This is a genomic window from Paenibacillus campinasensis (genome assembly GCF_002272015.1).
Taxonomy (GTDB): Bacteria; Bacillota; Bacilli; order Paenibacillales; family Paenibacillaceae; genus Paenibacillus_AQ; species Paenibacillus_AQ campinasensis.
The window spans coordinates 1-57671 of record NZ_NPBY01000031.1 but is presented as its reverse complement, the minus strand read 5'-3'; the positions used below and the strand labels follow the sequence as shown (position 1 = coordinate 57671).

Annotated in this window: 55 protein-coding genes (1 of these 55 running past the window's edge); 27 read left to right on the top strand and 28 right to left on the bottom strand. The window is 53.5% G+C overall.

What is annotated here, in order from left to right:
• The 3 genes in view from CHH67_RS10720 to CHH67_RS10710 are tightly spaced (at most 53 nt apart) and all read left to right on the top strand, a layout consistent with a single transcriptional unit that may run on beyond the window.
• On the top strand, nt 1–205 hold the 3' portion of the coding sequence (locus CHH67_RS10720) for a glycosyl hydrolase family 8 (protein ID WP_095265170.1). It extends 899 nt beyond the left edge of the window; 205 of the gene's 1104 nt are visible here — the last part of the coding sequence; its start codon lies beyond the left edge, outside the window; the stop codon is at nt 203–205.
• Nucleotides 206–258: 53 nt separating this feature from the next.
• A complete protein-coding gene (locus tag CHH67_RS10715; protein ID WP_244908148.1) occupies nt 259–1011 on the top strand; it encodes a GGDEF domain-containing protein in 753 nt (250 codons plus the stop codon).
• Between the two features lie 45 nt (nt 1012–1056).
• On the top strand, nt 1057–2358 hold the full coding sequence (locus tag CHH67_RS10710) for a glycosyltransferase family 2 protein (RefSeq protein ID WP_095265169.1): 1302 nt from the start codon (nt 1057–1059) through the stop codon (nt 2356–2358).
• 20 nt (nt 2359–2378) lie between these two features.
• Here the strand turns inward: CHH67_RS10710 and CHH67_RS10705 are convergent, their stop codons facing one another.
• The 3 genes from CHH67_RS10705 to CHH67_RS10695 form a co-directional block, all read right to left on the bottom strand.
• Nucleotides 2379–3341 carry a D-alanyl-D-alanine carboxypeptidase family protein gene (locus CHH67_RS10705; RefSeq protein WP_095265168.1) on the bottom strand — a complete coding sequence of 321 codons (963 nt, stop codon included), beginning with the start codon at nt 3339–3341 and terminating at the stop codon, nt 2379–2381.
• A 92-nt stretch (nt 3342–3433) separates the two neighbouring features.
• Nucleotides 3434–4594 carry a sensor histidine kinase gene (locus CHH67_RS10700; RefSeq protein ID WP_095265167.1) on the bottom strand — a complete coding sequence of 387 codons (1161 nt, stop codon included), beginning with the start codon at nt 4592–4594 and terminating at the stop codon, nt 3434–3436.
• Entirely contained in the window at nt 4587–5267 is a 681-nt protein-coding gene (locus CHH67_RS10695; protein ID WP_095265166.1) for a response regulator transcription factor, read from the bottom strand. Before CHH67_RS10695 ends, CHH67_RS10700 begins: the two co-directional genes overlap by 8 nt.
• Before the next feature lie 287 nt (nt 5268–5554).
• Here CHH67_RS10695 and CHH67_RS10690 point away from each other — a divergent pair, with 287 nt between their 5' ends.
• On the top strand, nt 5555–6562 hold the full coding sequence (locus CHH67_RS10690; RefSeq protein WP_095265165.1) for a Gfo/Idh/MocA family protein: 1008 nt from the start codon (nt 5555–5557) through the stop codon (nt 6560–6562).
• A 344-nt stretch (nt 6563–6906) separates the two neighbouring features.
• Nucleotides 6907–9882, top strand: coding sequence for an S-layer homology domain-containing protein (locus CHH67_RS10685; RefSeq protein WP_095265164.1), 2976 nt, complete (start codon nt 6907–6909; stop codon nt 9880–9882).
• A 232-nt stretch (nt 9883–10114) separates the two neighbouring features.
• Here CHH67_RS10685 and CHH67_RS10680 read toward each other — a convergent pair whose 3' ends face one another.
• From CHH67_RS10680 to CHH67_RS10670, 3 genes are all read right to left on the bottom strand, one after another.
• Complete coding sequence (locus tag CHH67_RS10680) at nt 10115–10936, bottom strand: hypothetical protein (protein WP_095265178.1); 822 nt, start codon at nt 10934–10936, stop codon at nt 10115–10117.
• A 171-nt stretch (nt 10937–11107) separates the two neighbouring features.
• Nucleotides 11108–12571: a hypothetical protein gene (locus tag CHH67_RS10675; RefSeq protein WP_095265163.1), complete on the bottom strand. Its 1464-nt coding sequence runs from the start codon at nt 12569–12571 to the stop codon at nt 11108–11110.
• 196 nt (nt 12572–12767) lie between these two features.
• A complete protein-coding gene (locus CHH67_RS10670; RefSeq protein ID WP_095265177.1) occupies nt 12768–13667 on the bottom strand; it encodes an AraC family transcriptional regulator in 900 nt (299 codons plus the stop codon).
• 155 nt (nt 13668–13822) lie between these two features.
• Here CHH67_RS10670 and CHH67_RS10665 point away from each other — a divergent pair, with 155 nt between their 5' ends.
• The gene (locus CHH67_RS10665) at nt 13823–14104 is read left to right on the top strand and encodes an Atu4866 domain-containing protein (RefSeq protein WP_095265162.1); all 282 of its coding nucleotides are present in this window, start codon (nt 13823–13825) and stop codon (nt 14102–14104) included.
• Between the two features lie 4 nt (nt 14105–14108).
• A complete protein-coding gene (locus CHH67_RS10660) occupies nt 14109–14846 on the top strand; it encodes an SDR family oxidoreductase (protein ID WP_095265161.1) in 738 nt (245 codons plus the stop codon).
• Nucleotides 14847–14992: 146 nt separating this feature from the next.
• Here the strand turns inward: CHH67_RS10660 and CHH67_RS10655 are convergent, their stop codons facing one another.
• Nucleotides 14993–15556, bottom strand: coding sequence for a TetR/AcrR family transcriptional regulator (locus CHH67_RS10655; RefSeq protein WP_230875791.1), 564 nt, complete (start codon nt 15554–15556; stop codon nt 14993–14995).
• A 155-nt stretch (nt 15557–15711) separates the two neighbouring features.
• Between CHH67_RS10655 and CHH67_RS10650 the strand changes: the two genes are divergently transcribed.
• The 3 genes from CHH67_RS10650 to CHH67_RS10640 all read left to right on the top strand — a co-directional run bounded on the left by CHH67_RS10650 (nt 15712) and on the right by CHH67_RS10640 (nt 21574).
• A complete protein-coding gene (locus tag CHH67_RS10650; RefSeq protein WP_095265160.1) occupies nt 15712–17763 on the top strand; it encodes an efflux RND transporter permease subunit in 2052 nt (683 codons plus the stop codon).
• The gene (locus tag CHH67_RS10645; protein ID WP_179292095.1) at nt 17760–19604 is read left to right on the top strand and encodes a YhgE/Pip domain-containing protein; all 1845 of its coding nucleotides are present in this window, start codon (nt 17760–17762) and stop codon (nt 19602–19604) included. Before CHH67_RS10650 ends, CHH67_RS10645 begins: the two co-directional genes overlap by 4 nt.
• A 128-nt stretch (nt 19605–19732) precedes the next feature.
• Nucleotides 19733–21574 carry an SLC13 family permease gene (locus tag CHH67_RS10640; protein WP_095265158.1) on the top strand — a complete coding sequence of 614 codons (1842 nt, stop codon included), beginning with the start codon at nt 19733–19735 and terminating at the stop codon, nt 21572–21574.
• Between the two features lie 292 nt (nt 21575–21866).
• On the opposite strand, the gene CHH67_RS10635 is transcribed toward CHH67_RS10640, so the two are convergent.
• Entirely contained in the window at nt 21867–22349 is a 483-nt protein-coding gene (locus CHH67_RS10635) for a DUF4188 domain-containing protein (protein ID WP_095265157.1), read from the bottom strand.
• Nucleotides 22350–22522: 173 nt separating this feature from the next.
• Here CHH67_RS10635 and CHH67_RS10630 point away from each other — a divergent pair, with 173 nt between their 5' ends.
• From CHH67_RS10630 to thiO, 7 genes are all read left to right on the top strand, one after another.
• Nucleotides 22523–23128: a TetR/AcrR family transcriptional regulator gene (locus CHH67_RS10630; protein WP_095265156.1), complete on the top strand. Its 606-nt coding sequence runs from the start codon at nt 22523–22525 to the stop codon at nt 23126–23128.
• A gap of 16 nt (nt 23129–23144) precedes the next feature.
• A complete protein-coding gene (locus CHH67_RS10625) occupies nt 23145–23606 on the top strand; it encodes a DUF2269 family protein (RefSeq protein WP_095265155.1) in 462 nt (153 codons plus the stop codon).
• 369 nt (nt 23607–23975) lie between these two features.
• Nucleotides 23976–25004 (top strand): ThiF family adenylyltransferase, encoded by a 1029-nt coding sequence (locus tag CHH67_RS10620; protein ID WP_095265154.1) that lies wholly within the window; start codon nt 23976–23978, stop codon nt 25002–25004.
• A 28-nt stretch (nt 25005–25032) separates the two neighbouring features.
• Nucleotides 25033–25671, top strand: coding sequence for a thiamine phosphate synthase (gene thiE, locus CHH67_RS10615; RefSeq protein WP_095265153.1), 639 nt, complete (start codon nt 25033–25035; stop codon nt 25669–25671).
• A complete protein-coding gene (thiS, locus tag CHH67_RS10610) occupies nt 25662–25865 on the top strand; it encodes a sulfur carrier protein ThiS (RefSeq protein ID WP_095265152.1) in 204 nt (67 codons plus the stop codon). Before thiE ends, thiS begins: the two co-directional genes overlap by 10 nt.
• Nucleotides 25866–25869: 4 nt before the next feature.
• Nucleotides 25870–26649, top strand: a complete 780-nt coding sequence (locus CHH67_RS10605; RefSeq protein WP_095265151.1) for a thiazole synthase — start codon at nt 25870–25872, stop codon at nt 26647–26649.
• A 189-nt stretch (nt 26650–26838) separates the two neighbouring features.
• Entirely contained in the window at nt 26839–28014 is a 1176-nt protein-coding gene (thiO, locus tag CHH67_RS10600) for a glycine oxidase ThiO (protein WP_095265150.1), read from the top strand.
• Between the two features lie 239 nt (nt 28015–28253).
• On the opposite strand, the gene CHH67_RS10595 is transcribed toward thiO, so the two are convergent.
• The gene (locus CHH67_RS10595; RefSeq protein ID WP_179292094.1) at nt 28254–29027 is read right to left on the bottom strand and encodes an arginase family protein; all 774 of its coding nucleotides are present in this window, start codon (nt 29025–29027) and stop codon (nt 28254–28256) included.
• 121 nt (nt 29028–29148) lie between these two features.
• Between CHH67_RS10595 and CHH67_RS10590 the strand changes: the two genes are divergently transcribed.
• A complete protein-coding gene (locus CHH67_RS10590) occupies nt 29149–29409 on the top strand; it encodes a hypothetical protein (RefSeq protein WP_144029255.1) in 261 nt (86 codons plus the stop codon).
• A 201-nt stretch (nt 29410–29610) separates the two neighbouring features.
• Complete coding sequence (locus CHH67_RS10585) at nt 29611–31137, top strand: malate:quinone oxidoreductase (protein WP_095265147.1); 1527 nt, start codon at nt 29611–29613, stop codon at nt 31135–31137.
• 123 nt (nt 31138–31260) lie between these two features.
• Here the strand turns inward: CHH67_RS10585 and CHH67_RS10580 are convergent, their stop codons facing one another.
• The 6 genes from CHH67_RS10580 to CHH67_RS10555 form a co-directional block, all read right to left on the bottom strand.
• Complete coding sequence (locus CHH67_RS10580) at nt 31261–31983, bottom strand: amino acid ABC transporter ATP-binding protein (RefSeq protein WP_095265175.1); 723 nt, start codon at nt 31981–31983, stop codon at nt 31261–31263.
• 10 nt (nt 31984–31993) lie between these two features.
• Complete coding sequence (locus CHH67_RS10575; protein ID WP_095265146.1) at nt 31994–32641, bottom strand: amino acid ABC transporter permease; 648 nt, start codon at nt 32639–32641, stop codon at nt 31994–31996.
• 94 nt (nt 32642–32735) lie between these two features.
• Entirely contained in the window at nt 32736–33563 is an 828-nt protein-coding gene (locus tag CHH67_RS10570) for a basic amino acid ABC transporter substrate-binding protein (RefSeq protein ID WP_095265174.1), read from the bottom strand.
• Nucleotides 33564–33790: 227 nt separating this feature from the next.
• Nucleotides 33791–34666: an N-carbamoylputrescine amidase gene (gene aguB / locus CHH67_RS10565; RefSeq protein ID WP_095265145.1), complete on the bottom strand. Its 876-nt coding sequence runs from the start codon at nt 34664–34666 to the stop codon at nt 33791–33793.
• Between the two features lie 51 nt (nt 34667–34717).
• The gene (locus tag CHH67_RS10560) at nt 34718–35746 is read right to left on the bottom strand and encodes an agmatine deiminase family protein (RefSeq protein ID WP_095265144.1); all 1029 of its coding nucleotides are present in this window, start codon (nt 35744–35746) and stop codon (nt 34718–34720) included.
• Between the two features lie 355 nt (nt 35747–36101).
• Nucleotides 36102–36956: a manganese catalase family protein gene (locus CHH67_RS10555; protein WP_095265143.1), complete on the bottom strand. Its 855-nt coding sequence runs from the start codon at nt 36954–36956 to the stop codon at nt 36102–36104.
• Between the two features lie 217 nt (nt 36957–37173).
• On the opposite strand from CHH67_RS10555, the gene CHH67_RS10550 reads away from it, so the two are divergent.
• Nucleotides 37174–37680: a DUF3231 family protein gene (locus tag CHH67_RS10550; protein ID WP_095265142.1), complete on the top strand. Its 507-nt coding sequence runs from the start codon at nt 37174–37176 to the stop codon at nt 37678–37680.
• A 67-nt stretch (nt 37681–37747) separates the two neighbouring features.
• Here the strand turns inward: CHH67_RS10550 and CHH67_RS10545 are convergent, their stop codons facing one another.
• The 10 genes from CHH67_RS10545 to infC form a co-directional block, all read right to left on the bottom strand.
• Nucleotides 37748–38044, bottom strand: a complete 297-nt coding sequence (locus CHH67_RS10545) for a spore coat protein (protein ID WP_095265141.1) — start codon at nt 38042–38044, stop codon at nt 37748–37750.
• On the bottom strand, nt 38041–38259 hold the full coding sequence (locus CHH67_RS10540) for a hypothetical protein (protein WP_095265140.1): 219 nt from the start codon (nt 38257–38259) through the stop codon (nt 38041–38043). The genes CHH67_RS10545 and CHH67_RS10540 overlap by 4 nt, the downstream gene beginning before the upstream one ends.
• Nucleotides 38260–38289: 30 nt before the next feature.
• Complete coding sequence (locus CHH67_RS10535) at nt 38290–39426, bottom strand: zinc-dependent alcohol dehydrogenase (protein ID WP_095265139.1); 1137 nt, start codon at nt 39424–39426, stop codon at nt 38290–38292.
• Nucleotides 39423–39809 (bottom strand): spore coat protein, encoded by a 387-nt coding sequence (locus tag CHH67_RS10530; protein WP_095265138.1) that lies wholly within the window; start codon nt 39807–39809, stop codon nt 39423–39425. Before CHH67_RS10530 ends, CHH67_RS10535 begins: the two co-directional genes overlap by 4 nt.
• The gene (locus tag CHH67_RS10525; protein WP_095265137.1) at nt 39806–40069 is read right to left on the bottom strand and encodes a spore gernimation protein GerQ; all 264 of its coding nucleotides are present in this window, start codon (nt 40067–40069) and stop codon (nt 39806–39808) included. The genes CHH67_RS10530 and CHH67_RS10525 overlap by 4 nt, the downstream gene beginning before the upstream one ends.
• A gap of 286 nt (nt 40070–40355) precedes the next feature.
• Entirely contained in the window at nt 40356–41342 is a 987-nt protein-coding gene (locus tag CHH67_RS10520; RefSeq protein ID WP_095265136.1) for a DMT family transporter, read from the bottom strand.
• Nucleotides 41343–41349: 7 nt separating this feature from the next.
• On the bottom strand, nt 41350–42015 hold the full coding sequence (locus CHH67_RS10515) for a GntR family transcriptional regulator (RefSeq protein WP_095265135.1): 666 nt from the start codon (nt 42013–42015) through the stop codon (nt 41350–41352).
• A 203-nt stretch (nt 42016–42218) separates the two neighbouring features.
• Nucleotides 42219–43712: an S-layer homology domain-containing protein gene (locus tag CHH67_RS10510; protein WP_095265134.1), complete on the bottom strand. Its 1494-nt coding sequence runs from the start codon at nt 43710–43712 to the stop codon at nt 42219–42221.
• Entirely contained in the window at nt 43678–45231 is a 1554-nt protein-coding gene (locus tag CHH67_RS10505; RefSeq protein ID WP_095265133.1) for an FIVAR domain-containing protein, read from the bottom strand. The genes CHH67_RS10510 and CHH67_RS10505 overlap by 35 nt, the downstream gene beginning before the upstream one ends.
• 350 nt (nt 45232–45581) lie before the next feature.
• Complete coding sequence (infC, locus tag CHH67_RS10500) at nt 45582–46103, bottom strand: translation initiation factor IF-3 (protein ID WP_095265132.1); 522 nt, start codon at nt 46101–46103, stop codon at nt 45582–45584.
• Between the two features lie 296 nt (nt 46104–46399).
• Here infC and CHH67_RS10495 point away from each other — a divergent pair, with 296 nt between their 5' ends.
• The 3 genes from CHH67_RS10495 to CHH67_RS10485 all read left to right on the top strand — a co-directional run bounded on the left by CHH67_RS10495 (nt 46400) and on the right by CHH67_RS10485 (nt 48921).
• Nucleotides 46400–47206, top strand: a complete 807-nt coding sequence (locus tag CHH67_RS10495) for a sugar phosphate isomerase/epimerase family protein (protein ID WP_244908147.1) — start codon at nt 46400–46402, stop codon at nt 47204–47206.
• 176 nt (nt 47207–47382) lie between these two features.
• Complete coding sequence (locus tag CHH67_RS10490) at nt 47383–48279, top strand: SMI1/KNR4 family protein (RefSeq protein WP_095265130.1); 897 nt, start codon at nt 47383–47385, stop codon at nt 48277–48279.
• Nucleotides 48280–48429: 150 nt separating this feature from the next.
• A complete protein-coding gene (locus CHH67_RS10485; RefSeq protein ID WP_095265129.1) occupies nt 48430–48921 on the top strand; it encodes a pyridoxamine 5'-phosphate oxidase family protein in 492 nt (163 codons plus the stop codon).
• A gap of 115 nt (nt 48922–49036) precedes the next feature.
• On the opposite strand, the gene CHH67_RS10480 is transcribed toward CHH67_RS10485, so the two are convergent.
• Genes CHH67_RS10480 through CHH67_RS10470 form a run of 3 tightly spaced genes read right to left on the bottom strand, consistent with a single transcriptional unit; the run spans nt 49037 to nt 51923 of the window.
• On the bottom strand, nt 49037–49642 hold the full coding sequence (locus CHH67_RS10480) for a response regulator transcription factor (protein WP_095265128.1): 606 nt from the start codon (nt 49640–49642) through the stop codon (nt 49037–49039).
• A complete protein-coding gene (locus tag CHH67_RS10475; RefSeq protein ID WP_095265127.1) occupies nt 49639–50760 on the bottom strand; it encodes a sensor histidine kinase in 1122 nt (373 codons plus the stop codon). Before CHH67_RS10475 ends, CHH67_RS10480 begins: the two co-directional genes overlap by 4 nt.
• A gap of 26 nt (nt 50761–50786) precedes the next feature.
• Nucleotides 50787–51923 carry a DUF418 domain-containing protein gene (locus CHH67_RS10470; protein ID WP_095265173.1) on the bottom strand — a complete coding sequence of 379 codons (1137 nt, stop codon included), beginning with the start codon at nt 51921–51923 and terminating at the stop codon, nt 50787–50789.
• Nucleotides 51924–52109: 186 nt separating this feature from the next.
• Here CHH67_RS10470 and CHH67_RS10465 point away from each other — a divergent pair, with 186 nt between their 5' ends.
• The 4 genes from CHH67_RS10465 (at nt 52110) to CHH67_RS10450 (ending at nt 57663) form a co-directional block, all read left to right on the top strand.
• On the top strand, nt 52110–53234 hold the full coding sequence (locus tag CHH67_RS10465) for a CdaR family transcriptional regulator (RefSeq protein ID WP_095265126.1): 1125 nt from the start codon (nt 52110–52112) through the stop codon (nt 53232–53234).
• Nucleotides 53235–53368: 134 nt separating this feature from the next.
• The gene (locus CHH67_RS10460) at nt 53369–54637 is read left to right on the top strand and encodes a GntP family permease (RefSeq protein WP_095265125.1); all 1269 of its coding nucleotides are present in this window, start codon (nt 53369–53371) and stop codon (nt 54635–54637) included.
• A gap of 57 nt (nt 54638–54694) precedes the next feature.
• Complete coding sequence (locus CHH67_RS10455) at nt 54695–55849, top strand: glycerate kinase (protein ID WP_095265124.1); 1155 nt, start codon at nt 54695–54697, stop codon at nt 55847–55849.
• Nucleotides 55850–56178: 329 nt separating this feature from the next.
• Complete coding sequence (locus CHH67_RS10450; protein ID WP_095265123.1) at nt 56179–57663, top strand: protein adenylyltransferase SelO; 1485 nt, start codon at nt 56179–56181, stop codon at nt 57661–57663.
• Nucleotides 57664–57671 lie beyond the last annotated feature (8 nt).

The following is a 57671-nucleotide window of genomic DNA, read 5'->3' as shown; positions in this document are numbered from 1 at the left end:
GGTGTATGGCCTGGCGATCGTATACTCGCTTCAGCAGGGAGACCCGGTGTTCGCTAACAAGCTGTATGAACAGATGCAGAGACTCAGGGGGCAGGATGAACGTTATCCCGGAGGGTATGTGTTTGAGGGAAATACGCATATTTTTGATAACTTGCTTCCTTTATTAGGGGAGTATGCAATTCGTAGGGGTGGACATGGAAAATAAAAAACTGATTCAGCGGATGGTGTGGGGCTACGTTCTGCTGCTTGCTTTGGCCATTGCAGGAAACGCTGGTTTATATCCATGTATTCATAAACCAGTCTTTCACCTGGATGGAGCTCGTGTTCGCCATAGGCTGCCTGGCTGCTCTGCTGCTCGGATTTCTGGCTCCTGCCGGCTTCTCGGCTGTGGTTACGTTCATATATATTGTTGCTTATTTTGTATGGCTGGCCACCTATGCCGAGGTGAACGTGTTATCCTTCTCCTTGCTGTGGCAGATCCCGGCCAATGTGGCTGCAGCGGCATTCATCAAGGCGGGGCTCGTTCGCAATAAACGGATGATGGAGAGGCTGGAGGAGCTTCAGCACAAACACCCGGAAGTTGACCTGGCGACGTTGCTGGGCAACAAGGAAGCTTTTAAAGAAACGCTGGTCAAGCAGTCGAATCTGGCCCATCGTTATTCGGAGACGTATAACTTTTGCCTGGCCATGTTCAAAATCGAATTTCTCCCGATGGTGCAAGAAGCGCTCGGCTCCCAAGGGTATGCCCGGCTGCTCGCGTCCTTGTCGGAAGCGATCCGGAAGCAAATTCGGTATGAAGATTACAAATTTGCCCTGGACGAGGGCAGGTTCATTGTGCTGCTGCCGATGACCAACCAGGCCTACCTAAAGGCGCTGACAGACCGGATCAAAAATGCCTTGATGGATATTCCGTTTCAGGACCGGAATGGCCGGGAGCTGAAGCTGGTGATCCGCGCCGGGGCGCTTGTGTTTGCCATTGTGCGGCGCTGGCGCTGCTCATCGCTACACTGACCTTCCGGGTTCGTGTCCATCGTAGATATGACCGGAGGAAGAACAGTGGCTGATCTCTTATTGGTTTTTTGCATACTGAGTATCTGGGCGGCGGTATTTCAGTCCATCGTCATTATGGGAGGGGCGGTCCGGTTCATTTTCAGACAGAGCCGCAAGGAGTGGGATATTCCGTCTCAGGACGAAATGGAGCATTTCCCCAAGGTGACCGTCCTCGTCCCTGCACATAATGAGGAGCTGGTGATCGCGGCTACGGCAGAGCATATTCTGCGGCTGAATTATCCGAAGGATAAAGTGCAGCTGATTGTCATTGCCGACAATTGCAGTGACCGCACGGCAGCGAAGCTCAAGGAGCTGAAGCAGAGGGAAGCCTACCGCGACCGGGACTTCATGATATTCGAACGCACGGGAACCGGCGGCAAGTCGGGAGCGCTGAACGATGCGCTCTTGCATGCCAAGCATGAGTGGGTATGCGTGTTTGATGCGGATGCGGCGCCGGAGCGGAACGCGCTGTATTTTTTGATTGAAAAAGCGCTGGAGGACCCGGACAGATACGGGGCGGTTTTTGGAAGGAACAAGGCGAGGAACCGCGGGCAAAATTTTCTCTCCAAATGCATCAATCTGGAACTCGTTACCGCACAGCGTATTTACCATACCGGGCTATGGGAGCTGTTCAAGCTGGGGACGATCCCCGGCACGAACTTTATTGTGAAGACGGAGCTGATCCGTGAAATCGGCGGCTGGGACACGGAGGCGATCACCGAGGATACGGCGATTTCCTTCGAGATTATGACGAGAGGTCAGCTGATCGCGCTGGCGCCTCAGGCGGAAGCCTATCAGCAGGAGCCGGAGCAGCTCAGCGTGTACCTGAAGCAGCGGGAGCGCTGGGCGAAAGGGAACTTTGCGGTTGTGATGGAGAATATCCACCATCTGTTTGGACGCTCAAGCTGGCGCATTAAGCTGCAGGTGCTGTATTATGCGGCGAGCTACTTCTGGTATCTGCTGTCCATTATCATCTCGGATATCATTATTGTCGTCAATCTCGTATACTGGGGGATCTCGCTGTTTCATCCAGAAGTGGTATCCCCGTTCCAGTTCGCCGACGATCTGTATATTTACCTGATGATCGCCTGGGGGTTGATGTACTACCTCTTCGTATTACAGATCAATCTCGCGCTGGCGACGGATATCGGACAAAGCACGACGCAAAACTTTATTCTCTCCTGCTTGTCCTATTTCACATATGCCCAGCTGTTTGTGCTGGTGTCCATACGCGCGTTCTGTTCCCTGTTGATTGATAAGGTGACAGGGCGAAAAGTGAAATGGTACAAAACGCAGCGCTTCGGCTAATAGTAGAGCTCATACGAGGCTCATGAGAGCCGCCCGATTTGCATCCACGTCGACTGCGCGCGCGAGAACAGCCTGTGAATATAATAGCTCAGGCTTGGCGAATCATGATAACCGTAGGACATCAGCGCCTTGGTATCCATGAAGCGCGCCTCGGTTGTAGGACTGCCCATGACAACGGAAATAAGCCGCTTCCCGTCTCTGGCCGCCGTTCCGGTAAAGCAATATCCGGCTGCGGCGGTATAACCGGTTTTCAGCCCGTCCAGTCCTTGGACGTGGTAGGACGGGTTCGTTGAATGCAGCATGTCGTTGGTGCTGAATACCGAAAGATCCCTGAACTCCAGCTCATACGCCTGGACCGCGCTGTAGTCGAGAATTTCCGGGAAATCGTTCACTAGATGGAAGGCAAGCGCCGCGACATCGGCGGCTGTCATCATCGTATTGCGCCCGGTTGCTTCCTCCGTGAGCCCGGTGGCATTCACAAATTGGGTGTAGCTGGACAGACCCAGCTCCCGGGCTTTGTTGTTCATCATGCGCACGAACTCAGTCTCGCTGCCGGCAATATGCTCGGCCAAGGCGACGGCGGCATTGTTGGCGGAGGGCAGGGCCATCCCGATGAACAGATCACGCACACGGAGCTGGTCCCCTTCCTGAATGGCGATGGAGGCACCGGTCGTGTGGGCTGCCTTACGGCTGACAGTCACATGCTCCTCCCACGTCAGGGCTCCGTTTCGGATATGCTCCAGGACGAGATATTCCGTCATCATCTTGGACATGCTCGCCACAGGATATGGCGTGTCTGTATCCTTGGCGTAGATCACTTCACCTGAGCGGGCATCGATCAGAATCGCAGCTCTTGCCGATACTTCAGGTCTCTTGCCGTATGTATGCCAGATAAGCAGGAACAGGGCAATGGCCAGGCAGACAAACAGCAGAAACAGCTGCCCCTCTCTGATTTTTCTCGTGCGTCGGGTCCTTTTCTTCATCGATCTTTGCTCCTATCCATACATGATTAAGGTCATTGTAATGGAGCGGATTAAAGAATCCGGAAGAAAATTCTAAAGAAATATAAAGATTGTTACGACTGCTTGTTCAGAAGCTGCAACTGGACGGTGAAGCAGGTCTTTTCACTGCTGCTGGACACGTCAATGGTGCCTTGATGCAGCTCGATAATATCTTTGGCAATGGCCAGTCCGAGCCCCGAACCGCCGGTTTCGGCCGATCTGGACTTCTCCACCCGGTAGAAGCGGTCAAAAATATGAGGCAAGTCGATCGCAGGAATCGGATCGCCGTAGTTCACAATGTCGATGATCAAGGTATCATCCTCATCCTTCAGAAAAATATCCAGGTATTTACCGTCTTTGCCGTAATGAATCGCATTGGAGAACAGATTCTCGAATACGCGCGCCAGTTTGTTGCTGTCACCGAGTACATATTTCTCCTCCGTCGAGTAAAATTGTCGGCATTCCACCCCGCTGCGCTCCAGCTCCAGGCGAAACTGCTGCTCCATCTGGCTGAGCATCTCCACCATATTGATCGGAATTTTCTCGAGGGATACGGTATTGTTCCTCAATTTTGTGTATTCGAACAGATCATGAATCAGGTTGTTAAGCGCAGAAGCCCTGGCATATACAATTTGGGTATAGTAGCGGAGCTCGACCTCGTCCTTGTACTTGTCATTTTCAATCAGCGACAGGTAGCCCAGAATGGACGTCATCGGCGTTCGCAGGTCATGGGAGACGTTGGTGATCAGCTCGTTCTTGGTCATCTCCGCCTGCAGCTCCTCCTTCATCGATTGCTTCAGGCGATCGACAACGATCATGATATGGTCGGATAACAGGGCCAGGTCCTGGAAGGGCATCTCTTTCAGCCTGTCGTTAAAATTCCCCTCGGCAATAAACGCCACATCCTGGATCAACCGTGAGACACAGCGATCGTAGTAGGCTCTTCTTTCCCTGCGGTAGAACAGGTACAGGTACAAGAGCGTAAGCATCATCCATAGCACGAGATAGACCACGGGCTCTACCACCTGCAGCAATCGGTCCCACTTGCGGGGGCCAACGATATCTATAAAAGCATTTCTCGTATTGGTGAATACGAGGGAGTTGTATAAGATACTGGTGATGATATTCTCCAATAAGAGAAATGTCAGCATAGCCAGCCCTCCGGCCAGCACGATCAGGAATATTATTCTCCATCTCGGAAGGTCGCGCAGCAACCCCAGCAGTTGTTTATTCAATTTTATATCCCACTCCCCACACAGTATGAATGATCGACAAGCCGTTCATGGCAGACTCCAGCTTCTCCCTCAGGTTGCTTATGTGCACCATGACGGTCTTGGTGGACGCTGGTCCAGGCTCTTTCCATACCAATTCAAAGATCTCCTCCGAGCTGAACACCCGGCCGGGATGTGATGCCAGTAAATGCAAAATGCCAAACTCCAGCGAGGTCAGCTTGATCGTCTGCCCATCGACCTTGACGGTATGGGTCTTCTTGTTGATGGCCACATTGTGAACGACAATTTCGTCCTCTGAGCTGCTCATCGGCTTCGGATAGGCCCGCCGCAACAAAGCCTTCACCCGGACCACCAGCTCGAGCGGGTTGAACGGTTTGACCATGTAGTCATCGGCCCCGGTCATAAGGCCGTGGATCTTGTCCATATCCTCGGCTTTGGCGCTCAGCATTAGGATGGGGACGTTGCTCGTTTTGCGAATATGCTTGCAGACTTCAATCCCATCCACGTTCGGCATCATGACATCCAGCACGATCAGATCAATAGGGTGCCGGGCAAATTGGGACAAGGCATGCTCGCCGTCCTTGGCTGTATGAAGAGTATAGCCTTCGTTGGCCAGGTATAATTCGATCAGCTCCAGAATTTTATCATCATCGTCTACGATTAGAATATCGGTCATGACTCATTCAATCCTCCACTTGTTATGCCGCAAAGGCGGATATCCCCGCGCTTGCCTGTCATCACATCAGTATGCACGGGAATTTATTTTATCTTAACACGGATTGTAAAGAAGAGAGATTCGAGGGTTCAAGGGAGGCGGCCTTCGGAGAAAAGAAGATAGGCTGTAGTCCGCGGAGTGGATGTTGTGATAAGCTCTCCTTATACGCGATGAGAGAACGGCGTGCTCGGTTTCACGGATGCCAGGCATCCTGCACAAATGACCACAGACGGGAGTAGAAGAACACGATGAGCAAATGGAAATTGGCTGTTATTGGCCTTGGGCATATGGGCAAGCATATGATTCATCGCTTGCTGCCACAGTTTACGGACAAGATCGAACTGGTGGCGTTATGCGACAATGACGAAGCAAGTTTGCGGCGCGAAGCAGAAGCGGCTGGAGGGAACGCCCCTGCGCTATACACAGACTATCGGCTGCTGCTGGAAGAGATTCCGCTCGATCTGGTCTATATCGCGGTTCCGCCATCCCTGCACTACGATGTGGCGCGGATCGCTTTTGAGAAGGGGATTCACGTCTTCTGCGAGAAGCCGCTGGCCAACAGCCTAGCGGAGGCGAAGCGACTGCTGGAGCTGGCTGAGCAGGCACGGGTGAATCATGTGATTCACTTCTCGCTTCCGCTCGATCCGGCTGTACAGAAGCTGCAATCGCTCGTTCAGGAACGGGCCATCGGGAGCATTCAGCGTATGGAGCTCTACCTGGAGTTTCCGCAGTGGCCAAGAGCCTGGCAGCAGAATGCCTGGATTACGTCCCGGCATGAGGGCGGGTATTTGCTGGAAGTGGGCATCCACTGGATCAATATGATTCAGCAGGTGTTCGGCCCAATAACCCATGTTCAGAGCGAGGTCGAGTTTCCGGCGGATTCGAAACAATGCGAGAGCACCGTCAAGGCAACGATGCGACTGCATCATGGCGTGGATATCCAGGTGTCGGGTACGGATCATCGTGAAGGGGAAGAGCGTGTCTCCCTGGTCGTTCACGGGGACGAGGGGACAATAGCGCTGGAGAACTGGCGCCATCTGTTCAAGGGCGGTAAGGGAGAAGAATTACAGCCTGTACCGGCCGAGGCGGAGGAGAGCAAGCTGCCCATCTTGAAGCAGATTCTTCGGATATTGGACGGGGAGCCGGGCCAGGTCTATGATTTCTATGATGGATATAACGCCCAGGTGGTGCTGGAAGCATTGCGCAAACCGGGGGAAGGCTTCACGGACTTGAGACCGCTGCTGCAGTCCAAGTGACGGATTTGACGATCTCGGGTCCGGATGGAAATTGTCCTCCGACTCAAGGTTATCGGGATGACATCGGGTGATTTGTATGCATGGTCGTACAAATCACCTTTTATTCGTTGAACTGGGCCGTCTTGTACAACAAATCGTATAAGTCATCAGAGGCGAAGCATGCCGCGATCCTTTCTGTCTGAGCTGTAATCCGTGCGACCTCATGGCTTATAAAGAGGATGCAGATGCTCCCAGCAGGCTCTTCCTCTTGATCCCCTTTACGAGGGATTAATTTCCTTATAGATATCGTTTATAATGTAGGAGATTGTGGAAGAGAGCTTAGGCTAGCAAAATAATAGGGGTGAATGCGTTTGAAAAACAACAGTTCAAAAAGAATGGCGAGTTTTCTGATCTTATTTCTTGTATGTCATATTGCACTATTTCAACCAGTAGGTATGTCGGCTGCAGGGTCAGAATTCACGCAGTCCAGCACTCCAATAAGCTTAAGCTCCAGTACTGAACGGACCGTGGACTACATTCATAATCAGGATGGGTTTAGTTATAGCGGACTTATTCCGGCTCAACCGCTAGGCACAGAGATTGAGATGACGGGCTATCAGGATTGGCCGAGCGGTTTTACCAAAGATGGTTATGCCTTTGCTGGCGGGGTCTTTGACGGTCAGAGCATTTGGATGCTTCCTTTCAATGTCGATCAGGTTGTGAAAGTGGATAGCGTGACCGGCCAGATGACGGGGTACAACGACTGGCCTGCGAATCTTGATCTAGGGGGGAGCTACGGGGGCTTCTTCGTCGGGTCATTCAAGGGCGGGGCGTTTGACGGTGAGAACATCTGGATGGTCCCTTATAATGCCAGTCAGGTTGTTAAGGTGAACAAAGCAACGGGTGAGATGAGCGGCTATGAGAACTGGCCCGTGGGATTTACTAAAGGAGAAAATGCATTTTCAGGCGGGATCTATGCTGGATCAAGTCTGTGGCTTATTCCTGCGTCAGCTGATCGCGTTATCGAACTGAATACGGAAACGGGTGAGATGACCGGTTATGACGCTTGGCCCGCCGGATTTATGAAAAATCAGTATTCCTTTACGGGCGGTGTATATGACGGTCGAAATATTTGGCTGATTCCATACAATGCAGACCGGATTGTGAAGCTGGACACGGAAACAGGCGAGATGACAGACTATGACGCTTGGCCGGCCGGATTTACGAAGAATCCGTATGCCTTTGCGGGTGGTGTGTATGACGGTCAGAACGTTTGGCTGGTTCCTCTTAACGCTTTGCAGGTGTTGAAAGTCAATACGCTGACAGGGGAGATGACTAGCTACGACTTGCCTAGGGATGCTTGGCAAGGAGCCGGTGGGAGCATCTTTCAAGGTGGCGTGTATGATGGTCAAAGCATCTGGCTCCTTCCCTATTCGGATGGGATTGGGGTCGTGCGAATTGATAAAACGACAGGCGAAATGGCAACCTACAAGAATTGGCCAAGCGGCTTCTCAAAGGGGTTAGCTGCTTTTAATAGTGGTGTATTTGACGGCCAGAATATCTGGATGATCCCTTATAGTGCTGACCGTATCATCAAACTATTTTCGCTGACGTATACCATAGAGGAGATCCAGGACCAGCAAATGACTCCGCTAACGGTAGGGTATGAGCCGGGGACACCGGAAATCAAGACCATGACGATCACAAGGAATGGAACAGGGGAGTTAACAAGCCTTGCGGTGGCCTTAAGTGGAGCGGATGCTGATGCGTTTGAGATTAGCCAGCCCGCAGCTACAGCATTGAATCATGCAGCAGCGTCAACGACCTTTACCATTCAGGCGAAGGATGGACTCGCGCCAGGTACATACACAGGCTTAGTGACAGTCTCGGCCGACCATATGGAGGACGTTACCTTTACCATAACGCAAGTGGTTGCCGGAGTGTACGATAGTGTGATAAGTCCCGTAATGGCGAGTTTTGACAAAAATGTGACCTCTGCAACGTATGCCGATATAACAACAGAAGTAACATGGAAGGGAAATACGTTACTTGCGATAGAAAATGAGGGAGTGGCGCTGGTTCCTGATATAGATTATACGCTGGCAGATAACCTCGTAACGATCAAAAAGGAATACTTAGCCGGTCTGCCTCTAGGCGCCACGAGTCTGACGTTTACCTTTAGTGCAGGGGAGCCGCAGACACTGGTTATCACGGTCAGTGACTCGACACCCGTTATTGACGATGTCCCTGACAATGACGGTCCAAACGACGGTTCAAACGGTGGTCCAAGCGGCGGTTCAAATGGGGGCGCAACTGGCGGTACAAATGACGGCAGGGGGAGTAGCATGCCTCCAAATACCCACCTGATTTCGAAGGCTGGGGCAACCATTTCTTTTCAGGGGGGCCAGATTGTAATTCCTGAGGGAGCTTGGAACACATCCTTTTACCTTACGATTAACCGGCTGCGCAGCACAGAGGTTCTGGCTCTGGCCGATACACTCTCTTTAACAGGGAAAGAGCGGTTTGTTAGTGAAGTCATCGAGCTTAAAAAAGATCAAGCAGGGAAGTTTCATAAGGAAGTTACCCTACATTTGGAGTTAACAGAGGATGAGGATTTTGTTAATAGGGAAGGCATGAACGTGTCCCTTTACGGGTTGGACGAAGCAAATCAGGAATGGGTCGAGCTCAATAACGTTAAAGTGGACGAGGAGAAGCATAGCATCAGCGGAACGGTCGACCATTTTACTAAATTTGCGGCGATCGCCTCACAAGAGGAAGAGAAAGAAGCACCCGTACCTGTACCTGCTGTTCATTTATCCGATATTAGCGGACACTGGGCCGAGGAGAGCATCCATCGTCTGGTAGCTATGGGGGCCATTAGCGGTTATCCGGATGGAACCTTTCAACCGAATCAGCCCGTGACAAGATCAGAGTTCGTGACCATCTTGGTGCGAGCGTTTCAGCTTAACCTAGAAGATGGACTTACGGCTTCGCCTCCTTTTGAAGATGTACAAGCGCATTGGGCGATTGAAGCGATCTCCGCCGCTTACGCTCACGATATCATTCAGGGCTATAGCAATACTTCCTTTGGTCCAGAGGATCGGATGACGCGCGAGCAGATGGCGGTTATGATCGGTAAGCTGCTGGGATTAGAAGCGACCACGTTCAACTCCATATTCGTGGATCAGGGGGCCATATCTGATTGGGCTAATCCAAGAGTGATGGCCGTAGTACAGCGCGGGATCATGAACGGGTATTCGAACCAGGCGTTTAGACCGGAAGCTTATGCTACAAGAGCGGAGGTCGCGGCTGTTATCCTTCGAGCTTTGGAGATAAAATAAGCATAATTCGCAGACGTGAGCGCTATGCGATCGAGCAGCCCTGTCATGCGGATTTAAGAAAAAGAAACCTATCCTTGGTAAAATGGCGGATTACCCAGCCACTAACCGAACAGGACAGGTTTCTTTTTTGTGCAGCTACCCGCGGATTCACGTTTCTGCTTATGAATCTTTGCGGAGAATACCCCGCCAAATCACGTCATTCGTGTCAACAACGCCGCCATTCCACCCGCATCTACTGGCGCTGCAGCGTGCGCATGAAAGCTTCGAGATTGCTGTGCAGGAAGCCAGTGTCCATCTCCATGCCGGTCATGCGGGCTTGAACGTCCCGCACAAAGCTCGTCAAGTCGCTGGTTGAAGTGCGGTCGAACCGGCCGGGGCCCGTGCTTCTCTGAAGCTCCTTCATCTGGTCGGCGGCGGCTTGTCGATATTCCGTTACCCAGTCCTCGCGCGCAGCCACCTTCCGGGCAAAGGTATCCAAGATGCTGCCCCAGTCGCCTCCGGTGGCTATCGCCTCCTGAAGCTGGGTCATGGTGTCCGGCTCGAATCGGCGCATCATCTCGCCCAGGTCGACATAATCATCAGGAGCGCCGACCGGTCTCTGTGCCGGAGTGTCATAACGGATGACATTGGTGTCAGGATCGACGGTGCCCGTGTTGGAGATCGCTGCGATGAGACGCATCGTATCCATCCATTGTGCAGCCGCATCCTTGTCCATGTAGTTGTCGGCTATGAATTGAGCCTGAGCAAGACCGAGCTCCACAAGTGCAGCCCGCTTATCCGTGTCTGTCTCGTTGGTGATGAAATTGGATTGAATAATGCCGTAAGCAGCCTCGCCTACCTGTGCCGGCTGATCCTGCAGCAGCTGCTTCAGCGAATCATGAATTTGAGCCGTTCCAAAATAAACAGCCGAATGATGCACAATAGCGGAATCGGCCAGCTGACGCGCACCGGGACTGATCTCGACCGAGTCCTTGTCATGCGGCCGCACGGGAGGCGCGTCGGTCACTAACGCAGGCCGGTCGGGATGTGATTTGCGGGATGTGTAGAGATTCATGATGGTGTGTGGAGCATTGCCATTTACGTTCATCGTTATCTCACCCTATTACCTTCAATATTTACCTCTTATATCCATTTATATCGGACAAGTGAGCCGACATTTGAATATCCGCGGAAGAAAAAAGCGGCCAGCTTGGCCGCTTGCAAGGAAATTCACGTTCGGGCATCATTACCCGCGGATGCTATAGGCAAAATGATATACGCGATCAATGGTATTCACGCTAGGCCGATCAGTCACTCTGGCCAGTACGCCGCAAAGATCAAAGTAGTGGGTGAAATTAATCGCTCCCGGCAAGAACTGGCTGAGGCTGGCGGTGGGAGACGGGAGAGATAGCGTAATGCTGAATTCCCCGCGGCTGTTGGTTGTAACAGTTCCGCTCCGATATCGATTGCCGCTGCCCTCGGTCCAATAGCTGTTCTCCCAGATCACTTCCACCTCTGCATTGGCTACAGCATAGTTATCGGACGTGGCCACCACGCCGTTGACTGTGAAGCTGTTTCCGGTAATCCGGTAGAATCGCCCGTAAGCATAGCTTGGATAATCGTTCGGACCGCCATTTGAGTTGTAACCGGTGATCACAATGCGGTCAGCCCGGAGAATCGGCTGTACATGGAGTGTGTAATTGGTATCGGAATAGCTGTTGGTTGTATACACCCGAAGGTAATAAGTGCCGGTACCTACAGCGGCTTTGCCAGTGTCGGAAGAGATCCGTGTCATGCGATTGCCGCTTAAGGCGCCGTACAGCTCCGCTTTGTAGCCGGCCGCGACAGAGGCCTGGTCCAGACTGATCTGGAATGCGTCATAATTGCGACTGGCTGGAACGGTGATTGCGTACCAATCCTGGTCCACTTCGGAGTTAATGGAGCGGCTGACAATGCTGGAACCTCCAAGCGCCACGGTGAACGGGTAAGCACGGAAAGCATTCTCATCCGTCTCGAACGGGTCATAGGTTGAACTCGTGGAGACCGTTAAATAGAACGGCTCGTTGATGCTTGCTCCGACCGCTCCATATACCTCCATCAGGTAGGCTTTAGGGGCGGAGGTCGTGTTCTTGGTGCCGACGTTCTCGGACAAGGTTCTGGAGCCGTCGGCATAGTTGTTCAGATGGGTTCCATAGATGGAATAATCAATAGGATTGGGGTTCAAATCACCGGTAGACATATCGAATTCATAAAGGTACAGATCGTAGTCGAGCTGTGCGAGTGCGGGGCTGTCAAGCTGAACTTGCAGGATATCTCCGGGATTCACGTAAAACGGGTATAAAAAGGCCGAGGTTCCTTCCTGCTGGATATAACCGATGTATGTAGAAGTCTCTGCCGAGGTGCTGATCGATTGCGGTGAGGCGTTCATTTCATGGGCGGATGATTTCGATTTTGTTGTGATCGACTTCAGTGTTGCAGATAGGTCCGTTTGATGCTGCTTCAATTTCGTAGTATCCATCTCTGACTCGCTCTGGACAAGCTCGGTGATCATTTCTTCACTGGGCTGTAGTACCTCCGGTGGCGCGGCCGCCTCAAGATCTTCGCCGGTGATGACCGGGCCTTCCGGCAGGGGATCAGCAAATACCTGAAAGCTAAAGACGTGGATAACGAGTAGAATCATGGCCATGGTGAGGGAGAGTTTCTTTTTCATCAATTAGAACTCCTTTCAACCATCTAGAATATTTTAAATACAATTCCAGTATATTCTAAATATGATAGTTTGTTAAGGAGTTTCATAGATTGTTACATATATAGTCGTATTTCAACTATAACCATAAGCGGAACCTCTCTTGTAGCTGATGCGACATGTTCTGGTGGTAGTCCTTATCACGTAGATAGAGGCCGGTCTAAAGGGAATCCCGCAAGCGGCGAATGTCCCGAATTGGCGGCTGGCCGTACATGCGGGCATACTCGCGGCTGAATTGGGAGGGGCTTTCATACCCGACTTCGAAGGCAGCATCAGAAGCGTCCATCGAGGAAGAGAGAAGCAGGCGGCGCGCCTCTTGCAGGCGCAGCTGTTTCTGGTATCGGAGCGGGCTCATGCCTGTCACTTCGTTGAAAACTTCATAGAACGACGACTTGCTCATGGCCGCTTCTGCAGCCAGGTCGTCGATGCATAGCCGCTTCGCGAAGTTTCGGTTAAGCTGTTCGAGAACGCTCGCGATGCGCTGAGCATGACTGCCGATAAGAGCAAACTGCCTCATGCTGCCGCCTTGGTCGCTCTGAAGGATGCGGTAGATGATCTCGCGGATGATCATCGGGGCAAGAACCGGGATATCCTGCGGGGCATCGAGCAACCGGACAAGCCTTATAACCGCGTCGTTCAGCCCATCGTTCATCCGGCTGATGACCAGGCCACGCCGGGCCCCGGGTTCGGCGGGCGCCGATAATCCAGCCGTTTGGATGACATCCAGTAATCCGCGACGATCCAGCTGTAGTTGGAGGCATAGATAAGGGGCTTCCGGGGAGGCCTCAATCACTTGTCCGACAATCGGCAGATGAACTGAAGCCGTCAAATAACTGGACGGGTCGTAGCGGTAGCTCTCCTCCCCCAGCATCGCGATCTTGGCGCCCTGGGCTACGATGCAGAGCGATGGTTCGTATACAGAGTGCACAGGCTCCGACACCTGCGAAGACCGGATGATCCGCAACGACGGGATTGTGGTTTCATGGGTGCCGTCGGCAGCTGCGTATCGCTTCATCGCTTCAACGAGCTCCGCACTTGGGCCCGGCAGTTTATCAACCATCATTCATGCCCTCCGTTCCTGTTAGTCTACTCCTACCATTGTATGAATTTCCGGAAGATTAGGCAAACGGGGTGTAATATCCGGCTACCGCTGGCCTTCCTGCAGGCGTCATAATGAGTGTGTAAGTGATGTATGAGGTGAAGGGAGAGGGAAGAATGGGCAATCACGATCATCATCCGTACCCGCATCCGTATGTCGGCATGTGGGTCACTAGAGACGGATTCATACGGCATGAATTGCTGCCGAACGGACGCTATGACGAAGCGCGCGGCACCCGCCAAAGCGCTTATCAGGGCCGCTACACGATAGACGGGGACCATATCGAGTATGTGGATGATACGGGCTTTACGGCCGACGGGGATTTTCGGGAGGGTGTTCTGTATCACGCCGGCATGGTGCTCTATCGCGAAGAACGACATGAGAATGAGGAGGCATAAGACCATGTTGCCTATAAAGGATAAAGTGATCATCATTACAGGGGCGAGCAGCGGAATTGGGGAAGCGACCGCGCGTCTGCTCGCCAGCCGCGGTGCCCATGTCGTGCTGGGGGCTCGGCGGACAGAGCGACTGAAGGCGCTGGTATCCGCTATTGAGGCGGACGGCGGCTCGGCGGTGCATCAGGCGCTTGATGTGACCGATCCCAAGCAGATGGAGGCCATCGTCGCGCTGGCCCGTAAGCAGTATGGGCGGGTCGATGTGCTTGTGAACAACGCGGGAGTGATGCCATTGTCTCCGCTAGAAGCGTTGAAAATTGATGAGTGGAACCGCATGATCGACGTGAACATTCGTGGAGTCCTTCACGGTATAGCCGCAGTGCTGCCTGTTATGAAGGCTCAAGGAACCGGCCAGATCGTGAACATCGCTTCCATTGGCGCATATGAGGTATCGCCGACCGCGGCGGTTTATTGTGCAACGAAGTACGCGGTGCGTGCGATCACCGAGGGGCTTCGCCTCGAAGCCGGTCCGGGCATTCGCGTGACGCTTGTGTCGCCTGGTGTTACGGAGTCCGAGCTGGCGGACAGTATATCGGATGCGGGAGCTGCCGCGCTGATGAAGGAGTACCGCCGACATGCGATCCCGGCCTCAGCCATCGCAGGTGCGATCGCCTATGCGATTGAACAGCCCGCGGATGTGGATGTGAATGAACTTGTTGTGCGGCCTGCCGCGCAGCGGGCATAACGCCTTAAGCTGTCCGCTGCCTAAGCGGCGGGAAATGCGTACTGTCTGCCGCATATGCCAGCGTAGACGAAGCCCAGCCGTGAGGCTGGGCTTTTTTTGGGGCTATCTGTATATGCCAAGTTGGGGAGATTCGGATTAGGCTCGCATCATTCCTTTCCGAACAGCCCTTTATTAATCAGATGATACAGAATTTCCGCGATTTCCCGCGGGGACTTGTCCATGTCATTGCTGAGCCAAGCCTTCATCACATGGATGCATCCGCTAATAACGAATGTGCTCATGTATTCGGACAGATCCTCGTCAAGATGCTTCACGGCAGACCAGTGCTCCATAAAGTATTGATGGGCAAACGTCATGACCTTTAGCTGGAAGGAAGAATCCATTCTCTCGTTAAGCAGCGTTTGGCAGGTGTCTCGCTTGGAAGCAAAGTACTCCAACAAGTTTTCAAGCACGGGAAGGGCATCCTGTTCATTCTCATACTGGAACTGGTTCAGATATCCGGCCAAATCCTTTATAATTTCTTCCTCAATTTGCTCCAGCAGATCATATTGATCGGCATAATGAGCATAAAAGGTAGAACGGTTGATATCGGCCAGTTCGCAAATGTCCTTCACGGTAATGGAGGATAGTGGTCTTTCCTTCAATAGCTGGATCAAGCTGTCTCTAAGCACCATCCGTGTGTATTTTTTACGCCGGTCTAATGCAGCCATATCGAGCTCCTTCTTCCGTTTATCCAACATAATTCCCGATTGTGTCGGGTAACTTACGGATTCTAATGAACTGTATGTTGAGTAAGCAACACCGTGTCGATATAATGATAGCGTGTAGATGAATAATGGGCAAGAGAGGGTGCATTAGAATAAGTATGGCAGCAAGAATTCTCAAGTATAAAAAAGCCGTTGCGATCGTATTCGCTATACTTACGGTGATCTGCATCTTCGCACAGTTCGGGGTATCGGTCAATTACGATATGAAGGACTATTTGCCCGAAGGTGCTCCGTCCACAGCTGCGATGGACACGATGGAGAAGGAATTCGAAGGGAGTGTTCCTTCCAATCGTGTGATGATCCATGATGTCACGCTCCAAGAGGCGCTTGCGTTCAAGGAGGAGCTTGCGGCGATCGACGGCGTATCGGATGTAACCTGGCTTGATGATGCGTTCGATCTGAAGACGCCGATTGAAATGGCGGATGAAGAGACAGTAAGAACGTATTACAGGGACGGAACAGCCTTGTATATGTTCAGCATCCGGGATGGGGATGAAGTGGCGGTTACCGACGCCATATACAGCCTGATCGGCGAGGATAACGCCATGGCAGGGGAATCGGTGAACACGGCCACACAGCAGAAGATGGCAGGTTCGGAATCGCTGTTCGCAGCCGCGCTGCTCGTTCCGATCATTATCATCATTCTGGTGATCTCCACCACATCATGGGTGGAACCGCTGCTCTTTTTAACGGCAATAGGTGTCTCGATTCTCATTAATATGGGCACGAACCTGTTCCTGGGGGAAGTCTCGTTTATCACCCAGTCGGTCGCCCCGATACTGCAGCTGGCGGTGTCGCTCGATTATGCGATCTTCCTGCTGCACAGCTTCTCTGACTACCGGAAGAAGGTAGCGGATCCGCAGGAAGCGATGCGGCTCGCGATGAAAAGCTCCTTCTCGGCGATTGCGGCCAGTGCATCGACGACCTTCTTCGGGTTCATTGCACTGTCGTTCATGAAGTTTGAAATCGGTTCGGACCTGGGCATTAATCTGGTCAAAGGAATTCTGCTCAGCTTCATTAGCGTCATGGTGTTCCTGCCTGCATTGACGCTGCTCTTCTACAAATGGATTGACAAGACCCAGCACAAACCGTTCATTCCAGCCATTAAAAATGTAGGCAAAGCCGTGGTGAAGGTCAGGGTTGGCAGCCTGCTTGTCGTTCTTCTGCTGGTGGTGCCGGCATTTCTCGCACAGGCGCAGACCACGTTCACTTATGGCATTGGCGATCAGCCCGAAACGACAAGAGCGGGCAAGGATATAGCCCAGATCAAGGCTCATTTCGGGGAAAGCACACCGATGGTGCTGCTGGTTCCTAAGGGGGATGTTGCCAAGGAAGAGGAGCTGGTGCGGGATCTGGAGGGCATTCAGCATGTCACGAGCGTGCTGGCATACGTCAACACCGTCAGTGCCGCGATTCCTCCAGAGTATCTGGACGCTTCGATCACGGAGCAGTTTTATTCCGAGCATTACAGCCGGATCATCCTCCAGACCGATACGAAGAATGAGGGCGAGGAGGCCTTCGGCTTGATTGAGAAGGTGCAGGAAACGGCGGCTTCTTATTATTCCGAGGATGTACATCTGGTCGGGGAAAGCGTGACCTTGTACGATATCAGAAATACGGTGCTGGAGGATAATCGGCAGGTCAATCTGTTAACTCTTCTGACGATTGCCTTGGTGCTGCTGATCACTTTCAAATCGATCTCCATTCCAGTGATTCTGCTGTTAACGATTCAGTCAGCTGTGTGGATCAATCTGTCGGTTCCGTACTTCTCGGATACAACGCTGGTGTACGTAGGGTATCTGCTGATTAGCATCATTCAGCTGGCGGCAACCGTAGACTATGCGATTCTGCTTATGGATGCGTACCGGGAGCACCGGCAGGAGCTGACGGTTCGCGAAGCGATCAAGAAGACGCTGGATGAGAAAATATTTGCGATTGCGATTTCCGCTTCGATTCTGTCGAGTGTCGGGTTCATATTGTGGATCACCTCCTCCAACCCGATTGTAGGCTCGATTGGACTGCTGCTGGGAAGAGGCGCACTGCTTGCCTTTATTATGGTTATTTTCTTCCTGCCGGCATGTCTCGCAGTGTTTGATAAGTTGATTGCCACAACGACCTGGAAAGCAAATTTCTATAAGGAGAAAAGATGATGAAGAGTATACAAAGGGTTCTGCTAGTCTTCGCTGCTGTCATTCTACTGCTTCCGTCTTTTCTTGTGACAGCTTCACAGAACAGCAATAGCAGCACATCCAGTGAAGAGGTAGTGCAAGGGGCGGGGGTTGTCTCCGCCAAGGATGAAGTGGTTTATGCAAGGCTGGGGGCAACCGGCGATAAGCAAGAAATATATGTTGTCAACGTTCTGGACGTTGAACAAGCGGGGACAATTACAGATTACGGCACGTACACCAGCCTGAAAAATTTGACTGACATGTCCCCCCTGGAGCAAACAGGCGATGCGGTCGAAGTGGCCGCACCGAAGGGGAAGTTCTATTATCAGGGGAATATGAACGATGCGGCATTGCCTTGGAATATTTCCGTGTCTTATCTGTTGGACGGGAAGGAGATTGCCCCTGAGGATCTCGCCGGCGCAGAGGGCCACGTGCAAATTAAGATTGAGACATCGTCGAACGAGGAAGTGGACGAGGTATTTTTCCAGAATTACTTGCTGCAGGTGTCACTCTCGCTCGATACGAAGATTTTCCGCAGTATCCAGGCACCTGACGGTGTCATAGCCAACGCAGGGAAGAATCAGCAAGTGACCTTCACCGTCATGCCCGAGAAGCATGCGAATCTGCTTGTCGAGGCGGATGCAGCCGGGTTTGAGCTGGACGGGATTGATATCACCGCCATTCCTTCCTCCATGTCGATCGACGCGCCGGATCTGGATGGGATGACGGAGGATATGGGCGCATTGACGAACGCCATCGGCGAAGTGCATGAAGGCGTCGGGGAGTTGCTGAACGGGGTCCATGAATTAAACGATGGCATGAAGGAACTCCACAGCGGCTCAGAGGAATACAAGAACGGCATTTCCACGATTCATCACTCCTCATCCGAGCTGGTGAATGCGTCCGGCAGCATCGCTCAAGCGCTCGATACATTGCATGCATCCCTGGACGGAGGGATGGACGAATCCGGTCTCGGGGACCTGAATCAGCTTGTGACCGGGCTTTCCCAGATTGCCGGCGGGCTTAGAGAGACCGCCACGGGGCTCGGTACTTTGCAAGAGAATTATGCGAAGGCGCATACCGCCTTGCAGTCGGCCATGGCGGCGATTCCGGAACAGGCGATATCGGAAGCGGACATTCAGCAGCTGTACGGCAGCGGGGCAGACCCTGCGGTTGTCGAGCGGCTGGTTGAGACGTATGCGGCCGCCCAGACCGCGAAGGGGACTTACTCGGCAGTGAAGGCAGGCCTTGATGCGGTTGATGGCGTGCTGGGACAAGTGCGCGCTTCCCTGGCCGAGATGGCCAATCAATTGGATGCGATGTCCCAAGGGCTGGCCGCTTCGCAGGGCGAGGCAGATGCTGCCGCAGCTTCATTCGTCCAGCTGCAGGAAGGAATCAAGCTCCTGTCTACGAATTATAAGGAGTTTCATGCCGGACTGGTCGAGTACACCGGGGGCATCAGCCAGCTGTCCAGTTCTTATGAAGAGATGCACAGCGGCCTAGGCGCGCTGTCCGAGGGCACCGCTGAGTTTGAGAACGGCATAGGCAAGCTGCATGACGGCACCGACGAGCTCTATGCTTCCACGAAGGATCTGCCGGATCAGATGAAGGACGAGGCTGACCGGATGATGGCCGAGTTCGACAAATCGGACTTTGAGCCGGTCTCCTATGTATCGCCGAAGAATACGACGATCAACACGGTTCAGTTTGTGTTCAAGACCGAAGGGATCAAGATTCCGGAGGTTGAAGAGACAGAGGCTCCGGAAGAGGCCAAGGCGGGCTTCTGGGACCGCTTCGCCAATCTGTTCAAAGGTTGGTTCTAGCTCGCTAGAATAGATTGGATTTGAGAGACATCCCGCATAGTGGCACCAGCCCGACAATGCTATAATGCTTGTAGATACTAGAGATAGAGATGAGAACTGACTCATAAACAGAAGGGGAGCCGACATCATTGAATATCGATATTGTCATTACGTTGTCGGTGCTGGTGCTGGCATCGGTCTTGTTTATATCCGGCAAGGTGCGCTCGGACATGGTGGCGATCGGCGCGTTGATTGCGCTGATGCTGTTCGGAATCTTAACCCCAACCGAGGCGCTGTCGGGCTTCTCCAGCACCGTGGTGATCATGATGGCCGGCCTGTTCGTGGTCGGCGGGGGAATCTTTCAGACTGGACTCGCCAAGCTGATCAGCGGCAAGCTACTCCAGCTGGCGGGGACGAGCGAGACCCGGCTGCTCATTGTCATAATGTTGGCGACAGGCTTTATGGGCACATTCATCAGCAACACGGGAACGATTGCGGTCATGATGCCTATTGTGGTCAGCATGGCGATGAGCGCCGGCGTCAATCCGGCTCGGCTGCTGATGCCGCTTGCGTTCGCCAGCAGCATGGGGGGAGCGCTCACCTTGATCGGGACACCGCCCAATCTTGTCATACAGGATGTGCTGGTGGCCGGAGGATTCGAAGGGCTGCGCTTCTTCTCCTTCACGCCGATCGGTCTGCTCGCCCTTGCCGTCGGGATCATCTGCATGCTGTTTCTGCGCAGGTGGCTGCCGAGGCAGGAGGATGGGCTGACGCAGCGATCGGAGGCTCGCTCCACGAAGGCGATTGCGGCGGAATATCGGCTGGGGCAGAATCTGTATCGCGTGCAGGTGAATGCCGATTCGCCACTATGCTCAAAAAGGTTAAAGGAACTGCGGTTGTCGGAACGGTATCATGTGAATATCATCGAAGTCCGGCGCAGGATGTCCATGAAGAATCAGTTCTTCAAGACGATTCCGCAGGAAGTGGCCACTTCGGAGACGGAGCTGCAGGAAGGGGATATTCTGTATGTTCATGGCGCCTTTGAAGATGTAAAGGTGCTGGCCGAGGATTGCGGGCTGATGCTTCTCGACCATCAAGCTGCAGAAGCTGCGCTCACCACTGGGGATATCGGGATAGCAGAGGTGTTGCTTGCTCCCTCCTCAACGCTCATTCACAAGCGGGTGGCCGAATCAGGATTTCGGGAGAAATTCCGGCTGAACATACTGGGGATCCGGCGCAAGGACGAGGTCATCCTGCATCATCTGAAGGATGAGCGGATGCGTTACGGAGATGCGATGCTGGTCCAGGGAGCGTGGAAGGATATCGCGCTGCTGGCCGAGGAGACAGATGTCGTTGTTGTCGGACAGCCTGCTGAGGAGGCGCGGAAGGTAACGCTTGACCATAAAGCGCCGATTGCCGCCGGCATTATGCTGCTCATGGTCGGCCTGCTCATTATTGATGTGATTCCGGCGGTAGCCTCGGTCATGATCTGCGCCGTCCTGATGGTGCTGTTCGGCTGTCTTCGCAGCATGGAGGATGCCTACAAAACGATGAACTGGGAAAGCATCGTATTGATTGGCGGCATGCTTCCTGTATCCATTGCGATTGAGAAGACGGGGGCAGCCGGCCTGTTATCCAATGGACTTGTGGACATGCTGGGAAGCTTCGGCCCGCATGTTATGCTCGCGGGAATCTATGCTCTAACATCGCTGCTGACGCTCTTCATCAGCAATACGGCGTGTGCCGTGCTTGTGGCACCGATCGCGCTGGCTTCCGCAGTGGAGCTCGGGGTCAGCCCGTATGCGTTCCTGTTCGCGGTGGCCATCGGAGCCAGCATGTGCTTTGCGGTTCCGTTCTCCACACCGCCGAATGCCTTGGTGATGTCGGCAGGACGTTATGCCTTCATGGATTTTGTCAAAGTGGGCTTACCGCTGCAGGTGATCGTCGCTGTAGTGATGATTACGGTGCTGCCGTTGTTTTTCCCGTTTTAAAAGGCATGATTTCCAGGCGTTAATAGTTGTGATTAGTCGTGATTTTCAGGCATTATATATTTCGGTAGACCCCTCGCAAGAGGGGTTTTTTCATATACCCACGAAGATGATTGGACATGGCCAAGTGGGCCATGCTGCCCGGTGATTGCCAGATGGCCGCGGGGGTGACCGGCTACCGAGAAGGGACATTGTGGGTGAGCCGCAGCATAAGGCTTGCTTATTGCTAAGGCATAAAGCTTGGTGTACCAGCCGGACGCATGCCTTATATGACTTGGCGATTCCGTCTTTTCTCTTATGGCTGATGCGAGCCCAGTCTTTTTCGGGCGGAATTGTTCTTGGGGGTCACCGGGATGTGCGGCATCGCTTTTCCGAGACCGTACTTCGGCATGTTTCTGTACATCGCTTCATAAGCACCGCCCTGCAGCTGATACGTTTCATGATATACGCCGACGGCAGGGTTATGGCCGACATGCTTATTGAAATTCTCCCATGCAGCCATGTGCTTCTTGTTATGGGCATAGGCAATCAGATCATCCACCGAACGCCAGTACTGGATCATCGCCGTGGTACGCAGCCCAAAATAACTCTCCATGGATAAGAAGCCCAGCTCCTCCTTGTGGGTATACAGCTCGCGAATCATGCCGGGCATAGCGTGAAACACAGGCAGCCACTTATGAACAGCCAGCGGCTTGTTAATCCGCATACCAATGATAAATACTACGATGTCCTCGCTGTTGTCCGTCGTATAGGGCCCTGTGAAAATAGAATTTCCCATCGTACCTCCTCTAATCAGCTTGAGTCATTTGCTTCCATCATACAACGCATTATATTGGAGGAGAACGGGAATGGCTGTGAAAATGCTGAATGAATGACTCCATAATCATTTACAAACCAACGGTCGGTATTTATAATGAGTGTATCACTTACTTTTGCATGGGAGGGGACCTATTGAAACAGGAGGAACGCAGACAACAGACGACGAGACGTTTAATGGAGGCGACCCGGGCGCTGATTGAAGAAAAGGGTTGTAATTCCATTACGATGCAGGACATCGTGGGCCGGTCCGGCCTGTCCAAGGGAGCGATTTTTCATTATGTGAAAAGCAAGGACGAGATCTTTGTATGGCTGCTGCAAGAAGGGCTTGAGGAAACAAACCAGCGTTTCATGAGCGAGATTGAGCAAGGGCACCGCCGCTTTGAGGAGCCGATGCAGCAGATCGCGGAAAGCATTATCCAATATGAGAATCCGCTTAACGTGACCAACAAGGTGCTGCTGTATTTGCTTGGCAAGGAAAAGGACCCTGTCGTTGGGGAGGCCTTGAAACTGTATTACGATCGGTCGGTGTATCTGTCCAGGCTGTGGATCGAGACAGGACAGCGCTACGGTGTTATTCCTGAATCGGTCGAGGCGGACAAAACGGCAGAGATGTTTACGCTGATGACGCTCGGTCTCCGGATCCGCTCCAGCATCCCGGGTACAGAGGCGGTCTTCAAAGCGCATGATATCACCGCGTGGATGACCAGTATGTTGAACCCTCCGAAAGAGGGGAAATAGAAAGGATGAGCGTATTATGGGAATGTGGTTAATCGTACACTTGATTGGTGTCCTCTTCATGGTCGGAAATGTGGTGACTGCGGCATTTTGGAAAATCAAGGCCGATCAGACCGGGAATCCGCATGTGATTCATCACACGGCCAAGCAAGTCATGTTGGCGGACTATGTGTTTACGATACCGGGCCTTGCCCTGATTATCTTATCTGGCGGGGTGATGGCCGGCGTATCAGGCTTCTCATGGTCGGGTCTGAACTGGCTTACGCTTTCACTAGGCCTGTTTGCCGTGACCGGAGTGATCTGGCTGGCTGTGCTCATTCCGCTCCAGCGCACAATGATCCGGCTGAGCAGCGAGAGTGCCAAGAGCGGTGTAATCTCTGCGGAATATAAGCGGGCATCCCGTTTATGGGCGATATATGGGACGGCCGCCACTTTATTACCGTTAGTCATTCTTTACTTGATGGTGATGAAAGGGTTTTAGGTTTAGGGGGTGACGCTCGGTGGAGGGGTCTCGGGTGTGCATCATGCTGAGCAGGCTTGTCCCCCCGAATGCCAGTTGCCAAAATGGCCATGATTCGTTATGCTAGTTCCAAACTGAATAGAATGCGGGTGCTGGATGAAGTCCGGCTGAGATCAGAGCCTTGTGCTCGGGACCGTTAATCTGATCCAGGTAATGCTGGCGTAGAGAATATCGTTCGAATTGTTATAAGCCATTCGTGTATTCTCGAATGGTTTTTTGCATATTCGGGGGAGAACGGGGCTAAGTTGGCCCGCCAATCCAGTGTCGTTCTCTGGATCGAACGTCGAACTGTGATCAGGAATTTTGATAGATGCGGGAGTGATCCGACTTATGGGGAAGGAAAGTGGACTGAAGGAGCGTTATTCCAGACAGATGCTGTTCGCTCCGATTGGCGAGGAGGGCCAGCGGAAGCTTCTGGAAAGCACGGTTTGCATTATAGGGATGGGCGCGCTCGGCACGGTGCTGGCTAATCATATGGTTCGTTCCGGCGTCGGACGCGTTCGAATGGTGGACCGGGATTATGTAGAACCAAGCAATCTGCAGAGACAGATGCTGTTTGATGAAGCGGATGCGGCCGAGGCGCTGCCGAAAGTGGTGGCAGCCCGGAACAAGCTGCAGCGTATAAATTCAGAAATTGAGCTGGAAGCGGTATTCACGGACGTGACGCCAGCGAACGTGCTTGAACTGATTCAGGATGTGGATCTGGTGCTGGACGGAACGGATAATTTCCAGACCCGTTTTCTGCTGAATGATGCTTGTTTCTCGAAGCGCGTTCCGTTCGTGTATGGCGGGGCGGTGAGCTCGCGCGGGATGAGCGCTGTGTTCATCCCGGGGGTAACGCCATGTCTGCGCTGCTTCATCCAGTCGGCGGACGCCGGTGGGCAGACCTGTGACACGGTTGGAGTCATCTCGCCGATTGTCGATATTGTGGCTTCTTATCAGGCGGTGGAGGCGCTGAAGTACTTGAGCGGAGCCGCGGAGGCGAGAAGGGACAGCCTGCTGACACTGGATATATGGCATAACCAGTATTATGCGATGAAGCTTGGCAAGCCGAGGGAAGCCTGTCCTTGCTGCGGACTTAAGCAGTATCCGGCGCTCCGGGAGGAGGAAGCGACGCTGCTGTCACTGTGCGGCCGGGATTCTATCCAAATCTCGGGGCATGAGCCGTTTGACCTTGCGCTGTGGCATCAGCGCCTGAGTCCGGCTGTGCGGAACACGAAGGTGAATGATTATCTGCTCCGGGCGACGCTGCCGGAAGGCGAACGGCTGGTGCTGTTTGCAGATGGGCGGCTGCTCGTTCAGGGCACGGACGACCCGGCCAGGGCGAAGACGCTTGTGGCCCGTTATATCGGAAGCTGATGAATATGAGCAAGGAGGGTATCTAGACATGGTTGATTTTAGCTTGTACGCCATTACCGGCGAGAACTTCCATCCAGGTAGAGATCTGGTGGAAGTGATGGAGGAAGCGATCTTGGGCGGGGCGGATATTGTACAGTTCCGGGACAAGACAAGCAGCAAGGCCGAGATGTTGCATAAGGCGAAGGCGCTGCGGGTGTTAACACGCAAATACGGAATACCGTACATCGTGAATGATGATGTCGAGCTGGCGCTGGAAGTGGACGCAGACGGAATTCATCTTGGACAGGGAGATATGCCGATTGAAGAGGCCCGGCGGCGTGTCGGGGGCAAAATCATCGGCATCTCGACCCATGCGCTAGAGGAAGCGAGGCTGGCAGAGCAGCAGGGAGCCGATTACATTGGAGCCGGTCCGGTCTATGCGACGAAGACCAAGGCGGACGCTGTCAGCCCGGTTGGCTTATCCTATATTACCGAAGTGGCGGAGAACATCTCGATTCCCTTCGTGGCCATTGGCGGCATCAAGCTGAGCAATGTGGATGAGGTGATCCGTGCGGGAGCACGGCGTGTCTGCGCGATCAGCGAAATTGTCGGCAGTGATGATGTTACGGGCACATGCAGGGCGTTCATCGAGAAGCTAAAAAGCGAGGGGATGAGGGAATGGAGCTGATCATTAACGGCAGCAAGCGGGAGCTTCAGCTGGAGTCACGTACACTCGCTGAAGTGATCGACAAGCTGGGGCTCTCCGGCAAGCCGGTGGTGGCCGAGGTGGATGGCGAAGTGCTGGTGGCGGAGCAGTGGCCGGCTTTTGCAGTCATGCCAGGGATGAAAATTGAACTGGTTCATTTTGTAGGAGGGGGTTGAGCAGATGAGTGCAGATACTTGGCGGATCGGGAAGCATGAGATGTCGTCCCGCTTCTTTCTAGGAACCGGCCTGTTCCCGAGCCCGCTCGTGCAGCAGGAAGCCATTTCCGCCTCTGGCGCAGAAGTGCTGACCTTCGCTATTCGCAGAGTCAATCTGGATGCGGTCGAGGATGATTCCATTCTTCAGCATATCGAGCCTGGCGCATTTATCTTTCTTCCGAATACGTCCGGAGCCCGGACGGCGGATGAAGCTGTACGAATTGCCCGTCTCGCCAGAGCGTCAGGGCTGAGCGACTGGGTAAAGGTGGAGATCAGCGCAAGTGAGCGGACACTGCTGCCAGATCCGATTGAGACGCTGCGGGCGACGGAGATTCTGGTTCGTGAAGGATTCACGGTTCTTCCCTATATTTCGGATGACCCGATCATTTGCAGGAAGCTGGAAGAGGCCGGCGCAGCGGCGATTATGCCGGGCGGCGCTCCGATTGGCACCGGGCTCGGGATTCTGAATCCGTATAACATCGGTTTGATTGTGGAGGAGGCTGGGGTGCCGGTCATCATTGATGCCGGTCTGGGGACGGCCAGCGATGCTTCCCTTGCTATGGAGCTGGGCGCGTCCGCCGTTCTGATGAATACGCCAGTGGCCAAAGCGAAGGATCCTGTAGGCATGGCGAAAGCGATGAGGATGGCGATTGAGGCGGGCCGATTAGCGTACGTGTCCGGCCGGATGCCGAAGAAGCGGTATGCATCCGCAAGCAGCGGCATGGCGTCACTGATCGTTAAATAAAGCCGCTCACTCCGCGCAGCGAAAGGGAATCATCCGGCTGCTGATGGGCTTCAACGGTCGTAATGGAGAGGCGGTGGGGGTGATGCCTGCCGGGTAACTCCTGCGATAGGGTAGCTTTGGTGGCCGGGGCACCGTACAGTGGCGGGGGAAATTCCCGACTACAGGGGATAGAAAAAAGGAGCTGAGAAGATGAACGACACGATCATCGTCATGGGCGGCGGAATTATCGGGTTGTCCTGCGCGCTGGAGCTGCGCCGGCGCGGCGCAGAAGTGCGCCTGCTGGAAACGGCCTCCTGCGGCGGGCAGGCGTCGGGCGCAGCGGCCGGCATGCTGGCGCCATATTCGGAGAATCTGGAAGCTCCGGATGCGTTCTTTATGCTCTGCAGGGAAAGCTTGCAGCTGTATCCGGCCTGGCAGCAGCAGATTCGGGAGCTGACCGGAATGGACTTTGAGTATACCGCGTGCGGCAGCCTGTATGTTGCCTATCATGAAGCGGACCTGCTGGCGCTCGAAAGCCGAATGAACTGGCAGCGGGACTACGGCTCGAGCGCGGTTGTTTTGCAGGACCAGGAACTGTTTGACGCGGAGCCGGGACTGTCCCGCAAGGCGATAGCCGCGCTCCTGACGCCGGAGGAACACCATATTTATGCTCCGGATTTCGTCAAAGCGCTGAAGGCAGCCTGCTTGCAGGAAGGGGTTCGCATTCATGAGCATCTGGATGCTCTGGATCTGGTCGAGTGGAAGGATCGGATCGAGGTTCGGGCCCGCAGTGGTCGTGCTTTCACAGGAGATCAGCTGCTTGTCTGTACCGGAGCCTGGGCGGGCGCGATGTCGGACTTGCTCGGCGTCCGGATTCCTGTGCAGCCGATCCGGGGCCAGATCTGTGCTTACGCCTGGGGTGAGAACAGGACGCCGCTGAACCATATGGTTTTTTGCAGCCAAGGGTATATGGTGCAGAAAGGAAACGGTACACTGGTGTGCGGCGCGTCTGAAGATATCGCGGGCTTCGATTCCAGCGTGACTGAGCGCGGTATCCGCCGTCTGATGCAGTGGAACCATAAGGTGGTGCCCGTGCTTGAAGGGCTGAAGCCGTTTCACCGCTGGGCAGGGCTGAGGCCGTCGACGCTGGATGGCCAGCCGCTGATCGGCCGCCTGCCGCATGCGGATCGGGTGCTGCTGGCGGCAGGGCATTACCGCAACGGCATACTGCTCAGTCCCGTGACGGCGATGCTGGCTGCGGATTGTGCCGAGGGCAAGCCCCTCCCGGCATGGCAGCAGGCGTTCCGTCCCGACCGATTCGGGACGGCGGTCACCCGGGTGGATGCTGCTGGTGCTGCCCACGCAATGAGAAGGAGCTGCCCCTAGTTAGTTAGGGACAGCTCCTTTTGCTGTTGTCTGCTTTGGCCGTGGTGGTCCGGCCATGAGGCGATCATCAGTGATAAGCCAGCCCGAAGCGGCACGGCTTCTGGCTCTGTATGTATCGAGCGGAACGTCGATGATGACTAGAAAGATGGACCGGGAAGGCCGGCAGCGGTCGGAACAGACCTTGGCGGTTTATTCGGATCATTCCATGGCCAGACACCGGTGCTTCGGACTCTTAATGGCTAGCTTATATGCTTATAGTCTGTCTTCTGCTGGAACATGCCGGCTTCGAGGATCGCGAGATTGGCTTGTTCATTCAGACGCTGCTTCTCCGCGTATTTCCATTCATCTGCGGGGGAGGTTTTCAGTTCTCCACATACGTCGATGCCGACCACGTTCTTGCTCATGATGAGTGTGTGCAGTGCCACAATCAGCTGTTTCAGGCGCATTTTGCCATGATCCCAGTTGGTGACTGCATCAGCTTCATCCAGCACATCCTTGTCGATGCTGATATATATATCGTTCGTGCCAACGGCGGACAGCAGCTGCTCGGGATGTTTCAATTCAGGTAGCAGCACGGTTCTGGAACGATTGCCAGAACAGGATGGAAACGGGTCAGAGCGGACGCCTACCCAGACGACCTGCCGCATCGAGGGAAGATGGGCCATCGCTTCTGCTACCCATGAGCCGCATGTCAACATTCCCGGAAGCTGATCCGAACGCTTGGCATCGGTATGATTGTCGAATAAGACGAGGGTGAACGGGCGGTCAATCTCGCTGAGCAGGGCATAAGACACATAATGATAGTTGCCGCTGCCGATGTAGGTAATCCCGCTCGTCTTCCGGGCCGCCAGCCTGCGGCGGATCTCTTCCATCGCTTCTTGGGTGCAGAACAGATTGGTGGCCTCGATATTGGACAAATCAATCCACGCGTCGGCCCGCTCCGTTAGAGCAGGCTGCTGCTCGTACACATGATCAAAATCAAGCACCGTCACATCATGATGTAGAAGTCCCATGATCATCATCTCCTTACAGAAATAAGACTTCATGTTCATTCCGAATCGTTAAGGATGAGCGCTGCCATGATTAAGTTTATCATAAAATTTTGCCGTTTCTCATGTACAAGGTCACACGACTGTGTTCATCACTGCAGAGGAAGCAGCGACGGAGCGGATGTTCCCGGAGGCTCATGCCCAATATCGCTTCCTCTCGCCGCTCCAGTTCACCAGTGGGGAGCAGCCGGAGATGTCGGTCATGCTGGTCAGGATAGAGGCAGGCAAGTCGGACTATGATGAAATGGTCGTCCATGATTTTGTGGAATTTACCCCAAAGGGCGGGAACACGGGCGCCGTCGTTGATGGTTCGTGGGCCTGCCCTATTCCAATGATTCGGTTATAAGTCATGCGCCTATCCAATCTATAAAAAATTTAGATAAATATGATATTAAAATCTACAAATAATAGTGATACACTAGGAATAGGACATCTTGGATCCGAAGGGTGTGGCATGCTATGCAAGCGCGCCCTGGCTTATTGTGGCGTCTGAGCAGGAGCGCCTTTCATCCTTCCTGCAAAATCGTAGGGTAGAGGGACGGTAAATATGGACAACCGACAAACGAAAACCGACGTAATTTTAATTGGTGCGGGCATTATGAGCGCAACTTTGGGATCACTGCTGAAACAATTAGTACCCGAATGGGACATCACCGTATTTGAGAGGCGCTCGGCCGCAGGGGAGGAAAGTTCCAACGAATGGAACAATGCCGGAACCGGGCATTCTTCGCTGTGTGAGCTGAACTACACCGTGGAACAGCCAGACGGGTCTATCAATATTAGCAAAGCGATTCAAGTGAATGAAGAGTTTCAGTTCTCCAAGCAGTTCTGGGCTTATCTCGTCAACAGCGGCGTCATATCCAATCCGAAGGATTTTATTATGCCAGTGCCTCACATGAGCTTTGTTCAGGGGGAGTCGAATGTCGCTTTTCTGAAGAAAAGATTTGAAGCGCTTTCGGTTAATCCTCTGTTCGAGGGCATGGAATACTCGGATAATCCGGATCTGCTGAAGCAGTGGGTTCCGCTGATGATGAAGGACCGGATCGTGGATCAGCCGATTGCGGCTACACGGATTGAATCAGGCACCGATGTCAACTTTGGCGCTTTAACACGTTTACTATTTGATCATCTGCAGAAGAACAATGTCGGTATGCATTTCAATCATCAAGTTGATGATATTAAGCGAAATAGCGAAGGTTTATGGGAACTTAAGGTGCGGGATCTTGCCAGCGGCGCCGTTCGCCGTCATGCAGCAAAGTTCGTCTTTATCGGCGGCGGAGGCGGCAGCCTGCATTTGCTGCAGAAATCGGGCATTCCGGAAGGCAAGGGTATCGGAGGATTTCCGGTGAGCGGGCTGTTCATGGTATGTCACAATCCGGAGGTTGTGGCCCAGCATCATGCCAAAGTGTACGGAAAAGCGGCAGTAGGCGCTCCGCCGATGTCGGTTCCGCATTTGGATACCCGCGTCATTAACAACAAAGAGTCGCTGTTCTTCGGGCCATTCGCTGGCTTCTCGCCGAAGTTTCTGAAGTACGGCTCGATATTTGATCTAATCACCTCGGTGAAGCCGCATAATCTGGTGACGATGCTGGCTGCGGGTGCGAAGAACTTCCAGCTCACCAAATATTTGATCGGGCAGCTGATGCTGTCCAAGGAGCAGCGCCTCGAAGCGCTGCGCGAGTTCGTCCCTAATGCCAAGGGCGAGGACTGGGAGCTTGTGGTGGCTGGCCAGCGCGTTCAGATCATCAAAGATACAGCTTCCGGGAGAGGAACCCTGCAATTCGGGACGGAAGTGATCAGCGCTGCCGATGGTTCGATTGCTGCACTGCTCGGCGCCTCGCCGGGCGCATCGACCGCCGTGTCGGTCATGCTGGAGGTAATCTCCAAGTGCTTCCCGCAGCATATCAAGGCATGGGAGCCGAAGCTGAGAGAGATGATTCCTGCATACGGCACCTCCTTACTGCAAGAGCCTGCGCTGCTTCGGGAGATCCAGGCAGAGACATCGCGGACGCTGGGATTAACGAACGGCAATGGCGCGTCGGGTCACGGAGACAAGACATCTGCGCTTGCATAAGAATTATCTGTGAATAACATGAAAGAGGTTCGATTATGCTCGTCATGGAGCAATCGAACCTCTTTTTTTTTTTTTTGCATATCAGCTTCATGCTGGATGATGGCGATACTCGGGACAAGATACTTATAGCACTTTTGACAGAAAGGAACGGGTGCGTTCCTGCTGCGGGTTGGAGAACAGCTGATCAGGCGGCCCTTCCTCCACAATGCTTCCGCCCTCCATGAAGATGACGCGGTCTCCGACTTCACGGGCGAAGCCCATCTCATGCGTGACGACCACCATCGTCATGCCTTCCCGGGCGAGATCCTGCATGACCGTCAGCACTTCGCCGACCATCTCGGGATCAAGCGCCGACGTTGGCTCGTCAAACAGCATCACCTTCGGCTCCATCGCCAGCGCACGGGCAATGGCCACGCGCTGCGCCTGACCGCCAGACAGAGAGGCAGGATACATATTCGCCTTGTCCTCCAGGCCGACCTTGCGGAGCAGCTCCATCGCCTTCGCTCTGGCCTTGTCCGGCGCCCACTTCCGAACCCGGAGCGGAGCAAGTGTAATGTTATCCAAGACCTTCATGTGCGGAAACAGGTTGAACTGCTGGAATACCATACCGACTTCGGCGCGCATTTCAGTGATGTTGGTGTTCTTGTCCATCAGCGACTGGCCTTCGATGCTTATGTCACCGTGCTCGGGTACCTCAAGCAGATTGAGACAGCGCAGAAAGGTCGATTTGCCCGAGCCGGACGGCCCGATCACAACGACAACCTCCTGGGGCATGATGCGGGCATCGATCTCGCTTAGCACCGTAACCGAACCGAAGGACTTGCTCAGCTTCTTCACTTCGATGATAGGCTGCATGCTACATTCTCCTTTCGATATAGTTCAGCAGCTTGCTGAGGCTATAAGTCAGGATGAAATAGACCAGGGCCGCGGTCAGGTAAGGCTCCCAAATGCGGTAATACTGCCCGGACATCGCCTGGCTCCAGTACATGAGCTCCTGCGCCGCGATGACGGCCACCAGAGAGGAGTCCTTGATCAGCACGATGAACTCATTCCCGAAGGCCGGAATCATTCGTTTGATGGCCTGGGGCAGAATGACATATCGCATCGCTTGAACATTCGTCATGCCCAGCGACTGAGCGGCCTCCCGTTGCCCTTTATCAATGGACTGAATCCCGGCACGATAGATCTCTGCCGTATAGGCAGCCGAGTTGAGCGAGAGGGCGGTTATGGCTGCTATGAAAGGATCGGTGCGTCCAATAATCGCCGGAATTACCCCGAAATGGACGATAAAGATCTGAACAAACAGCGGGGTGCCCCGGAAGAAATTAATATAACTTTGAAAAGGCCATCTGATGTACCAGCGGCTTGACATCTTTCCGAATCCGATTCCAAGTCCAAGGATGGAGCCGAGAATGATCGAGAGGATCGAGATTCCGATCGTCAGCATCGTTCCCCGGAGGATCAGCGGCATGTAGTCGATAATAATGTCGAATCTGAAATCCATGCTATTCGCTCTTCCTTTCTGTCAATAAAAGAGCATGCGTGGTGTGATGCGTACGCATGCTCTTTCAGTGCTTATTGCGAAAGCCGGCCGCTGCTTACTCGGCCGCTTCCTGAAGTACCGTAATGTCCGGTGTTTCACCGAACCACTTCTCATAAATCTCGGCATATTTGCCGTTTTCGATCACCGTTTTGATCGCTGGGTCAAGCTTGGCCTTGAGCTCGCTGCCCTTCGGCAGGAGGATGGCATAGAACTCCGAACCGAAGTTCTCGACATCGGTAATGCCGATGAAATGCTTGGTCGGGTTGTTCTTGATGTACTCGCCCACGATGGCGTTGTCAGCGACTACGGCGTCAGCGCCGCCTTTGTCCAGCTCCATCAGCGCGACGGTGTTGCTGTCGAAGCGGCTGATATTCGGGTTGTTCTGTCCGAACAGCTCGCTGACGATAATGTCGGCCGTGGTGCCGCCCTGAACGGCGACCTTCTTGCCTTCCAGATCAAGCGCGCTCTGGATGTCGCTGCCTTCCTTCACCATGATCATGTTCGTGGATTCAAAATAAGGGATCGTATAATCATAGCTTGCCTTGCGGTCCTCCGTAATCGATACGGAAGAGATGCCTGCCTGATACTCGGTACCCTGTCTCACACTGGCTAGCATCGTATCCCAGCCGGTATTGGCAACTTCATACGGAAGGCCTGCCTCTTCCATGACCGCAGCCAGAAAATCAATGTCAAAGCCAACGATCTTGTCTTTGTCCATGTACTCCATCGGTGCATAGTTCGCGTCGGTCGCGAACTTAATCACTTGTTCTCCCTCTGAGGCGCCGCCTTGCGCACCTTCGCCGCTGCCGTTCGAATTCGATCCGCAGCCGACAATCGACACGGTCAATATGGCGGAGATGAGGAACAAACCCCATTTCTTCATGTTCATGTAAGAATCCCCCTATTTTTATGGATAACATCTTAAAGAGATTTTAGCAGAATCAGGTCAGTGTGACAATTAACTTTTCTGAACTGCGTGAGGTAATCTAACATGTGAAGGAATGCACATGTGGAAGGAACCGCCATCCCAACCCTTTGACCATGAAAAAAAGCGGCACGACGTTGTTCAACGTTGCACCGCTCATCGCTTGCTGCTTCAATAAATGTCTGTTACAGGGTGGTCTCCCCATCATAAGTAATGATTCGCTTGTACAGCTCAGGACGTCGGTCGCGGAATACTCCCCATTCGATCCGCATCGTCTCCAGCTCATCCAGATCGAACTCGGCGGTCAGCACCGTCTCCTCGGTCCGTCCAGCTTCGACGATTTTATTCCCTTGCGGTCCAGCGATGAAGGAAGAACCGTAGAAGTCAATGGCAGAATCCTCATCTTCCTCGCGGCCAATCCGGTTGGAGGCGATGACGGGAATCAGGTTGGCTGCTGCATGGCCCAGCATGCAGGTCTGCCAGTGATCCTTGGAATCGATGCTCGTATCCTGCGGCTCTGATCCGATCGCGGTCGGATAAAGCAGCAGTTCAGCGCCCATCAGCGCCATGACGCGGGCGGCTTCCGGATACCATTGGTCCCAGCAGATGCCTACGCCGATTTTGCCGTAACGGGTTTTCCACACCTGGAATCCGGTGTCGCCGGGGTTGAAATAGAACTTCTCTTCATAGCCCGGACCATCGGGGATGTGGCTCTTGCGATAGTGACCGAGCACTTCGCCATCGGCATCGATAACGGCCAGCGAGTTATAACGGGCATAGTTCTTCTTCTCGTAGAAGCTGATCGGCAGCACGACCTTCAGTTCCTTGGCCACCTGACGGAAATGATTCACCGCTTTGTTATGCTCAAGCTCTGTAGCATACGTATAATAATCCGACTTCTCCTTCTGGCAGAAATACGGGGTTTCGAACAATTCCTGAAGCAAAATAATTTGCGCACCCTGCCGGGCCGCTTCCCGAACGAGCTTATCCGCCTTGGCGATATTCTCTTCGATGCTGCCCGAGCAGCTCATTTGTGTCGCTGCAACCTTTACTTTTCTCAAGCGGTTCCCCTCCTTGTATCGTTTATCCCTACATTAGCTCGTCAGCTGCTGTTACGATCTTGCCGGCATTTGCTGGGTGATGCAGTGCACGTTTCCGCCCTCACCGATGATGGCCATGCCGTCGATCGTGCGAATTCGGCGATCCGGGAATACAGCCTGAAGCGTCTCGACCGCCAGACGGTCGGTTTCAGCAGCAGCGCCCCCGAATACCGGCAGGATGATTCCGCCATTCACGAAATAGAAATTCAGGTAGCTAAGCGTCAGGCGGCTCTCCTTGTAAAAGGCCTTCGGCGGCTGCTGGAGCTTCACAATTTCAAGGGCGCGTCCGCGCGCATCGCGTGCCTGCTCCAGAATCTGCAGATTTTCCTGCGTGATGGCGTAGTTCTCATCCTTCGGATCTTCGCACACTTGGAGAATGACTTTCCCCGGTGCCGCGAAGCAGGCGATGTTGTCAATATGACCATCGGTCTCGTCCCCATCCAGTCCGCGCTTTAGCCAAATGACCTTCTCGGTACCGGTATAGGCTTGTACCAATTCTTCGATTTGCTCCCGGCTTAGATCCGCGTTCCGATTCCGGTTCAGCAGGCATTCCTCTGTCGAGAGCAGCGTCCCGTCACCATCAACATGAATGGAGCCACCCTCCAAGATGAGCGGAGCATCGAACTGCTTGACGCCATAATGCTTCAGCAGCGCTGTAGGCACCGCGTTGTCCAAATCCCACGGCGCATATTTCTCGCCCCATGCGTTGAATTTCCAGTTCACACCCGCCAGCTCGCCTGATTCGTTCTTCACGAAGGTCGGGCCGTTGTCGCGCAGCCAGGCGTCACTGTGTTCCAGGGGAAGCAGCTCAATGTTGTCCTCACCCAGCATAAGCGATACTTTCTTCACTTCCTGAGGATCGACCAGAACGGTGACCGGCTCGAACTCAGCGATCGCCTTGATCACCTCGGCATAGCCGTTGCATACCGTTTCATAATCCTCCGGAAAAGTCATTGATTCCTGCACCGGCCAGGAAATCAGGGTTCGTTCATGCTCTGCCCATTCGGGCGGCATTCTATAATTTAACGCACTCGGATTCATCTCGTGTCCTCGACTCACTTTATTTAAAATTTGAAGGACCGGCACCCGGCCGGTCTCCCTAACCATAATACAATAAGATGTCGACTGTCTCAAACGATAAATTCAGCGGGATTCTTCGAAAGATCATGCCGTCAGGCAGGGTCATCTGTTCGAGTTTAAGTCCAGCGGCATAGAAACTTAATATTGGTCCGACTCAAGGAGGGGGTCAGGGCAATGTCTGCTCGTGGATACCGCTTGTTCCTTACTGTGTCCCGTTTCCAGTCTGACTATGAGCCTGAATTGGATATAACCTTTCGAACAACAACAATACCGCCTTGTTAATAACAGGGCGGCATTGATGAGGTGTAAACTTGTATCAAGCGTTCAGATCGTGCAGGCCTGGGCTGTGTTCATTAGGCATCTCCGGCATCATAGGCAGCGGGAACCCTTCCGGAGGCTGGGTGACCTGCAGACTGCCGCCGTTTCTGCTCGGCGTCTGGCCGCTGAATATTTCGCCGATGCGCGTGTTGTCCAGACGGAAATTGAATTGGGCATTATGGAAGCCCATATCGACGTATTTCTGACATTCCGGATACTTGTGAATATCGTAATTCGGTACCGGGAACAGTTTGCCCCATTCCACACCGAGCGTTTCCAGCGCCTTGGCAAACGCATTTTGATGGGCATTGTCGCGAACGATCAGAAAAGCAAGGGTTTCCCGGAACGTTTTATTGGTGCTCATCTCATAAATTCTTGATTTCTGAAGCACGCCCGTGGATTCCAGCACAAGATTGTCCATCAGATTGGCTACGAGATTCCCGTGATCGTACACATAGTTGCCGTTCCACGGGTTTCCGGCTGCATCAACCGGCAGGGAGCTTTGCGCGCCCATAATATAATGGTGGGGGTTCGCATGCTTCACGGCTTCATCTAGCGGAGCGCCGTCAGCGCCAGCGTCGCCAACGCCTTCTGCTCCAGATCCCGTCAGCAACTGGTTGATCGTATGCTGTACCAGCTCCACATGGCTGATTTCTTCCAGGAACACACCGCGGATCAAATCGCGGAATTGCGTTGCCTTGCCCCGAAAGTTGTTGCTCTGGAAGAAGAATTGCATCATCGTCCGCATTTCTCCGAATCTTCCCCCGAGCGTCTCCTGCAACACTTTGGCGGCCGCCGGGTCCGGCTTGTCCGGCACAATGATATTGATCAGGTCTTCCTTGTAAAAGTACATATCGTTTGCCTCCGATTTCCTGGGATGGTGAGTCATCTTCAGTTTTATTCGCTAACGCCGGTTCTATGCGGTCTGATTGCAAGCAATCATTTCCATGCGTTGTGCCGGTTAGTCTCCATGAAGGGGATGCAATCATCTTCGGCCAGGAAGCATGAAATGGACGATTTCAGCGCATAATGGCATTGTTTCAACACCATGATTAAAGGAGCTGGACAGTATGGGAATATTAAGCGGCAACCCGAAGGACGAGCCTTTGCATTACGGTGAAGTATTCAGCATATGGGAAGCGTCCATGATGGCAAAAGGAAGCATTTCATGTTACGAAGCGTACATGTATCATGCTGGGGACAAGGAGCTGAAAAAGCTCATTCAGGATTTTCTGGATCAAGCCAGGCTGGAAGTGAAGGAATGCGACGAGCTGCTGACGGATAACGGAATCTCTCCGTCGCCTATGCTGGCGGAACGCCCAGCTGCAGAGCTGGAGGACATCCCTCCAGGAGCCCGGTTCACCGATCCGGAGATCGCAGCCAAGCTGGCGGCGGATAATGCACTGGGTCTTGTCTCCTGCAGCAAGACGATGGGGCTTAGCATTAGGGAGGATGTAGGAGCTCTGTTTGCGAAGTATCATGTGACCAAAACAGCACTGGGACTTCGTGTTCTGCGTATGAACAAGGAGAAGGGGTGGCTGGTGCCGCCGCCGCTGGTTGCTAAACAACCGGAATAACCAGGCTAACATATCCAAATAGCAAAGAGGCTCCGCAGATCGTATGCAGAGCCTCTTTGCTATGGGTTCATGATGGAATGTTCAAAGCGGTTTGAATATTGGTCAGATCCCGCTCAATCTGTTCATTCATCTCATAAGGCTTGTAGAAGCCGCGTTCCATCATGTAGCCGATGATTTTCTCATGGGTGTCCACCGCTTCCTCCAGCTGCTGGATCAGAATGGACTTGATCTCCGGGCTGGCGCATTCAGTTACAGCCATCGCATAGTTTCGGACCCCGGTTTTGGCGCTAATGAGAAAATCCATGGCCACCATCTCGTCCGTCAGTTTATCCAGCCCCATAATGCGCTCAATAATTGGATTCACGATCTCATCTCCCTTATGTCCGAGTTGGCTAAAATATGGCTAAGCTCCTGGAGCTGCCTAGTAGATATCTCAACGTCATCCAGTAAAATTTGCTTCAGCTCAGGGTCAGACACGAGCAGCTTCATCGCTTTGGCTTTGGTCATGCAGAGCGTCTTGAAGGCTGCCAGTTCATGCACCTCCAGTGTCTCATGCAAACCGTAGTCGGCTGTATTCATTTGCGTTCTCCCTCCTAAAGTTATAATGGGTCATGGCTTCAGCACCACTTTGATGCAATTGTCTGTCTTGGTATCGAAGATGTCATACCCATGCTTCGCTTCGCTAAGCGGAATGACGTGGGTAATAATGTCGCTGGCATTGATTTTGCCGGAGGTGATCAGATCATACATATGCGGCATGTAGTGAATGACCGGTGCCTGGCCGGAGCGGATATTGATGTTGCGCAGCATGATGTCACCGAGCGGGAATCCGTTATAGCGTCCGCCATACACCCCGGTTATCTGAATCGTGCCTCCTTTGCGTACCGCCTGGGTGGCGATCACGAGCGCACTCATCGTCCCGCCCTGAAGCTTCAGCCCGCTGGCCAGAAACTCCATATCGCTCATCTTGCCGTCCATCCCGACGGCGTCGATGACCACATCCGCACCGCCTTTGGTGATCTCCTTGAGATAGGCGCCAACGTTCTCTTCCTGCTCGAAATTGACAATTTCTACGTTGTTGGTGCGCTTGGCGTGCTCCAGACGGTAGTTGACGTAATCAACAGCAATGACGCGCGAAGCGCCTTTCAGCCATGCGAATTTCTGGGCGATCAGCCCTACAGGGCCGCATCCGAGGACGATCACAACATCTCCCTTTTTGACGCCTGCGTTGTCCACACTCCAGAATGCGGTGGGCAGGACATCACTGATCAGGCACAGGTTCTCATCGGGTTCCTCGCAGCTTTCCGGGATTTTGAAATGGGTGAAATTCGCGAACGGAACGCGCAAGTACTCAGCCTGTCCGCCGGGATACCCGCCAGCATTGCCGGAATAACCGAAATAGGCGCCGATCTGGCCGTTATCATTGGAATTGTCGCATTGGCTTTCCAGCTGATTTTTGCAGAAGAAGCATTCCCCGCACGCGATGGTGAAGGGAATGATGACACGGTCGCCTTTCTTCAGATTCGTAACCTCGGGGCCGACTTCTTCCACAATCCCCATCGGTTCATGGCCGATAATATAGTTCTCCTGGAGATTGGGGATCATCCCGTGAATCAGGTGCAGGTCTGAGCCGCATATGCCCGTACTCGATACTTTAATCACGATATCGTCAGGTTTTTCGATTTTGGGATCAGGGACGTCTTTGACAGTTACATTTTTAATGCCTTGGTAAGTTACGGCTTTCATGCTTGGTGTCCTCCTACATGCTCATCGGGCGTGCGATCGAACATCCCCTTGCGGCTGGTATCGTCAGGGAAGAGGTTCATCTGTCCAATCATGATGGTGTTTTTGGCAGCAAGCTGATCAAGCTGGTACTGTTCGGTCAGCTCATAAGGATGGAACCATTTCTTGCGCATCATCAGATCGGTAATTTCCTGGTGCAGTGCAATTCCTTGGCTTAACTGACGGCGGAGCAGGGAACGGGCTTCTGGCGATACGGTCTCGGTCAGCGCGATAGCCGTGTTGCGGACGCCTTCCTTCGCACGCATCAAGAAATCGACCGCGAGTGTCATATCGGCCATCTCCGGCATGTTAAGCGCGTTAATCGGATCCAAGTAATCGTTATTCATTGAAGTGGTCCTCCATCATTCAGGATGGGTTCCGGCCGACTTTCGGGTACTGGGGCCTGAAAAGGAACGCTTTCGTAGACCGACTGCAGCTCTTGAATCGCCTGTATGGATTGTTCTACATCTTTTTGCATCAGCGCCTTGAGCTCCTGGTCAAACACAAGGCCTTGCATCAACTTGGATTTGGCCAGGCACAATGTCTTAAAGTTGAGCACCTCGTGAAGGTCCATCGACTCATGAGGGGCGAGTGTACGTGGTTTCATAGCGATCGGGAGCACCTCCATCTTTTTTTCAGCGATAGCTTTCCCTTACGCCTGAGAGTTATGCTTTGGGCTTGTTCAGCGTCTGACATGGCGTTACTTGTGGGCAGGCAAAAGCGGGGAATAAGCGGCTTTTCAAATGATGGCGGGTGGCGGTAAGGTTCTAAGAGGCAGTTAGGACGGAGAAGTCGGAGAAAGAACGGTATAGATATGGGGACGGTTGTGGGGAAGGAAGGACGGCCAAGAGCTGTGATTGGCTCGCAGCCGCCCCTCGGTAATGCTCGGGGGATCAACCTTTTTCAACTCGTTGGTTGTGGGGCAGGTGAATATAGCGGGTTTCTTGTCTATTGGACATCAAGCTGTGCAGTGCCATTCCGATCATGACGATGATTACACCGCACCATGCTAAGGGAGAAGGGATCGGCATGGACAGAATCCAGAGCTCGCCGGCCAGGGCGAACAGCACCTCCATCGACTGGGTTGCCTCTACGGCAGCCAGCTGCTGCATATTTCCCCGCACCATGTCAGTCGCCTTGAAGAAGAGTACCGTAGCGATTACACCGGAGAGAAGCGCAACCAGCAGCGCCTGAAAGGTCTGCCCGGTGCTAGGCATCCCGACGGTCATAGCGCCGTAAACGGAGAGCAGCAGCCAGAAAGGCAAACTGGCGATGGTCATACCTAACACACGCTGGGTGGTATCGAGCCGTCCTTCGCACAGCTCCATCATTTTGCGGTTTCCGAGCGGGTAGGCGAAGGAGGCGATCAGCACGGGCACAAATCCGAACAGCAGGTCACGGGTAGAAAGGCTTCCGGCATGATCCAGCTGCATCAGCACAATGCCCAGCAGGATGATGAGCGACATGCCCAGCCCCTTGATCGGAAGTGCTGCCCGGGCCTGGACAGGCCCTTGCGGTGTATGCCTCGTTTCGAAAAATAAAGGGGTCAGAAGCGCGCCCGATATGATGGTGATTTGCCAGGTGCCTGCAATCAGCCAGCCAGGCGAATACGCGGCGGCAAAGCATAGCGGGGCGTAAAACAAGCCGAACCCGATACAGCTCCATAGCAGCCATGCGCCGGGCTTTCTTCGAATCTCGTGCCAGAGCGGGCGCAGCTTGCGTCCTGCAAGCACGATGATTAAGAGAAAAGGAAGCATAAAGAGATACCGCAGCGAGGCGCTCCAGATCCAGCTGCCTCCGGACAGCTGCATCGATGAGTTAAGCACAAAGGTAAAGGCAAAAAAGAAAGCCGCGCCCATTCCGATCAACACAGGTCTCAATAAAGACTCACCTCGGCTCCGTTGGTTGTGTCAGCAATTCGCCAAGACTTAACCAGTTTTCTTCGACAAGCCGGACCGTTTTCTCATACTCCTTGTTGCGGAGTGCCGACAGGATGCGCCGATGCTGCGCTACCGATCCGATCCCTTTAACATGATTGAATTGCGCGACCTCCAGACGGTGAATCTTCGGAACACAGCGCTCCATGGCCAGCAGGATCTCCGGATTGGCAGCCGCATCAAGGAAAACGTGATGAAACCGGGTATCCGCCTCTATGGCCTGAATAACATCGCCCTGCTCAATGGCCAGCCGCAGTTCTTCATTGATCGCTTCCAGAGCGGCGATGTCCTCCTCCTGCATAATAGGACATGCGAGCCTTGCTGCTAATGCGTGCAGCGCGGCAACCACCGTAAATGCATGCTTCGCCTCCTCGAATTGGATGGGTGCCACAAACGTTGAAGAACCGGGGAGTGATCCTATAAGTCCTTCGTCTTCAAGCCTTTTCAATGCCTCTCTGACCGGGGTGCGGCTAATGCCGAACTGGTCGGCTAACTCCTTGTCGCTCAGCCGCTGGCCTGGCTGCAATTCCAGTGTGATAATCGACTTTTTTAATGCATGATAAACCTCATCGCGCAGGGACAGTCGTTTAATGGGTTTAATATGATTCGTATTCATAAAACCAATATATCGGATATCGCCTTTGGTTGCAATGCGGAGAAGTTGGATGTCGTGTTATTTTGGGAACATAAATAGCCCCCAACCAGAGAGTGGTTGGGGGCTATGGATTAGATGTTGTTCTTATGGAGACTATGACTTACTCGACGATGGTCTCACCGCCGTCATTCCGAGTGATATAGCTGTGATCCCGGGACGCTTCTTCAATATGATGGAATGCCCAGTGGGTCGTAGCTACATCGGTCCAAGAGGCTGTGACTTCGTACAGTGGGCCTCTTTGGAAGAAGACGGTTGAATACAACCACCGCTTCAGCACGCGTTAATGTTTTGTTAGGCTGGAAGCTGCCATCCGGCATTCCTTCCATGTACCCAGCTACATATACATTCGCGATGCTGCCTTCAGCCCAGTGGCCGCGCACATCACTGAAGCTGTGATTCGCTTCTCCCGTCAGATTCTGCAGACGGGCAATGATGGTGGCCATTTCTGCACGGGAGATCGCTTTTTCCGGTTGGAAGCTGCCATCTGGCATTCCCTGCATTAGGCCAGTGACGGTCGCGAAACGAATGGCCTCGCTTGCCCAATGTGTTTCGGTTACGTCAGGGTAAGCGACAGCTGTACCTGCTGCAGGCAGATCCAGCACCCGAGACAGAATGGTAGCGATTTGGGCACGGGTCAAGGCTTGAGCCGGTTTAAAGGTTCCGTCCGGGAAGCCGACCATATAGGCGCTGTGTGTGCCTTCTGCACCCTGGTCCAGATTCAGGATCGTGAATGTGCTGAACTTCCCGATTTCAAACGTTAGACCTAGAACGCCTTCTGCATATTCGCCAAGTTCAGGTGTAACCAGCTTGCGCTCTCCATCACTATGCTCGATGAAGATGGCCAGATTCGACAGGAACAACGCCCGTTTAGAGGCATCTGCCGGAATATGGCTGCTGTTCATTGGCAAGGTGATCTGTACAGGACGGCTAGGCATGTTCGTTTCGATCGTGAATGGACGATCGACGACATAGATATTGCCATCATTCAATACTTCTCGAACGAGCTGTTCCTTCTTGGCCCGTTCTTCCACTTGCTTGCGCTCATCAACTTGCTTGATAGGCACGAGATGGAAGTACAGATTTTGATTCAAATCACGAAGCGATGCATTTGGAATGGTGATCATCCCGTTATCGGTGAAGATTTCGAGATCGAGTCCTGACTCGTGCACGGTTTTAAGTGCCGCCACAGGAAGCTCTACCCGTACATCCTTCACTTCGTCATTCTCATCAGGAATGACAATGCGAACTGCGGTTGAGCCTGCTGCCAGTGTTTTCTGGACGGCTTCAGTCGCCTTGGACGATTCAAATGTTACTTTATCACTCTTGGTGCCATCGGCATTGCTTGTCCGTTCGATAACGGTCTGAGCCACGACGCCTTTTCCGCTAGCTTCGACATTGACCGTAATTCTTTCAACATTAGACGGTGCTGGGCTAGGAGGAGGTGTAGTGATATTTCCGCTGCCTCCATTATTGCCGCTATTGCCGCCGTTTCCACCGCCATTGTTACCTCCACCGTTCGGAGCAGCTGCTCTCGTTACGTTAATGGTGTATGTGGAGGTTGTTCCGTCTTTCTCTGTAATAACCATCGTGATTTCATTACTTCCTACATTCAGAGCAATAGCCTCACTGGCTTGTCCACTGTTTACTACGATGCCCATTCAATGTAATCGTTGCATCTGGGGTTACCGGATTTACCGTGAATCGAAGCTCGGTTGTGCTGTAGTCCACGTTCATCGAGTATTCATAAACATCTGCAGACACATTCGGATGAAGGGCGCCCGTAGATGGTATGATGAGCTTTCGTGCCAGTGCATTTCTTGCATCGCGTACTGCCTGAAGTGCGTTATTAACTTGCTCTTGTGTAGCATTTCCGTCGTTCAGTACCCGGTTAGCTTCGTCCAGCGCATCCTGCAAAGCCTGCCAGGTGGCTGGTGTGTATTCTGCCTGAACCAGGTTTTCGTTGCTAATTTCGGTCACTTTGTTTTCTAGCGCCGTTTTATCTACTACTACAAATTGTCTATTTACAGGTTCCGACTGAGTTTTCTTATTACTTGCTGAAACTGTGATCGTATATGCACCTGGATTGAGAGTATCATCTAATGGGAGTTCCCAGTTCCCGTTCGCCGTCAGCGTTGTCCCCGTAATCTCACCATCGGTACTCGGTTGGCTTATTTCATTCTTGAATGATCGCCATACCAGAGTATTGTTTGCATCATAACTTGCAAGAAGAGCACCAGAGTCGGCAAACAGATTTTCAATACTGCCCAAGCCGGCATCTGTTGCTTGTCCAAACTGGGTCCCTGCTGTCATACTCTGTGTGGTAATACCTGCCTCTCCAGTAAACGGACCATCTAAAATAAGACTTTTATAGTTTGCCATATTAACGTTTAACGCTTTGCCCGTACTATTGGTATTCCCCGTGATCCGTGCCTCACCCGACATTACGAGCATACCACTAGGATTACTGCGGAATGAAATTCCTCCACCAATATTGTCCGTGATTAGGCCCCCGGTCATAATAAATTGTGATCCACTATCCACCAAGACCGCCGCGCCGGTAGAAATATTTTCTCTAATTTCTCCACCTTTCATTTCTACGACCGATCCTGTGTTGTCGACATGAATTACGCTTCCAGAAAATCCTGAGTTACTTCCACGTAAAACAGCCCCTTCTTCGATAATCAGTCGTGAACCTCCAAAGACATTAACTATTCTTCCACTGATCCTCTGATTATTGAAATTGCTATCAATGATAATATTTTTTAATGTTAGCTCTCCTGAAGTTAAATCAAATTGCGTGTCTAGAGCGTTATTACCGCTTGGCTCACCACGCTTAATCATAACAGTATTTACTCCAGGAGCCGTTGTTATCGTAACGCGCTTGTCTAAATTAAGCTTAAGTGCCTCTGAGTTTTTAGTAGTTTGTGTGATGTCGTCCAGGAGATATATCGTTCCCCCGTCACTAACCTCTGTATAGGCCGTCTTTAAGGTAGCGTATGGCGTCGCTTCAGATCCATCACCATTGATGTCATCGCCCTTGCTACTGGATACGTAAACTGCCGAAGAAGCGGCATAGCTTACCGGAGCTCCTAAACTTACGCTAATGCCCGTAAAGACTAGCGTAAAAATCAGAAACATAATCCCGATTTTACGCAAATTAATATGGTGGGCGTGCATTCAGATCATTCCTTTCTAAGATGTCTCTAGTGTTACTATCGTACGTCGTTTTACGATTTCGATATCGTTGTCTTATGATCCATTTTCTTCATACACGTAGTTGCTTGATTATTCACCTTCCTTATTAAATGTAATGAAAAAACTACCCAAGATTTCACATGATTTCGCTAAAAAATATCAAAATTCGTCATTGTTAAATTTATCAAGGGGAACTCTACAAAAACTCTACAAAAACTCTACAACCTTGTTATCAAATTGAATTAACGATTAAATGGGCCTTGTTTTCAAGCCAGTTGCATAAAAATAACACCAACCGTGAAGGTTGGTGTGTCAGGATTCACCTTTTCTATTCATTTCGGATTCACTCTCACCTGCGAGCCTTTGCCGCTCGTCTGAATGCCGCTCTCTTTCACTCCGACATCCTTCAGGTCCATCAGCAGCCGCTCCAAAACCGCCTTGGCGGCGGCAGCTTCTTTGGCTCCGGTCGCTTTGACGACGAGCTGAACAGGCTTGCCTGAGCGGAGGTGTTTGTCTGCCTGGCGAAGCTTGGTGTCGTAGTCATGCTCCTCGATATGTGCAGTGAAGCGGAACTCCTTCACCTTTTCCTTGGCGCTCTTGCTCTTCCCGCTATTACGGCTGGCGTCCGGCTTGGTTGGCGCTGCTTTCTTCTGTGCCAGGGCCTTTCCTCGACCTTTGGGAACCAAAGTGCATGGCGGAGGACTGCTCATGAGCGAGGTGCAGACGAGATCCAGTCCTTGTGACCGTGCCATCGCGAGTGCTTCCTCTCTGGATACCACCCCGAGATGCTCACCGCTTAAGCCGGTTAGATCAACTTCGGAAGCTCTGATTTGTTCATTAATAAGTACTGCCACGTAGGATGCCTCCCAGAAATATAGTTACAGCTATCATATATGCAAGAGCTTTAACATTTCAAATAAAAGCGGGATACTCCCGGGGGGGAACTGAACCAATGTTGATGCTAGATTATACCTGCTTAGTCATCCGAACCTCTATCCGTTTCCAGAAGAAGGAAATCATGTTATCTTAAATGCAGGGACCTGGACGTGTCATCATGCATGATGCTGATCAAGCTGCTAAGGCGTACCGGGGGAAATATAGCCATAGGTAGGAGGAGAGGATGATGTCCGTCGGAATTTTAGCGCATCTGTTGGGGAAGCAGCCGTATAAGGAGCTGGCACGGAAGGTCGCTGAATATGGGTTTCCGTATGTTCAGCTTGCGCTGTCCAAAGCGATTACGGATGTGGACTGCTCACTTGGAAAGCTCAGCCCGGGCTTGGCGAGTGAGATTGGCGGTGCTTTTGCGGAGCATCAGGTTCGTATAGCGGTGCTGGGCTGTTACGCAAGCCTGGTTGATCTGGATGATGACGTCTATCGGCATAATATCGACCGGTTTAAGGAGCATCTCCGCTGTGCGCGGCATTTTGGAGCTCCGATCGTAGCTACGGAGGTGGGTAAACCCGAGGATTCTGCTCGCTTGCCGCAATATTGGGAGCGGCTGCATCATGCGCTGGAGGAGCTGGTGGAAGAGGCTGAACGGTGGGGCGTAACGATTGGACTGGAGGCTGCGCAAGGGCATCTGATAGACTCGCCGGATACGATGGCCGCAACGCTCGAACGCTTCCCCTCCTCATGTGTAGGAGTCGTTATCGATCCGTGCAATTTATTAAACGCTTCCAATTATGAACGCCAGGACGAGGTTATCCAATCTGCCTTTGAGCAGTTCGGATCTCGCATCGTTAGCGCCCATGCCAAGGACCTGATCCTCCGTTCGGATGGAGAACTTAAGGAGACAGCGGCAGGGCTTGGAGAACTGCATTATCCGCTGTTTTGGGAGCTGCTGGAGCAGCATAAGCCGCATGGATTTGTCACGTTGGAGGGTGTTCGTGAGGAGCAGTGTGCAGCTGCGGCACAATTCGTAATCGAAGGCAGGACAGCAGCGAGAAGCAGCCGCTGAAGGGAGCTGCCAGGAGGCAGCCAGCGAGCGGTCCATTGTTGCTATAGCGGACGCTGTTCAGAGGTCGCCCCCAATGCAGCCAGAATTGACGTGAAAGCGTCACCGGCAAAGTGGAGAGGCGGCTGTCAAGAATGATATAATTTGCATAAGGGATGATAAGGTAGGAGGCAGAAATGATGCGAGAGGATTTAATCGAACAGCTGGAAACATGGCATGAGGAAGATGAATTCGAAGAAATTGTAGATGCCATCACGGAAATACCTGAGGAGGAAAGGGATTACGAGCTGATCAGCCATTTGGGGCGGGCGCTTAACAATCTGGAGCGTTACGAGGAAGCGGTGGAGCAGTTTCTCTTGATCGAGGAGGAAGGACAGGAGGACGCGTTGTGGCATTACCGCATCGGTCTGGCCTATTACTACTTGAAGCGCTACGAGGATGCCCGTCGTGCCTTTGAGCATGCAGATCGTCTGGAGCCTGACGATGAGGACACGCTGGAGTTCCTGGACTTGATCAAGAAGAAGGAAGAGAAGGCGAAAGCAGCCGCTGCTCGGGCCGCTCGATCAACTGCTGCCAGGAATGTCAACGCAGCAGATTTTTGGGATGACAGTCACCCTGCAGCTGAACAATATACGATGGCTTCTCCGACAGATGGGCTGATCGCCTCGGTGGAAGAAGAGCTCGTATTCAAGCTGCCGCCGCATTATGTACATATGATGAAGCAGCATAACGGAGGGATTCCCCGCAAGCGCCTCTTCCTGCTCGGGGGGACAGGCTCGGAGGAGAAGGAGTCGATTACAATTTCAGGCATTCTCGGCATCGGACGGGAGAAGAAGCTTTCCCTTTGCGGATCCGCTGGCAGCCGGCATATCATTGAGCAGGGCGGCTACCCTGAGATCGGTGTTGTCATTGCAACATGTCCGTCGGACAGCGAGGTGGTCATGCTCGATTATCGTGAATCCGGTAACGACGGGGTTCCCGAGGTTGTCCATGTGGACAAGGCAGACGGTTACCGCATTACCCCGCTGGCGCCAAGCTTTGAGGCGTTTGTGAACGGCCTGCAGTCCGAGAACTGAGCAGAGTGCGAAAGCACGGAAAGTCTTAAGTCAAGACCAAGACAGCCGGAGACGGAGGTTTTGGTCTTTTTGCGTTGTCTGTTTATTTTGGGTCCGGCTTGCTTAACCTAACGTTGAAACAATCAACCACGAAGAACTGGAGTGAGAACAATGGCGAATGGTCAAACAACGGCACATCAGGAGGCAGTGGAGACGGTCCGGGAGCTGATCAAAGGGATTGATATAGCTATGCTGACAACCGTTTCTGAGGACGGGCTCGTTTCGCGCCCTATGAAGACGCAGGAGGTGGAGTTTGACGGTGATCTTTGGTTTCTGACCAAGGAAGATACGGACAAGTACCATCAGCTTCAAGACAATCCGCATGTCAACGTGGCTTATGTCGGGAAATCCTATGTTTCGATTCGCGGACAAGGCGAACGGATTGAGGATCGGGCGAAAATCAAGGAACTGTGGAACCCGGGATATGCCAAGCTGCTGCAAACGACAAGCGATGATCCGCAGCTTGTTCTGATCAAGGTGAAGGCGGAAGCGGCTGAATATTGGGAGACAGGCAACTGGACCAAAATGATGAAGCGGATGTTCTCCCAGCTTACAGGCGCCCGCTCTGAGACCGAGCTCAACCACACGGTCAATCTGAAGTAGCCGGAGGATCACATTTTTTCCTTCTTGCCGCGATCGCGGTGTATCACAGGGCCGCCCGCGAGGGCGGCTCTTCTACTTTCTAATATCATAAGAACCAGCTGCTCCTCGATTTCTGTTAAATCCAGCCCTTCTCCTCCGCAATCTGAACCGCCTGCTGTCGCGAGTCGGCTTCCAGCTTCTGAATGGCTGAGGATAGATAGTTTCTGACGGTGCCCTTGGTAAGATACAGGGCTTTGCTAATTTCGCTGGTGGTCATGCCTTTCTTGGTCAGGCGGAGCATTTCCACCTCCCGGTGGCTCAGCGGATTCTCTTCTCTCATGAAGAGCGCAGCTGCGAGATCCGTGCTGATCACGCGCTCGCCGGCGACTACCCGGCGGATGGCTTCAATCAGGTAATCAATCGGCTCATCCTTGAGCAGATAGCCTTCGACCCGGGCGTCCATCGCTTTTTGCAGGTAGCCGGGGCGGGCGAATGTGGTTACAATCATGACCTTGCAGGGCAAATCGGCTGCCCGGATACGCTCTGCCAGCTCCAGTCCGCTGATGCCTGGCATCTCAATGTCGAGCACGCATACATCAGGCTGATGGCGCTGGATCGCTTCCCAGGCCTCATTTCCGTCCGGCACCTCGGCAGCAACCTCGATATCTTCTTCAAATCGAAGCAGCGAGGTGAGCGCTCCTCGGAGCAGTTGCTGATCCTCGGCAATCACCACTCGAATCATGATGGCTTCTCCTCCTTCTCTTGCTGGCGGAACGGAAGCAGCAACGACACCACGGTCCCCCCGCCCTCAGCATCGTCCACGGTCAGGCTTCCCTGAAGCGACTTCATTCGCTCCATCATGGACGAAATTCCATTTCCGCTATTTCTTCCGCCAAGCCCTACACCGTCATCAGCAATCGTGACATGAACATGATCGCCGGCGGTATCAATTCGGATGAAGCAATGCTTGGCCTGGCTATGCTTGATAATGTTCGTTGTCGCCTCACGGACGCAGAGCGCAAGCATCGTCTCCTCGACGCTGGAGAGCAGCGGCAGCGTGCTGTGCCCCGCAGCCTCCAGCTGGATGCCTGCGGTTCTCAGCAGCTCCCGGGAGCGCTCGATTTCCTGAGTCAGGGAGATGAACTTCATGTCGGACACGAGCTCTCTCACCTGCTTCAGTGCGGTTCTTGATGAGGTCAGAATGTCCATCAGCTCCGCCTTGGCTTTGGAGGAGTCCCGATCGATCCAGCGGGCAGCCAGCTCGCTCTTCAGCTTGATCATGGCCAGGGTCTGTCCCAGCGTATCATGCAGATCTCTTGCAATTCGCTGCCGCTCCTCCTGCTGGATATAATGCTCCAGCTGCTGGTTGGCTGCATCCAGCTTGCCCTGGAGGCTTTTGGTACGCTCTATGATATGGATGACGACAGGCAGGATCATCTGCACAATCATGACAGGTAGAAAGGTAATGCTCTGTACAAAAGGATCATCCGCCTCGAGCCGCGAGACGATAAATGTCATGAGACCAATGGCTGCAATTCCGATCGTAATATGCCACTTCGACCTCGCTCTTCCCAGCAGGTCTGCGAACACAAATCCAAACACCAGCATGCTTGCACTAAGATGCACACCGAGCAGTGTCAGTATTGCAACGCCGGCAAGCACGGCCACCAGCAGATAGAAATCCCGCCGCCACAGCGCGACATAGAAGGCGATGAGGTAGGCTGTCAGCAGCCCCAGCTTCGCCCACAGGCCAAGCGCCGAAGGGGCGGTCAGCACCATATATAACAAAAACACGAGTGCGATGACATCAATGAGCAGATATTGCTTGATCTGATCCCGCGGGTATATTTTACTGATCATCCAACCCCTCCGCTTCTCCCATCCGTTTATCTTGAAGTGATCCCGCTGAGTAGACGCCTCCGTACAGCCTCCATCGGACCGAGCTTACAATAGCGCAGCCACAGCGAAGCGAACGTTAACTGTAGGGCGGATAGGGCAAGCCATATGAATAGGATGGCCCATGAGTCGAGCCTTCCTCCCAGTCCGAGCCCCCAGCCATAGAAGATGCAGGAAGCGATGATATTCTGCATGACATAACAGCTGAGCGACATTTTGCCGGCGTTCTCAAGCAAGTGCCACAGTCCGTTCCATTTAGTATATTGTATCATTTTTCCGATGAGGGCTATATAGCCGAGCGACAGCAGCGGAGCGAAGAGATAGCGCACGGTCAGGTCGAAGGCGCCGCCGGGAACAAATATAAGAAGGTTTAACGGAAGGCCCAGATAGAGCCCGATGGCGAGCAGTCTGGCGCGAATCTTCTTTCCCTTCTCGTCCGGTGCGAACGCACCTGCGCGCATGAGCCGAACACCCAGCAGAAATAGAAATATATTCATCGGAATCGTGAAAATAGCTTCCAGTCGCAGCACCAGGAAATGGGATAGGCGGTATTGTACCTGTTCCAGCCAAGTTCCGCTCTGATAGAGGGCGACCACTCCGGAATCGCTGCCAAACGATATGTTGCCACCTGCAGCGAGGAGGAGCGCAAGAACCGCCAGCATGAAGGCGGCATGGAGGCTCCCGATCAGGGCCATCGTCCGCTTGATCCAGCGTTCGCCGCCTTTCACGATGAAGGCCGATATGAGCGCCGTAACGGCATAACTCATCAGAATATCGTACTCCATCACGAAGATGAAATGCAGCAGGCCTTCCATGAACAGAAACAGGACTACCCAGATGTACACGCCAGGCCAGGGCTTGCCCCGCCGCATAGCCTGACGGTACTTCAATTCCATCCCGACGCCGAACATGATGGTCAGCAGCCCAAGCAGCTTGCCGTTCACCAGAAACAGCACGATCATGCGGAGAAGATCGTTGCTTTCCCACCACCCGCTCTGATTGAAGGTTGTAATGAAAGACAAGTCCCCGAGATGGGCGAATATCCATATGTTGGTTCCCAGCGTGCCGAGAATTGCGAATCCTCGAAGAATGTCCAGGAGGCGAATCCGTTGAGGTTGTGTTTCCATCATTCTCACTCTTTCTATACATTAGGATAGGATGCCATTCTAGTGTAGCGAGACAGGAAGCAGTGGAACATTCACAGCTGTAAAGAGATTGATATGACAGGTGTCATCCATCCACATTTCATTGTGCATTCTCACTATGATACAGTGGATACAACACGGTAAGGAGAAGGGCAGGTTATACGAGTCATGCAATTTCTAACCCGGGAGCTGGCACAGGAAATCGTGGAGCGCACGATGAGCATTCTAAACCGCAATATTAATGTCATGAATGAGAGCGGCGTCATCATCGGTTCGGGGGATCCGGAGCGAATCGGTCAGCTTCACGATGGCGCGCTGCTGGTGCTCAGGACAGGAGAGCGTGTCGAGATCGACCAGTTAAGGGCGGCGGAGCTGAAATCTTCAAGACCGGGCATCAATCTGCCTATCAGTTTTAACGGCCAGACTGTCGGCGTTGTAGGAATTACAGGAGAGCCCGAGGACATTCGCAACTATGCTGAGCTGGTCAGAATGGCAGCCGAGCTTGTACTGGAGCAGTCGTTCCTGCTTGAGAATGTTCAGTGGAAACAGCGGATTCAGAATGACATTGTCAACCAGCTGATCTCGGAAGAGAACGTGGATGAAGAGAGTGTCATTGAGCGGGCGAGAGCGGTAGGGATTGCGCTCAGGCAGCCGCGGATGGTCATTGTGCTCGATGGGCCTGATAGTACGGAAGCAGCAGTGCAGAAGCGGGTTCGGGCCGTTCAGTATGAAGTTGGCAGGTCGGATCTGATCGGTGTCACCTTCAATCATGAAATCGTCATTCTTAAATCGGTGCCTGAGGCGCCCCAAGCGCAAAATACGGAGCTGACACTGTTTCTGAAACGGCTCCTGCAGGTGGCGGGCGGCAGCGTTCTGATCGGATGCGGCAGTCTGGCTGAACGACCGAAGGGACTGCAAGCTTCCTTTAACCAAGCAAGAAGCGCGATCCAGGTTGGAGGCAGGCTCCGGGCCGGAGCGAGGGTATACCGGTACGAGGACTACCGGCTGGAGATTATGCTATCCCAACTCGCTTGGGAAGAGGAGGATCAGCAGGCTTTTGCCTTCTACGAGCAACTGCTGGGTCATGAGAAGAAGGGCGAGCTTGCGCATACGCTGGAGGTGTTCATCGAGGAGGGCGGGGAGCTGCACAGCATCGCGGAGCGATTGTTCATTCACCGAAACACACTGCGCTACCGGCTCGACAAAATTACAGAACTGACCGGCAGAGACCCCCGGAACTTGAAGGGATTGATGGAGCTGTACATCGCGCGGCTGTGGCATCACCTTCGTTAATTGTGCATATGCACAATAGATGCCGGGTTTTACGCATCATTTTTCATCCTGTCCGCCAATGTAATCGCATTCGGTAAACGCTTACAATAAAGGTGAAGCTTCACTATAACGTCAACATCGGGGAGGAATTCGCCGTGGAAGTAACCGTAAGCGCTTTGGGAGCTATATGTGCCTTAATCATAGCGATTGTATTGATTCTGAGAAAAGTGCCGCCAGCCTACGGCATGATCGCCGGTGCCTTAATCGGCGGGCTGATTGGCGGTGTCGATATTGCCAGTACGGTCAATCTGATGGTGGAAGGGGCCAAGGGCATTATTCCGGCGGTGTTGAGGATTATGGCGGCGGGCATACTTGCAGGCGTGCTGATCGAGTCAGGAGCCGCATCGTCCATCGCCGAGACCATCGTCAAGAAGCTGGGGGAATCGCGTGCGCTGCTCGCGCTGGCGGTCGCGACGATGATTCTGACCACGGTCGGGGTGTTCGTCGACGTTGCGGTCATTACCGTATCGCCGATTGCGCTGGCTATTGCGAGCCGCGCACAATTGTCCAAAACCGCCATATTGCTGGCGATGATTGGCGGCGGTAAAGCCGGCAACATCATGTCGCCGAATCCGAACGCCATCGCAGCTTCGGATGCATTCGGCATCCCGCTGACATCGATCATGGCTGCAGGGATCATCCCGGCAGTGTTCGGCATTGCGGTGACGTACATGCTGGCCAAGCGAATGGCGAACAAGGGCTCTGCTGTTTCGGACCGGGATATTGAAGCCTCCGGAGACAGCAGAATGCCGACTTTCCTGACGGCCCTGATCGCACCGCTGGTGACGATAGTCCTGCTGGCACTGCGGCCGCTGTTCAACATCAACATTGACCCGATGATCGCGCTGCCCGTTGGCGGACTGATTGGCGCCATCGCGATGGGGAAGGCAAGGAAGATCAACGAGTACGCAATTTCCGGTCTTGGCAAAATGTCGGGCGTCGCCATCATGCTGCTCGGTACAGGGACGCTGGCCGGCATTATCGCCAACTCATCCCTAAGAGATGTCATTATTGACGCGCTGAGCGCATCCGGTCTGCCGGCATATCTGCTGGCACCGATCTCCGGTATCTTCATGTCGGCGGCGACGGCCTCGACAACAGCCGGAACGGCGGTGGCCAGCGGCGTGTTCAGCAGCACCATTCTTGGACTCGGCATATCTGCACTGGCAGGGGCGGCGATGATTCATGCGGGAGCCACGGTGCTCGACCATATGCCGCACGGCAGCTTCTTCCATGCAACAGCCGGAAGTGTGAACATGAATATCAAGGAGCGTCTGAAGCTGGTGCCGTACGAGTCGGCTGTCGGTCTGACGCTGGCGGTGGTTTCAACCCTCCTGTTCGGTGTCTTTAAACTCTGGGGTTAGTGCGCATCGGCGGTTCGGTCATGAAGGAGAATGCCACAAAAAAGGGAGATGTCAACGATGAAGATAGTCATTGCTCCGGATTCGTTCAAGGAGAGCTTGTCCGCGCTGGAGGCGGCGGAGGCGATTGAGAAGGGGTTTCGATCGGTGTTTCCTGATGCCGATTATTATAAAATGCCGATGGCTGATGGAGGCGAGGGAACCGTTCGTTCCCTTGTTGACGCCACGGGCGGCACGATCATGGAACGGGTGGTTACAGGCCCGCTCGGCGAGCCGGTTCAGGCCTTCTTCGGCATCACGGGCGATGGCCGGACCGCGATCATCGAAATGGCCGCAGCTTCGGGCCTGCACCTCGTGCCTGCCGAGCGTCGCAACCCGCTACTCACCTCAACCCGGGGAACCGGTGAACTGATTCGGTTCGCCCTGGAGGAGGGGGTGGAGCATATGATCATCGGGATTGGCGGAAGCGCCACGAACGATGGCGGGGCGGGGATGGTCCAGGCCTTGGGCGGCAGGCTGCTGGATCGCTCGGGAAGAGAGATTGGCCCCGGAGGCGGCGCGCTTTCCGACCTGCATGAGGTGGATATGTCCGGACTGGATGCCAGACTGGCGGGTGTTCGGATCGAGGTGGCCTGCGATGTGGATAATCCGTTAACGGGACCGCGAGGCGCATCGGCCGTGTTCGGCCCGCAGAAAGGCGCAACTCCGGATATGGTGCAGCTGCTGGATCGGAACCTGTCTCATTTTGCAGATGTAGCAGAGCAAGCGCTTGGCAAGACATTTCGGGAGAAGGAGGGCGCGGGGGCGGCAGGCGGCCTTGGCGCCGGACTGATCGCTTTCCTGAATGCGGATCTGCGGCGGGGAATCGATATCGTCCTGAATGCTTCACGCTTTGAGGACATCGTGAGGGATGCGGATCTGGTCATCACCGGGGAAGGCCGCATCGATCGTCAGACGATCTATGGCAAGACCCCGATCGGAGTTGCCAAGGCCGCGAAGAAGTATGACGTGCCAGTTATCGGGATCGCCGGCTCCTTGTCTGACGACAGCGCCGTCGTCCATGATCACGGCATCGACGCGCTGTTCAGCATCGTGCCCGGAGTGGTTACTTTGCCCGAGGCTTTTGAATCCGCCGCTGTGAATATGGAGCGGACGGCCAGGAACATTGCTGCCTCCATGAAGATGAGCTTGCGTATCACTCGGGCTATACAGTGACGACCCAGTCCAGTCAGGGACTGCAGCCGCCATCAGCACGCTTGAAGCCGCCGCAGTGCGTAATAAGGGGAACACACGGATGATGAGGAGCCTGCGGGGAACCGCGGGTTCTTTGTCATTTCTTCATGTTTTTCGTGCCAGTAAATGTTATATTCTCTATAGTCATGTGGAAGCCTACGAAGGATCAGATGAGATCGTCTTTTTAGTTCGGATTGTAGATAAAAGCCTAAGGTCACTGGTTAGGCAGAGGCCGAAGCAGGGTTATAGTTGAATAAGCATAAGCACATGGAAGGCATGGCCTGTCCGTGCCTTAGGGAAAGGAAGATTCGATGACGGATAAGGACGTTGGAACTGACAAGCGTGCAGGATGGAATCTGGATAACAGTTATGCCGGCCTGCCGGAGGTGATGTTCAGCAGGCAGGAACCGGAGCCAGTGGCATCGCCGAGGCTGGTGGTATTGAATGACTCGCTGGCGGCATCGCTCGGACTGGATGCTGCGGCGCTGAGAGTGAAGGATGGTGTAGAAGTGTTCGCCGGCAACCGGATACCGGAGGGGGCGGAGCCGCTCGCGCAAGCGTATGCGGGCCATCAGTTCGGTTATTTCACCAAGCTGGGGGACGGTCGTGCCGTGCTGCTCGGCGAGCAGCTGACTCCGCAGGGCGAGCGTGTGGATATTCAGCTGAAAGGGTCCGGCAGAACCCCGTACTCCCGCCAAGGGGATGGCCGGGCTGCGCTCGGCCCGATGCTGCGCGAATATATTATCAGTGAAGCGATGCACGCGCTTGGCATCCCGACGACGCGCAGTCTGGCGGTGGTAACGACCGGTGAGCCCGTCTTCCGCGAGACGGAGCTGCCTGGGGCGATTCTGACCCGCGTGGCGGAGAGTCATATTCGCGTCGGGACGTTTCAATATGCGGCCCGCTGGGGGACGGTGGAAGATTTGCGCGCGCTCGCGGATTATACGTGGCAGCGGCATTATGCGGATCGGGACCCTGGAGAGAACCGCTACGTATCGCTGATCCGGGAAGTAAGCGAGCGGCAGGCATCCCTGATCGCCAAGTGGCAGCTTGTCGGGTTTATTCACGGCGTTATGAATACCGATAATATGACGCTGAGCGGAGAGACAATTGATTACGGCCCCTGCGCCTTCATGGACATCTACGATCCGGCGACGGTGTTCAGCTCAATCGACACCCAAGGGAGATATGCGTACGGCAACCAGCCGGAGATCGGGGGCTGGAATCTGGCCCGCTTGGCCGAGGCGCTGCTGCCGCTGCTGCACGAGGACGAGGCGCAGGCGATTGCCATGGCAGAGGAGGCGCTGGGCCATTATGTGGACAGCTTCCATCGCCACTGGCTGGACGGCATGAGAGCGAAGCTGGGGTTATTCCATGCAGAGCCGGAGGACGAAGCGCTGGTGAAGCGCCTGCTTCAAGTGATGTACAAGCAGCGTGCTGACTACACCAATACGTTCCGGGCATTAAGTCTGGCCGAGCCGGAGAAGACTGGGCTGGCTGACATTGACGCATTCCAGGACTGGTACAGCCAGTGGCAGTCCCGGTTAAGCAGGCAGGAGGAGTCTGCGGAGTCGGCCTATCAGCGGATGCGTCAGCACAATCCGTCCGTCATCCCGAGGAATCACCGGGTCGAGGAGGCACTTTCGGCAGCCGTGGAGCAAGGCGATTACCGTGTGATGCAGCAGCTCCTAAACGCACTGGCGCAGCCGTATGCTTATTTGCCCGAGCAGGAGACGTATTGCCGCGTTCCGGATCCATCCGGAACGCGGCAATACGTCTCCTGCTCGGGCAAATAAGCATACGG

What these genes read in the sequence shown, in the direction of transcription:
- CHH67_RS10705 (WP_095265168.1), bottom strand. Translation starts at nt 3,341, where the DNA reads ATGAAGAAAAGGACCCGACGCACGAGAAAAATCAGAGAGGGGCAGCTG.
- CHH67_RS10695 (WP_095265166.1), bottom strand. Translation starts at nt 5,267, where the DNA reads ATGACCGATATTCTAATCGTAGACGATGATGATAAAATTCTGGAGCTG.
- CHH67_RS10690 (WP_095265165.1), top strand. Translation starts at nt 5,555, where the DNA reads ATGAGCAAATGGAAATTGGCTGTTATTGGCCTTGGGCATATGGGCAAG.
- CHH67_RS10685 (WP_095265164.1), top strand. Translation starts at nt 6,907, where the DNA reads ATGCGTTTGAAAAACAACAGTTCAAAAAGAATGGCGAGTTTTCTGATC.
- CHH67_RS10680 (WP_095265178.1), bottom strand. Translation starts at nt 10,936, where the DNA reads ATGAATCTCTACACATCCCGCAAATCACATCCCGACCGGCCTGCGTTA.
- CHH67_RS10675 (WP_095265163.1), bottom strand. Translation starts at nt 12,571, where the DNA reads ATGAAAAAGAAACTCTCCCTCACCATGGCCATGATTCTACTCGTTATC.
- CHH67_RS10670 (WP_095265177.1), bottom strand. Translation starts at nt 13,667, where the DNA reads ATGGTTGATAAACTGCCGGGCCCAAGTGCGGAGCTCGTTGAAGCGATG.
- CHH67_RS10665 (WP_095265162.1), top strand. Translation starts at nt 13,823, where the DNA reads ATGGGCAATCACGATCATCATCCGTACCCGCATCCGTATGTCGGCATG.
- CHH67_RS10660 (WP_095265161.1), top strand. Translation starts at nt 14,109, where the DNA reads ATGTTGCCTATAAAGGATAAAGTGATCATCATTACAGGGGCGAGCAGC.
- CHH67_RS10655 (WP_230875791.1), bottom strand. Translation starts at nt 15,556, where the DNA reads ATGGCTGCATTAGACCGGCGTAAAAAATACACACGGATGGTGCTTAGA.
- CHH67_RS10650 (WP_095265160.1), top strand. Translation starts at nt 15,712, where the DNA reads ATGGCAGCAAGAATTCTCAAGTATAAAAAAGCCGTTGCGATCGTATTC.
- CHH67_RS10645 (WP_179292095.1), top strand. Translation starts at nt 17,760, where the DNA reads ATGATGAAGAGTATACAAAGGGTTCTGCTAGTCTTCGCTGCTGTCATT.
- CHH67_RS10635 (WP_095265157.1), bottom strand. Translation starts at nt 22,349, where the DNA reads ATGGGAAATTCTATTTTCACAGGGCCCTATACGACGGACAACAGCGAG.
- CHH67_RS10625 (WP_095265155.1), top strand. Translation starts at nt 23,145, where the DNA reads ATGGGAATGTGGTTAATCGTACACTTGATTGGTGTCCTCTTCATGGTC.
- CHH67_RS10620 (WP_095265154.1), top strand. Translation starts at nt 23,976, where the DNA reads ATGGGGAAGGAAAGTGGACTGAAGGAGCGTTATTCCAGACAGATGCTG.
- thiE (WP_095265153.1), top strand. Translation starts at nt 25,033, where the DNA reads ATGGTTGATTTTAGCTTGTACGCCATTACCGGCGAGAACTTCCATCCA.
- thiS (WP_095265152.1), top strand. Translation starts at nt 25,662, where the DNA reads ATGGAGCTGATCATTAACGGCAGCAAGCGGGAGCTTCAGCTGGAGTCA.
- CHH67_RS10605 (WP_095265151.1), top strand. Translation starts at nt 25,870, where the DNA reads ATGAGTGCAGATACTTGGCGGATCGGGAAGCATGAGATGTCGTCCCGC.
- thiO (WP_095265150.1), top strand. Translation starts at nt 26,839, where the DNA reads ATGAACGACACGATCATCGTCATGGGCGGCGGAATTATCGGGTTGTCC.
- CHH67_RS10595 (WP_179292094.1), bottom strand. Translation starts at nt 29,027, where the DNA reads ATGGGACTTCTACATCATGATGTGACGGTGCTTGATTTTGATCATGTG.
- CHH67_RS10585 (WP_095265147.1), top strand. Translation starts at nt 29,611, where the DNA reads ATGGACAACCGACAAACGAAAACCGACGTAATTTTAATTGGTGCGGGC.
- CHH67_RS10575 (WP_095265146.1), bottom strand. Translation starts at nt 32,641, where the DNA reads ATGGATTTCAGATTCGACATTATTATCGACTACATGCCGCTGATCCTC.
- CHH67_RS10570 (WP_095265174.1), bottom strand. Translation starts at nt 33,563, where the DNA reads ATGAAGAAATGGGGTTTGTTCCTCATCTCCGCCATATTGACCGTGTCG.
- CHH67_RS10560 (WP_095265144.1), bottom strand. Translation starts at nt 35,746, where the DNA reads ATGAATCCGAGTGCGTTAAATTATAGAATGCCGCCCGAATGGGCAGAG.
- CHH67_RS10555 (WP_095265143.1), bottom strand. Translation starts at nt 36,956, where the DNA reads ATGTACTTTTACAAGGAAGACCTGATCAATATCATTGTGCCGGACAAG.
- CHH67_RS10550 (WP_095265142.1), top strand. Translation starts at nt 37,174, where the DNA reads ATGGGAATATTAAGCGGCAACCCGAAGGACGAGCCTTTGCATTACGGT.
- CHH67_RS10540 (WP_095265140.1), bottom strand. Translation starts at nt 38,259, where the DNA reads ATGAATACAGCCGACTACGGTTTGCATGAGACACTGGAGGTGCATGAA.
- CHH67_RS10535 (WP_095265139.1), bottom strand. Translation starts at nt 39,426, where the DNA reads ATGAAAGCCGTAACTTACCAAGGCATTAAAAATGTAACTGTCAAAGAC.
- CHH67_RS10530 (WP_095265138.1), bottom strand. Translation starts at nt 39,809, where the DNA reads ATGAATAACGATTACTTGGATCCGATTAACGCGCTTAACATGCCGGAG.
- CHH67_RS10525 (WP_095265137.1), bottom strand. Translation starts at nt 40,069, where the DNA reads ATGAAACCACGTACACTCGCCCCTCATGAGTCGATGGACCTTCACGAG.
- CHH67_RS10515 (WP_095265135.1), bottom strand. Translation starts at nt 42,015, where the DNA reads ATGAATACGAATCATATTAAACCCATTAAACGACTGTCCCTGCGCGAT.
- CHH67_RS10510 (WP_095265134.1), bottom strand. Translation starts at nt 43,712, where the DNA reads ATGGGCATCGTAGTAAACAGTGGACAAGCCAGTGAGGCTATTGCTCTG.
- CHH67_RS10505 (WP_095265133.1), bottom strand. Translation starts at nt 45,231, where the DNA reads ATGCACGCCCACCATATTAATTTGCGTAAAATCGGGATTATGTTTCTG.
- CHH67_RS10490 (WP_095265130.1), top strand. Translation starts at nt 47,383, where the DNA reads ATGCGAGAGGATTTAATCGAACAGCTGGAAACATGGCATGAGGAAGAT.
- CHH67_RS10485 (WP_095265129.1), top strand. Translation starts at nt 48,430, where the DNA reads ATGGCGAATGGTCAAACAACGGCACATCAGGAGGCAGTGGAGACGGTC.
- CHH67_RS10480 (WP_095265128.1), bottom strand. Translation starts at nt 49,642, where the DNA reads ATGATTCGAGTGGTGATTGCCGAGGATCAGCAACTGCTCCGAGGAGCG.
- CHH67_RS10475 (WP_095265127.1), bottom strand. Translation starts at nt 50,760, where the DNA reads ATGATCAGTAAAATATACCCGCGGGATCAGATCAAGCAATATCTGCTC.
- CHH67_RS10470 (WP_095265173.1), bottom strand. Translation starts at nt 51,923, where the DNA reads ATGGAAACACAACCTCAACGGATTCGCCTCCTGGACATTCTTCGAGGA.
- CHH67_RS10465 (WP_095265126.1), top strand. Translation starts at nt 52,110, where the DNA reads ATGCAATTTCTAACCCGGGAGCTGGCACAGGAAATCGTGGAGCGCACG.
- CHH67_RS10455 (WP_095265124.1), top strand. Translation starts at nt 54,695, where the DNA reads ATGAAGATAGTCATTGCTCCGGATTCGTTCAAGGAGAGCTTGTCCGCG.
- CHH67_RS10450 (WP_095265123.1), top strand. Translation starts at nt 56,179, where the DNA reads ATGACGGATAAGGACGTTGGAACTGACAAGCGTGCAGGATGGAATCTG.